Annotated in this window: 51 protein-coding genes (2 of these 51 cut by a window edge); 29 read left to right on the forward strand and 22 right to left on the reverse strand. The window is 70.7% G+C overall.

What is annotated here, in order from left to right; genetic code table 11:
- The 4 genes from purF to radA all read right to left on the reverse strand — a co-directional run.
- Positions 1 to 923 carry the 5' portion of an amidophosphoribosyltransferase gene (purF, locus tag ACFQS7_RS13380; RefSeq protein ID WP_380067577.1) on the reverse strand. Its footprint begins 553 nt before the window's first position, so 923 of the gene's 1476 nt are visible here — the first part of the coding sequence; its start codon is at positions 921 to 923; the stop codon falls past the left edge of the window.
- Between the two features lie 10 nt (positions 924 to 933).
- Complete coding sequence (locus tag ACFQS7_RS13385) at positions 934 to 1494, reverse strand: CvpA family protein (protein ID WP_380067578.1); 561 nt, start codon at positions 1492 to 1494, stop codon at positions 934 to 936.
- Positions 1495 to 1593: 99 nt separating this feature from the next.
- Complete coding sequence (locus ACFQS7_RS13390; RefSeq protein WP_380067579.1) at positions 1594 to 2583, reverse strand: Bug family tripartite tricarboxylate transporter substrate binding protein; 990 nt, start codon at positions 2581 to 2583, stop codon at positions 1594 to 1596.
- 70 nt (positions 2584 to 2653) lie between these two features.
- Positions 2654 to 4096, reverse strand: coding sequence for a DNA repair protein RadA (gene radA, locus ACFQS7_RS13395; protein ID WP_380067580.1), 1443 nt, complete (start codon positions 4094 to 4096; stop codon positions 2654 to 2656).
- Positions 4097 to 4217: 121 nt separating this feature from the next.
- Here radA and ACFQS7_RS13400 point away from each other — a divergent pair, with 121 nt between their 5' ends.
- The gene (locus tag ACFQS7_RS13400) at positions 4218 to 4793 is read left to right on the forward strand and encodes a tyrosine phosphatase family protein (protein WP_380067581.1); all 576 of its coding nucleotides are present in this window, start codon (positions 4218 to 4220) and stop codon (positions 4791 to 4793) included.
- Positions 4794 to 4935: 142 nt separating this feature from the next.
- On the opposite strand, the gene ACFQS7_RS13405 is transcribed toward ACFQS7_RS13400, so the two are convergent.
- Both ACFQS7_RS13405 and ACFQS7_RS13410 read right to left on the reverse strand, forming a co-directional pair.
- Complete coding sequence (locus ACFQS7_RS13405; RefSeq protein ID WP_380067582.1) at positions 4936 to 5823, reverse strand: TauD/TfdA dioxygenase family protein; 888 nt, start codon at positions 5821 to 5823, stop codon at positions 4936 to 4938.
- Positions 5824 to 5904: 81 nt separating this feature from the next.
- Entirely contained in the window at positions 5905 to 7227 is a 1323-nt protein-coding gene (locus ACFQS7_RS13410; RefSeq protein ID WP_380067583.1) for an ABC transporter substrate-binding protein, read from the reverse strand.
- Positions 7228 to 7520: 293 nt separating this feature from the next.
- Between ACFQS7_RS13410 and ACFQS7_RS13415 the strand changes: the two genes are divergently transcribed.
- Positions 7521 to 8468, forward strand: a complete 948-nt coding sequence (locus ACFQS7_RS13415) for a transglycosylase SLT domain-containing protein (RefSeq protein ID WP_380067584.1) — start codon at positions 7521 to 7523, stop codon at positions 8466 to 8468.
- Between the two features lie 95 nt (positions 8469 to 8563).
- Entirely contained in the window at positions 8564 to 9364 is an 801-nt protein-coding gene (locus tag ACFQS7_RS13420) for a peptidoglycan-binding protein (protein WP_380067585.1), read from the forward strand.
- A 126-nt stretch (positions 9365 to 9490) separates the two neighbouring features.
- Here the strand turns inward: ACFQS7_RS13420 and ACFQS7_RS13425 are convergent, their stop codons facing one another.
- Positions 9491 to 10459 carry a Bug family tripartite tricarboxylate transporter substrate binding protein gene (locus ACFQS7_RS13425; RefSeq protein WP_380067586.1) on the reverse strand — a complete coding sequence of 323 codons (969 nt, stop codon included), beginning with the start codon at positions 10457 to 10459 and terminating at the stop codon, positions 9491 to 9493.
- 126 nt (positions 10460 to 10585) lie between these two features.
- Between ACFQS7_RS13425 and ACFQS7_RS13430 the strand changes: the two genes are divergently transcribed.
- From ACFQS7_RS13430 to ACFQS7_RS13465, 8 genes are all read left to right on the forward strand, one after another.
- Positions 10586 to 12223 (forward strand): GMC family oxidoreductase, encoded by a 1638-nt coding sequence (locus tag ACFQS7_RS13430; protein ID WP_380067587.1) that lies wholly within the window; start codon positions 10586 to 10588, stop codon positions 12221 to 12223.
- Between the two features lie 194 nt (positions 12224 to 12417).
- Positions 12418 to 13014, forward strand: a complete 597-nt coding sequence (locus ACFQS7_RS13435; protein WP_380067588.1) for a thioesterase domain-containing protein — start codon at positions 12418 to 12420, stop codon at positions 13012 to 13014.
- Between the two features lie 69 nt (positions 13015 to 13083).
- The gene (locus ACFQS7_RS13440; RefSeq protein WP_380067589.1) at positions 13084 to 14724 is read left to right on the forward strand and encodes a long-chain-fatty-acid--CoA ligase; all 1641 of its coding nucleotides are present in this window, start codon (positions 13084 to 13086) and stop codon (positions 14722 to 14724) included.
- Positions 14725 to 14780: 56 nt separating this feature from the next.
- Entirely contained in the window at positions 14781 to 16379 is a 1599-nt protein-coding gene (locus tag ACFQS7_RS13445) for an ABC transporter substrate-binding protein (RefSeq protein ID WP_380067590.1), read from the forward strand.
- A gap of 134 nt (positions 16380 to 16513) precedes the next feature.
- Positions 16514 to 18133: an ABC transporter substrate-binding protein gene (locus ACFQS7_RS13450; protein ID WP_380067591.1), complete on the forward strand. Its 1620-nt coding sequence runs from the start codon at positions 16514 to 16516 to the stop codon at positions 18131 to 18133.
- Between the two features lie 225 nt (positions 18134 to 18358).
- The gene (locus ACFQS7_RS13455) at positions 18359 to 18850 is read left to right on the forward strand and encodes a GcrA family cell cycle regulator (RefSeq protein ID WP_380067592.1); all 492 of its coding nucleotides are present in this window, start codon (positions 18359 to 18361) and stop codon (positions 18848 to 18850) included.
- 101 nt (positions 18851 to 18951) lie between these two features.
- Positions 18952 to 19821 (forward strand): DMT family transporter, encoded by an 870-nt coding sequence (locus ACFQS7_RS13460; protein WP_380067593.1) that lies wholly within the window; start codon positions 18952 to 18954, stop codon positions 19819 to 19821.
- A 54-nt stretch (positions 19822 to 19875) separates the two neighbouring features.
- On the forward strand, positions 19876 to 20562 hold the full coding sequence (locus ACFQS7_RS13465; RefSeq protein WP_380068018.1) for a class I SAM-dependent methyltransferase: 687 nt from the start codon (positions 19876 to 19878) through the stop codon (positions 20560 to 20562).
- A gap of 3 nt (positions 20563 to 20565) precedes the next feature.
- Here ACFQS7_RS13465 and ACFQS7_RS13470 read toward each other — a convergent pair whose 3' ends face one another.
- Both ACFQS7_RS13470 and ACFQS7_RS13475 read right to left on the reverse strand, forming a co-directional pair.
- A complete protein-coding gene (locus tag ACFQS7_RS13470; RefSeq protein WP_380067594.1) occupies positions 20566 to 21240 on the reverse strand; it encodes a transglycosylase SLT domain-containing protein in 675 nt (224 codons plus the stop codon).
- 46 nt (positions 21241 to 21286) lie between these two features.
- Positions 21287 to 22633 (reverse strand): Nramp family divalent metal transporter, encoded by a 1347-nt coding sequence (locus tag ACFQS7_RS13475; RefSeq protein WP_380067595.1) that lies wholly within the window; start codon positions 22631 to 22633, stop codon positions 21287 to 21289.
- A gap of 178 nt (positions 22634 to 22811) precedes the next feature.
- On the opposite strand from ACFQS7_RS13475, the gene ACFQS7_RS13480 reads away from it, so the two are divergent.
- The 11 genes from ACFQS7_RS13480 (at position 22812) to ACFQS7_RS13530 (ending at position 32588) form a co-directional block, all read left to right on the forward strand.
- Positions 22812 to 23150, forward strand: coding sequence for an ArsR/SmtB family transcription factor (locus tag ACFQS7_RS13480; RefSeq protein WP_380067596.1), 339 nt, complete (start codon positions 22812 to 22814; stop codon positions 23148 to 23150).
- A 258-nt stretch (positions 23151 to 23408) separates the two neighbouring features.
- Complete coding sequence (coxB, locus tag ACFQS7_RS13485; protein ID WP_380067597.1) at positions 23409 to 24218, forward strand: cytochrome c oxidase subunit II; 810 nt, start codon at positions 23409 to 23411, stop codon at positions 24216 to 24218.
- A gap of 48 nt (positions 24219 to 24266) precedes the next feature.
- Positions 24267 to 25871: a cytochrome c oxidase subunit I gene (gene ctaD / locus ACFQS7_RS13490; protein WP_380067598.1), complete on the forward strand. Its 1605-nt coding sequence runs from the start codon at positions 24267 to 24269 to the stop codon at positions 25869 to 25871.
- Positions 25872 to 25971: 100 nt separating this feature from the next.
- On the forward strand, positions 25972 to 26910 hold the full coding sequence (locus ACFQS7_RS13495) for a heme o synthase (RefSeq protein WP_380067599.1): 939 nt from the start codon (positions 25972 to 25974) through the stop codon (positions 26908 to 26910).
- A 14-nt stretch (positions 26911 to 26924) separates the two neighbouring features.
- Positions 26925 to 27053: a hypothetical protein gene (locus tag ACFQS7_RS13500; RefSeq protein WP_380067600.1), complete on the forward strand. Its 129-nt coding sequence runs from the start codon at positions 26925 to 26927 to the stop codon at positions 27051 to 27053.
- A gap of 38 nt (positions 27054 to 27091) precedes the next feature.
- Positions 27092 to 27721: a cytochrome c oxidase assembly protein gene (locus ACFQS7_RS13505; RefSeq protein WP_380067601.1), complete on the forward strand. Its 630-nt coding sequence runs from the start codon at positions 27092 to 27094 to the stop codon at positions 27719 to 27721.
- A 114-nt stretch (positions 27722 to 27835) separates the two neighbouring features.
- Complete coding sequence (locus ACFQS7_RS13510; protein ID WP_380067602.1) at positions 27836 to 28681, forward strand: cytochrome c oxidase subunit 3; 846 nt, start codon at positions 27836 to 27838, stop codon at positions 28679 to 28681.
- The gene (locus tag ACFQS7_RS13515) at positions 28681 to 29046 is read left to right on the forward strand and encodes a DUF983 domain-containing protein (protein ID WP_380067603.1); all 366 of its coding nucleotides are present in this window, start codon (positions 28681 to 28683) and stop codon (positions 29044 to 29046) included. The genes ACFQS7_RS13510 and ACFQS7_RS13515 overlap by 1 nt, the downstream gene beginning before the upstream one ends.
- On the forward strand, positions 29043 to 29747 hold the full coding sequence (locus ACFQS7_RS13520; protein WP_380067604.1) for an SURF1 family protein: 705 nt from the start codon (positions 29043 to 29045) through the stop codon (positions 29745 to 29747). Before ACFQS7_RS13515 ends, ACFQS7_RS13520 begins: the two co-directional genes overlap by 4 nt.
- A gap of 84 nt (positions 29748 to 29831) precedes the next feature.
- Complete coding sequence (locus ACFQS7_RS13525; RefSeq protein WP_380067605.1) at positions 29832 to 31316, forward strand: carboxypeptidase M32; 1485 nt, start codon at positions 29832 to 29834, stop codon at positions 31314 to 31316.
- A gap of 42 nt (positions 31317 to 31358) precedes the next feature.
- On the forward strand, positions 31359 to 32588 hold the full coding sequence (locus tag ACFQS7_RS13530; RefSeq protein WP_380067606.1) for a cation:proton antiporter: 1230 nt from the start codon (positions 31359 to 31361) through the stop codon (positions 32586 to 32588).
- A 19-nt stretch (positions 32589 to 32607) separates the two neighbouring features.
- Here the strand turns inward: ACFQS7_RS13530 and hmpA are convergent, their stop codons facing one another.
- On the reverse strand, positions 32608 to 33822 hold the full coding sequence (gene hmpA, locus ACFQS7_RS13535; RefSeq protein ID WP_380067607.1) for an NO-inducible flavohemoprotein: 1215 nt from the start codon (positions 33820 to 33822) through the stop codon (positions 32608 to 32610).
- Positions 33823 to 33901: 79 nt separating this feature from the next.
- Between hmpA and ACFQS7_RS13540 the strand changes: the two genes are divergently transcribed.
- Positions 33902 to 34405, forward strand: coding sequence for an RrF2 family transcriptional regulator (locus ACFQS7_RS13540; protein WP_380067608.1), 504 nt, complete (start codon positions 33902 to 33904; stop codon positions 34403 to 34405).
- Here the strand turns inward: ACFQS7_RS13540 and ACFQS7_RS13545 are convergent.
- On the reverse strand, positions 34384 to 34965 hold the full coding sequence (locus ACFQS7_RS13545; protein ID WP_380067609.1) for a DUF1643 domain-containing protein: 582 nt from the start codon (positions 34963 to 34965) through the stop codon (positions 34384 to 34386). The genes ACFQS7_RS13540 and ACFQS7_RS13545 overlap by 22 nt on opposite strands.
- A gap of 161 nt (positions 34966 to 35126) precedes the next feature.
- Between ACFQS7_RS13545 and ACFQS7_RS13550 the strand changes: the two genes are divergently transcribed.
- Positions 35127 to 35915, forward strand: a complete 789-nt coding sequence (locus tag ACFQS7_RS13550; RefSeq protein ID WP_380067610.1) for a hypothetical protein — start codon at positions 35127 to 35129, stop codon at positions 35913 to 35915.
- Between the two features lie 114 nt (positions 35916 to 36029).
- The gene (locus ACFQS7_RS13555; RefSeq protein ID WP_380067611.1) at positions 36030 to 38012 is read left to right on the forward strand and encodes an HWE histidine kinase domain-containing protein; all 1983 of its coding nucleotides are present in this window, start codon (positions 36030 to 36032) and stop codon (positions 38010 to 38012) included.
- Between the two features lie 2 nt (positions 38013 to 38014).
- Here ACFQS7_RS13555 and ACFQS7_RS13560 read toward each other — a convergent pair whose 3' ends face one another.
- The 5 genes from ACFQS7_RS13560 to ACFQS7_RS13580 form a co-directional block, all read right to left on the reverse strand.
- Positions 38015 to 38767, reverse strand: coding sequence for an NAD-dependent deacetylase (locus ACFQS7_RS13560; protein WP_380067612.1), 753 nt, complete (start codon positions 38765 to 38767; stop codon positions 38015 to 38017).
- A 65-nt stretch (positions 38768 to 38832) separates the two neighbouring features.
- The gene (locus tag ACFQS7_RS13565) at positions 38833 to 40425 is read right to left on the reverse strand and encodes a GMC family oxidoreductase (RefSeq protein ID WP_380067613.1); all 1593 of its coding nucleotides are present in this window, start codon (positions 40423 to 40425) and stop codon (positions 38833 to 38835) included.
- A gap of 37 nt (positions 40426 to 40462) precedes the next feature.
- A complete protein-coding gene (locus ACFQS7_RS13570; protein WP_380067614.1) occupies positions 40463 to 41068 on the reverse strand; it encodes a DUF938 domain-containing protein in 606 nt (201 codons plus the stop codon).
- Positions 41069 to 41228: 160 nt separating this feature from the next.
- Entirely contained in the window at positions 41229 to 42200 is a 972-nt protein-coding gene (locus ACFQS7_RS13575; RefSeq protein WP_380067615.1) for a tripartite tricarboxylate transporter substrate binding protein, read from the reverse strand.
- 61 nt (positions 42201 to 42261) lie between these two features.
- Positions 42262 to 43773, reverse strand: a complete 1512-nt coding sequence (locus tag ACFQS7_RS13580) for an FAD-dependent monooxygenase (protein WP_380067616.1) — start codon at positions 43771 to 43773, stop codon at positions 42262 to 42264.
- A 123-nt stretch (positions 43774 to 43896) separates the two neighbouring features.
- On the opposite strand from ACFQS7_RS13580, the gene thrC reads away from it, so the two are divergent.
- Positions 43897 to 45306 (forward strand): threonine synthase, encoded by a 1410-nt coding sequence (gene thrC / locus ACFQS7_RS13585; protein ID WP_380067617.1) that lies wholly within the window; start codon positions 43897 to 43899, stop codon positions 45304 to 45306.
- Between the two features lie 118 nt (positions 45307 to 45424).
- Here thrC and ACFQS7_RS13590 read toward each other — a convergent pair whose 3' ends face one another.
- From ACFQS7_RS13590 to ACFQS7_RS13615, 6 genes are all read right to left on the reverse strand, one after another.
- Complete coding sequence (locus ACFQS7_RS13590) at positions 45425 to 46486, reverse strand: glycosyltransferase family 4 protein (protein WP_380067618.1); 1062 nt, start codon at positions 46484 to 46486, stop codon at positions 45425 to 45427.
- A 195-nt stretch (positions 46487 to 46681) separates the two neighbouring features.
- On the reverse strand, positions 46682 to 48583 hold the full coding sequence (locus ACFQS7_RS13595) for a family 16 glycosylhydrolase (RefSeq protein WP_380067619.1): 1902 nt from the start codon (positions 48581 to 48583) through the stop codon (positions 46682 to 46684).
- A 318-nt stretch (positions 48584 to 48901) separates the two neighbouring features.
- On the reverse strand, positions 48902 to 50803 hold the full coding sequence (locus ACFQS7_RS13600; RefSeq protein WP_380067620.1) for a family 16 glycosylhydrolase: 1902 nt from the start codon (positions 50801 to 50803) through the stop codon (positions 48902 to 48904).
- 313 nt (positions 50804 to 51116) lie between these two features.
- Complete coding sequence (locus tag ACFQS7_RS13605) at positions 51117 to 51797, reverse strand: PAQR family membrane homeostasis protein TrhA (RefSeq protein ID WP_380067621.1); 681 nt, start codon at positions 51795 to 51797, stop codon at positions 51117 to 51119.
- 278 nt (positions 51798 to 52075) lie between these two features.
- Positions 52076 to 53038, reverse strand: coding sequence for a Bug family tripartite tricarboxylate transporter substrate binding protein (locus tag ACFQS7_RS13610; protein ID WP_380067622.1), 963 nt, complete (start codon positions 53036 to 53038; stop codon positions 52076 to 52078).
- Between the two features lie 248 nt (positions 53039 to 53286).
- Entirely contained in the window at positions 53287 to 53592 is a 306-nt protein-coding gene (locus ACFQS7_RS13615; protein ID WP_380067623.1) for a hypothetical protein, read from the reverse strand.
- A gap of 232 nt (positions 53593 to 53824) precedes the next feature.
- Between ACFQS7_RS13615 and ACFQS7_RS13620 the strand changes: the two genes are divergently transcribed.
- From ACFQS7_RS13620 to ACFQS7_RS13630, 3 genes are all read left to right on the forward strand, one after another.
- Positions 53825 to 54355 (forward strand): YbaK/EbsC family protein, encoded by a 531-nt coding sequence (locus tag ACFQS7_RS13620; protein ID WP_380067624.1) that lies wholly within the window; start codon positions 53825 to 53827, stop codon positions 54353 to 54355.
- Positions 54356 to 54452: 97 nt separating this feature from the next.
- Positions 54453 to 55403, forward strand: coding sequence for a tetratricopeptide repeat protein (locus ACFQS7_RS13625; RefSeq protein ID WP_380067625.1), 951 nt, complete (start codon positions 54453 to 54455; stop codon positions 55401 to 55403).
- A gap of 11 nt (positions 55404 to 55414) precedes the next feature.
- Positions 55415 to 55424 carry the 5' end (the start) of an LON peptidase substrate-binding domain-containing protein gene (locus ACFQS7_RS13630; protein WP_380067626.1) on the forward strand. The gene runs 668 nt beyond the window's last position, so the window shows 10 of its 678 coding nt (coding positions 1–10); its start codon is at positions 55415 to 55417; its stop codon lies beyond the right edge, outside the window.

The raw sequence follows: 55424 nt of genomic DNA on the forward strand, positions 1-55424 counted from the left end.
CCGCTGTCCGGTACCGGCACCACCACGTCGGCCTCGACGCCGCTCTCGCGCGCCAGCTCGGCGCCGATGCTCTTGCGGGTGGCATAGACCGGGGTGCCTTCCACGACGGAATCCGGCCGGGCGAAGTAGATGTACTCGAAGATGCAGAAGCGGTCGGGCTGCTTGGTGAAGGGCTTGATGCTGTGCACGCCCTGGTCGTCGATGACGATGATCTCGCCGGCATCGATGTCGCGGACGAACTCGGCACCGACGATATCCAGCGCGCAGGTCTCGGACGACAGCACCCAGGAGGGCGGCTGGCCGTCGGTGCCACCGAACCGGCCGAGCACCAGCGGGCGGACGCCCGACGGGTCCCGCGCGCCGATCAGCGCGCCGTTGTGCAGCGCCACCAGGCTATAGGCGCCCTGCACCTGGCGCAGCGCGTCGATCAGCCGGTCCACCACGGTGGAATAGAGGCTGATGGCGATGAGGTGGATGAACACCTCGCTGTCCGTGGTCGACTGGAACAGGCAGCCGCGGTTGACTAGGTTGCGGCGGAGGCCGAGCGCATTGGTCAGGTTGCCGTTATGCGCCACGGCGAAGCCGCCGAAGGCGAAGTCGGCGTACAACGGCTGGACGTTGCGCAGCGCCGTCTCGCCGGTCGTGGCGTAGCGGTTGTGGCCGACCGCGGTGCGGCCGCGCAGCTTCGACATGACCTTGGGGTCGGAGAAATTGTCGCCGACCAGCCCCTGGCTCTTGTGCGCGTGGAAGGTCCCGCCATCGCCGAGTGCCACGATGCCGGCGGCCTCCTGGCCGCGATGCTGCAGGGCATGCAGGCCGAGCGCGGTCAGCGCCGCGGCGTCGGTGGCGTTCCAGACGCCGAAGACGCCGCATTCCTCGTGGAATTTGTCGTCGTCGTGCGGACGGGTGGACAGTTCGGTCATGCGGGTGTCCTCACGTCCGGTTGCGGGCCGGCGGGCGCATAAGGTCGTCCTGGGTCGGCAGGCCGCGGGCCGGGGGAGCGGCGACGCGGGGCCGGTATTCGGGCGGTAGCCGGGCCACGACCCAATGCGAGCCATCGACCACCAGCGGCAGCATCCGGGCATCCCGGACGGCCTCGGGCCAACGATCGGCGGCGGGCAGGACCATGCCGCCCAGGATATAGGCGATGATCACCAGGAACGCACCCCGCGCGATGCCGAAGACCAGGCCAAGGGCGCGGTCGGTGCCGCCGAGGACCGAATCCTGCACGAAGCGGGCGACGAAGCTGATGAGGATCTTCAGCACGACCAGGACCACGAGGAAGACGCCGCCAGCGGCCAGGGCATTGGCCAGCCAGGCTGGCTCGACGCTGCCTTCCAGCAGGGGGGACAGCCGCGGATAAAGGGCGAGCGCCAGCAGGGCGGCGCCGATCCAGGCGCCGACCCCCAGCACTTCCTGCACAAGTCCTCGCATGAAGGCGAGCAACGCCGACACGGCGAGCACCGCCAGCACCACAGCATCGACCCAGGTCATCGTGCCCGGGGTATAGCGGCGCGGCGGCGGCGGTGTCCACGCAAGCAGCCGCCAGCGGGAGCGGGGCAGGCCCCCCGGATTCGCGGGGCCGGGAGCGGCCTAGCCCGGCCGCAGCCCAGCCCGGTCCGCCGCAGCCCGGGTCCAGGCGCCTTCCCGCACCAGGAAGGCGGCGAAGCCGGCCGGGGTCGCCTCGGCCGGGGCGGCCATCTCGCTGCCCATCGCCTCCAGCCGCTGCCGGTTCCCGGCATCCGCCACCGCCGCGGCGACGGCGGCGGCCAGGGCCGCAAGCACCTCCGCCGGCGTGCCGGTCGGTGCCACGATCCCGACGAAGGCGGCGGCGCGGAAGCCGGGAACGCCGGCTTCCTCGAAGCTCGGCACCTCCGGGATCATCGCCAGCCGGCCGGCCGAGCCCGTCGCCAGGATCCGCACCACGCCTTCGCGGTGCAGCGGCAAGGCGGTGGAGATCTCGGTCATCCCGGCCTTGATGTTCCCCGCGATCAGGTCCGGCGCCATCGCCCCGCCGCTGCCATAGGGCACGTGCTGCAGGCCGGCACCCGTCGCCGCGTTGAAGCTCTCGATCGCCAGGTGCGAGGTGCTGCCGGTGCCCGACGACCCCGTCGAGATGCTGCCGGGGGCGGATTTCGACAGCGCGATCAGCGCGGCCAGGGTCTCTGCCGGCACGCTGCGGTGCACCGCCAGCACGTTCGGCGTGCGGACGAACATCCCCACCGGGACGAAGTCCCGCACCGGGTCGTAGCCGAGATTGGCCTGGATCACCGGGTTCACCGTCAGCGGCCCGTTGGAACCGAGGAAGATCGCATAGCCATCCGGCCTGGCCCGGGCGAAGGCGGTGGCGGCGACGTTGCCGGCGGCGCCGGCGCGGTTTTCCACCACCACCGGCTGGCCCAGCTTCTCGGACAGCGTCGGCGCCATCACCCGCGCCACGGTGTCGGAATTGCCGCCTGGGGCGAAGGGGACGATCAGCCGGATGGGGCGGTCCGGGAAGCCGGCCTGGGCGCGCGGGAGGCCCGGCGCGAACAGGACGGGCGCGCCGGCCAGGGCCAGCAGGGCCCGGCGGTGGATGGGCATGGATGTTCCTCCCCGGCCCGGGACGGCTGGGCCTCGTTGCGGGCGAGGATGCGGCCGGTGCAGGCCGGGCTCAACCCGCTTTCGCCGTCTCCCTCTCGCGCGTCGGTTCCTTCTTCCCCGCCTTGGCGGCGAAGGGCGCGACCAGGTCGGCCATATGGCCGATCTCGGTCAGCCGCAGACCGTCCAACGCCGCCGGCGCGCGGCCGCCGCGGGCGATCCGCCGCGGCAGCACGGCGGCGGCGAAGCCGAGCTTCTGCGCCTCCCGCAGCCGGGACTCGGCCTGCGCCACCTGGCGGATCTCGCCCGAGAGGCCGACCTCGCCGAAATAGACCGTGCCCGGGTCGGTCGGCCGGTCGGTCGCCGCCGAGACCAGCGCCGCCGCCACGGCCAGGTCGGCCGCCGGTTCGTTGATCCGCAGGCCGCCGGCAATGTTCAGGTAGACGTCGTTCTGCCCGAGCGTCAGGCCGCAGCGGGCTTCCAGCACCGCCATCAGCATCGACAGCCGCCCGCTGTCCCAGCCCACCACCTGCCGGCGCGGGCTGCCGCCGGTCGAGGGCGCCAGCAGCGCCTGGATTTCCACCAGCACCGGCCGCGTGCCTTCGATTCCCGCGAAGACCGCCGAGCCGGAGACGTTGCCGCGGCGTTCGGCCAGGAACAGGGCGGAGGGGTTGGGGACTTCCACCAGGCCGCGCTCGGTCATCTCGAAGACGCCGATCTCGTCGGTCGCGCCGAAGCGGTTCTTGGTGGCGCGCAGGATGCGGAACTGGTGGCCGCGGTCGCCTTCGAAATAGAGCGTCGCATCCACCATGTGCTCCAGCACGCGCGGCCCGGCGAGCGTCCCTTCCTTGGTGACGTGGCCGACCAGCACGAGGGCGAAGCCGCGCGACTTGGCCAGGCGGATCAGCTCCGCCGCGCATGTGCGGACCTGCGCCACCGTGCCCGGCGCGCTGTCGAGCGCGTCGAGCCACATGGTCTGGATGGAATCGATGACGACGAGCGCGGCGTCGGCCTCCTGCTCCAGGCTGGCGACGATGTCGCGCAGCGCGCTGGCGGCGGCGAGCTCCAGCGGGGCCTTTTCCAGGCCGAGGCGGAGGGCGCGCAGCCGGACCTGGGCCACCGCTTCCTCCCCGCTGATGTAGAGGGCACGGCGGCCGGCATGCGGCCCCCCCTGGGCGATGCGCGCCGCAGCCTGCAGCAGGATGGTGGACTTGCCGATGCCCGGATCGCCGCCGACCAGCACGGCGGAGGCCGGGACCAGCCCGCCGCCCAGCACCCGGTCCAGCTCCGGCAGGCCGGTCGGGATGCGCGGCGGCGGCGGGCTGCTGCCCTCCAGGCCGACGAATTCGATCTGCCGCCCGCCGATCGCCTTGGCCGCCGGGCCGGGGCCGCGGGCAGCGGGCGCCAATTCCTCCTGCAGGGTGTTCCACTCGCCGCAGGCGTCGCACTTGCCCTGCCATTTCGGGGCGACGGCGCCGCAGGCCTGGCAGACGAAGCGGTTGCGGTCCTTGGCCAAGCCGAAGGCTCCCTTTGGGGCAAAACGTGAACATGAGGTATAGCGCGGCGCCGCTGAACCGTCACCCGATTCCGTGCGCGCGACCCTGGACCGAGGAGCGATCGCGACCCATCCTCAGCGCATGGAAACGCATTTCCCCTTCGGCCTCACCGTTTGCGGCATCGAGGAGCTGACCGGCCATTGCGAGGCCGGGGTCAGCCATGTCCTGTCCATCCTCGACCCCGACTGGCCTGTACCGGAGGCCTTCGGGACCTTCGGCGAGCATGCCAAGCTGGAACTCCGCTTCCACGACGTGATCGAGGTGGCGCCCGGCACCATCCCGCCGTCCGAGGCCGACATGCGCGCCGTGCTCGCCTTCGGCCGCGACATCGAGGCCGAGACGGCATCGCGGCTGCTGGTGCATTGCCATGCCGGCATCTCGCGCTCCACCGCCTCGATGGCGCTGATCCTGGCGCAGGCGCGGCCGGCCCTGGGGGCGGAGGCGATCCTGCAGGGCATCCTCGGCATCCGCGAGAAGGCCTGGCCGAACCTGCGCATCCTGGAGATCGGCGATGCGATGCTGGGGCGGGACGGGACACTGCCGAAGGCGGCGGCGGCGCTGTACCGGCATCAGCTGAACATTCGCCCGCATCTGGCGCAGGTCATGCGCAATGCCGGGCGGGGGCGGGAAGTGGATGCGGGGGAAGCGGTGGCCTGACGGCACGGTTGCGGAGGGAAAAGCATTCCCTCCGCAAACCCCACCCTTCCCATTTATGAGTCCGGCATTCGCCGCGCGGCCGATGCCAACCCAGAAAAATAGATGAGGGGTCCGGGGAGAATGCCTTCTCCCCCGCCTTTCTTCAGGCCGCCATCGCCTGCTCGAGCGTCGGCGCCAGGTCGGTCAGCGTCACCCGCCGCATGTCGCGCGGGAAGCGCTTGTCGTCGAAGGGCCGGGCGCGGTGCATGGTGCTGCGGTTGTCCCACATCACCAGGTCCCATGGACGCCACTGGTGCGCGTAGACGAACTGACGCTGCGTCGCGAATTCGGTCAGATTGCGGATCAGCATCATCGCCTCCGGCCGCGGCCAGCCGATGATCTGGCCGATATGCGCCGACAGGTAGATCGAATGCCGCTGCGAGCCGGGGTGCCAGCGCACCAGCCGCTGCCGCACCGGTGCGAAGGCCAGTTTCTCCTCCGGCGTGTATTCCTCGAAGCCCATCGAGCCGCGCGAGTAGATCAGGCTGTGCTCGGTCACCAGGTCGCGGACCTGCGCCTTCGTATCGTCCGGCAACGCGTCCCAGGCGGCCCGCATGTCGGCGAATTCGGTGTCGGCGCCCTGCGGCGGCACCACCCTGCCATGCAGCATGGAATACTTCGCCGGCGTCGCCTTGAAGCTGCTGTCGCTGTGCCAGAGCTGGTTGCCCAGGTTGAACATCCGCCGCCGGTCATCCGCCGCCAGCAGGTCGCCGCTGACATCGAGATTGGAGATGTCGGCCATCCGGCTGTGCTTCAGCCGGTGCTTGTGCGCATCGACCGTGGCGCGCGCCTCCTCCAGCGGGCCAAGCGCCTCGCCGAAGGCCATCTGCTGGTCGTCGTCCAGCCGTTGGTCGCGGAAGACCAACACGGCGTAGCGGTCCATCGCCCGGTCGATCTCGGCGCAGAGATCGGGGCTAGGCGTTTGCCGCAGGTCGAGCCCGCCGACCTCGGCCGCGAAAAGCGGATGGAGCGGGATGAGTTGCAGCGCCATGAGGCGTCCTCCAGCCTGATATATCAGGATGCATTGTAGCTCCCGCGGGCCGGCGGTGGTCAAGCCGCCGGCTGGGTGGCCTCAGGCGTTGCGGTAATAGCGCCGTGCCCGCCGCTCCGCGTCCCGCGCCGCATCCGCCGGCGTCGCCTGGCCGCTGGCCACCGCGGCGCACATCTGCACCAGCACATAATCGGCCGCGACGGCGCCGGAGGCCTGGCTGATCGGGCCCTTGAAGCCGGACCAGTACTTGTTCTCCATCGTCTCGCGGAAGATCGTCAGCTTGGGGTCCGAGGTCCAGACCGTGCTGGCGCCATAGGCCTTCAGCGGATGCGCCCAGTAGCCGAGGCTGCCCTGCATCCAGGGATCGTACTGCTCCGACTCCAGCATGAAGGCGATGAAGGCCTTGGCCGCGTTCGGGTAGCGGGTGTGCTTGAAGACCATGGCGTTCATCACCGTCGCGGTCTGCGGCGGCCCGGCGGCGCGGCCCTTCGGCAGGAAGGAATGCTGGGTGTCCTCGGCGATCGGCGCGGTCTTCGGGTCGGACTTCATGGTGAAGTACAGCGAGACGCCGTTTGCCGTCAGGAAGATCTCCTCCGCCGAATAGGCCCGGTTGTTCGACGGGTCGAGCCAGGACAACGTCCCCGGCACGAAGGCCTGGTACAGCTCCTGCAGGTATTTCAGCGCCTCCAGGGTCTGCGGGCTGTTGATGGCGACCTTGCCGTCCTCATCCACCAGGTAGGCGCCGTGCGACCAGAGCAGCCATTGCGCGAAGTTGTTGCCGTCGCCCACCGCGTTGCCGAGCGCGAAGCCGACCGGCTTGTTGTTCTTTTTCATCGCCAGGCAGAGCTTCAGGAACCCCGCATGGTCGTCCGGGATGGCGTCGAACCCAGCCTCCTTCACCGCCGAGACTCGCCAGGTGCAGGGGCCGATGTTGCCGCCGAAGGGGATACCGAGCCAGGTATTGCTGGCGTGCTTCTTCCCGTACTTCTCCGCCAGCGACCCCCAGCCGCCGTAGCGCTTGCCGAGATACTCGGCGACGTCGTTCATCTCGACGATCTTGTCGGCATAGATATGCGGGTCGTCCGACCAGCCGATGACGATGTCCGGCCCGGTGCCGGTATTGGCCACCACCGCGGTCTGCGGGCGGATATCCTCCCAGCCGACGAAATCGACGCGGACGGGGATGTTGAAGCGTTCCTGGAAGCGCTGCGCATTGGCGCGGAAGATCACCTCGTCCGGCTCGACGAACCGCGCCGGGCGGATGATGCGCAGCGAGGCGCCGGCTTCCGGCGTGGTGCGCAGCGCGCCGCCTTCGGTGCGCGGGATGCCGCCTTGGGCCAAGGCCGGCCCGGCCAGCGCCGCGGCACCGAGTGCCAGCGCCGCGCGGCGCGTGATGTCCTGCATGGACTGTTCCTCCCCTGTGTCTGCTTGGCCGCGCGGCCGCCGGGACGGCGTGCGGCGGGCTTCAGGATGCGGGCCGGGCTGGCCGCGTATCGACGCATTTCGGTATCGCTCGCCATTTGGTGAAATCGGCGGAAGTCATTGGCGGGGCGTGCCGCGGGCGCCGGGAACCGGGCCCGGCAAGGCCGGACACCTGTCGTAACCGAAAGCATTGCGGAACCGGCCGGGCCGGCTGGCGCTTTGCCCTCACAACGTCGTTCCCGCTCTCCCCCACCCCCCTCAGGGAGCCCGGTCCCATGCGACCCTCGGACCCTCGCGCCGCACCCCCGCGGCGCGGCAAGCTGCTGCGTGCTTTCGCCGTAACGGCGGCGCTGCTGATGATGCCCTGGGCGGCGCCTGAAGCCGCCGCACGGGCGGCCAAACCGCGCGCCGACCAGGCGCAGCCGCAGCGCCGTGCCCAGGCGGCGCCGGCGCGGCGCGTCGCCACCGCCGCGCGGCCCGCCCGCCCTGCGCCGCGCCGCGTCGCGGCCAAGCCGGCGATTGCCGGCCCGGCCGCGGCGGAGGTTCCCGGCATCCGCCGCGTCGTCGTCTCCGCCCTCGACGGCGCCATCCGCAGCACCGGGATCGACCCGACGCTGCTGGCCGCACTGGCCTGGCAGGAGAGCCGCTTCGATCCGCGCGCCCGCAACCGGCGTTCCACCGCGCGCGGGCTGATGCAGTTCACGGAGGCGACCTGGCTGGAAGCCGTGCGCGACCACGGCCCGCAGCATGGCCTGCGCTACGAGGCGGCAGTGCTCACCACCGATCCCGCCAGCGGCACCATCTCAACGCGCCAGCCGCGCACCCGCAGCCGTATCCTCGAACTGCGCGACAACCCACGCTACGCGGCGGCGCTGGCGGCAGAGCGGATCAGCCGCGCCCGGCAGACGCTGACGCGGACGCTCGGCCGCCCGGTGGAGCCGGCGGACCTCTATATGGTGCACCTGCTCGGCCCGGCCGGCGCGCAGCGTTTCCTGAGTGCGATGGACCGCACGCCCGGCCGGCCTGCGGCGGAATTCGTCGGCGCCGACAGTCTTATGCTGAACCGGGAGGTTTTCGTCGCGCGCGGCAATGCCCGGCCGCTGAGCCTGGCCGAGGTGCATGCCTGGGTCGCCCGGTCCATCGCCGGGCAGCGGGAGATGCACGCGCCGCTTTTCGCCGTGCTGGACGCGCCGGAGATGATCGAAGTGGCCGATGCCCGCTGAGGGCGGGTCAGTGCGCTTGAATACAGAACGGCCGATGCGGAATGGTAGGCTGGGCTGGCGCCCGGACGGGTGCCTGGCCCAGGGAGGACCCAACCATGATCCCCGTCGATGCTCATACGATGCTGGAGATCGCCCCGCGCTTCAGCGGCGCGAACGGCGAACGCCAGGCGGCGATCGTCGCCGCGGTCGGCGAGGTGCTGCGCCCGACCCTGGAGCGCTATGCGATCGACACCCGCCTGCGCATCGCGCATTTCCTCGGCCAGACCTGCGTCGAGGCAGCGGGCTTCCGCACCACCGAGGAACTCGCCGACGGCACCGCCTATGAAGGCCGCAAAGACCTCGGCAACACCGAGCCGGGCGACGGGCCGCGCTTCAAGGGACGTGGGCTGATCCAGCTCACCGGCCGGGCGAACTACCGCAGCATGGGCAAGGCGCTGAAGCTGGACCTCGAGAACAACCCGGCCCAGGCCGCCGACCCGGCGCTGTCGCTGGTCGTCGCCTGCGAATACTGGAAGAGCCGCAAGATCAACGATGCCGCCGACCAGGACGACGTCATCCGGGTGACGAAGCTGATCAATGGCGGGCTGAACGGGTTGGACGAGCGCCGGCGCTTTACCGCGAAGGCCAAGGAGGCGCTGGCCCGGCTGGAAGGCATCCTGGTGACCGGGGCGCAGCCCGAGGCGACCCGCGCCACCCTGCATCGCGGCGCGAAGGGCGAGGCGGTCGCCGGGCTGCAGCGGATGCTGCGCGGCCTCGGCTTCGCGCTGGCGGTGGATGGCGATTTCGGCGCGGCGACCGAGCTGGCGGTCACGCAGTTCCAGCAGGCCAAAGGGCTGGATGTGGATGGCGTGGTCGGTGCCAAGACCTGGGCGGCGCTGGAGACGGCAGCGGGATAGGCAACGCCGTTGCCTCGCCCAATCCCACCTCTTGCTTCCTGTGAGCCCCGCACGCGCCGCGCGACAGGTGCCAACCCGCAGACATAGAAGAGGAAGCAGGGGAGGATGCTTTCTCCCCTGCCTTGCTCAGTCCGGCCGGATTCCCGCCTCACGGATCAGCTTGCCCCACATCGCCGTCTCCTCCGCCAGCGTCCGCCGCAGCGTGGCGGCGTCGCCGGTGGTGATGACCACGCCATGCTCGGCCATCTTCGCCCGCAGCTCGGCGTCACCGGTCGCCGCGGCCAGTGCGGCTTCCAGCCGTGCCAGCACCGGCGCCGGCGTCGCGGCGGGGGCGAACAGCCCCTGCCAGAAGACCACGTCGAAGCCGGGCAGGGCCTCGGCCACCGGCGGCAGGTCCGGCAGCAGCGCGACGCGTTCGGCCGAGGAGATGCCCAAGGCCCGGGTGGCGCCGTCCCGCAGGCTGGGCAGCGCTTCCAGCACCGCCTGGAACATCGCCTGGATGCGGCCCGCCCGCAGGTCGAGCAGCGCCGGGGCGCCGCCCTTGTAGGGCACGTGCGTCACCTCGATCCCGGCAGCCTGGGCGAACAGCGCCTGGGCCAGGTGGTTGACCGCGCCGGTGCCGCTGCTGCCGAAATTCAGCTTGCCCGGATTGGCGCGGCACCAGGCGATCAGCTCCGCCGTGGTCCGCGCCGGCACCGCGGGGTGCACATGCAGCACGAAGGCGGTGCGGAACACCATGCCGATCGGCGCCAATTCGCGCATCGGGTCCTTCGGCGTCAGCGTCGGCTGCAGGCCGGGGTTGATCGCCAGGGTCGAGGTGCCCATCAGCAGGGTATAGCCATCAGGCCGCGCCTGGGCGACGGCGGTGTTGGCCACCGCGGTCGCGGCGCCGGCGCGGTTCTCCACCACCACGGGCACGCCGAGCTCGCGGCCCATGCGTTCGGCAACGGCACGGCTGGTGATGTCGGTCACGCCGCCCGGTGCGTAGCCCGACACCACGCTGATGGCGCGGGCGGGGAAGCTGTCCTGCGCGCGCGACGCGGTGGGCAGCAGGGCGAGTGGCGCGGCGAGTGCGGCGCGGCGGCGGATCGGCATGGAGGTTTCCCCGTGGATGGTTGCCCTCAGACTCGCCGCTGCCGGCGGTGCGATCAAGCCCCGCCGCCTCTTCGCCACCGCTTGCGGCCGTGCCATCCTGCCGGCAAAAGGCGGGAGGAAGCGGCGATGCCCGAAGGGTCCATCCAGCGCGAGCAGGTCGCGGCGGTGCATACCACGGATGTGCTGGTGCTCGGCGCCGGCTCGGCCGGCTGCGTCGTTGCGGCGCGGCTGAGCGAGAATGCCGAGACGCAGGTGGCGCTGATCGAGGCCGGGCCGGCCGCCTGGCGCGACCCGTGGATCCGCATCCCGGCCGGCTTCGCGCGGCTCTATGCCTCCGGCAAGTACGACTGGAAATTCCACACCGAGGCCGAGCCGGGACTCGACGGCCGCAGCATCCACTGGCCGCGCGGCAAGGTGGTTGGCGGCTCGGGCGCGGTGAACGGGCTGGTCTTCCTGCGCGGCTCGCCGCGCGACTACGACCGCTGGGCGCAGTCGGGCGCGCGCGGCTGGGCCTATGACGACGTGCTGCCCTTCTTCAAGCGGATGGAGACCTGGTCCGGCGAGCCCTCAGAGGAACGCGGCACCGACGGGCCGATCCACAGCTCGGAGGCGCGGCATGCCTCCCCGGGCGCCGCGGCCTTCGTCGCCGCGGCGCGTGCCATGGGCCATCAGCGGGTCAAGGACTTCAACGGCGCCTGGCACGAGGGGGTCGGGCCGATGCCGCTCAACACAAAGGGCGGCCTGCGCAGCCATTCCGGCGACATGTTCCTGAAGCCCGCGCGTGGCCGGGCCAACCTGCGGATCATGCCGGGGCGCACCATCCAGCGGCTGGTCTTCGACGGCATGCGCTGCACCGGGGCGCTGGTGCGCGGCCCCGCCGGGCTGGAGCGCTGGGAGGCGCGGCGCGAGGTGGTGCTGTCGGCCGGCGCCATCGGCACGCCGCAGATCCTGATGCTGTCCGGCATCGGCGACGGCGCGCACCTGCAGGAGACGGGGATCGAAACGCGGCTGCATGCCCCGGGCGTGGGCCAGAACCTGCAGGACCACTTCCTGCAGCGCATGCGCTACCGGGTGAAGCCCTGCGGCACGGTCAACGAGTTCTGGCACAACCCGATCGGCAAGCTGCGCATGGCGGCACGCTACGCCTTCGACCGGCGCGGGCCGATGGCGATCGGCGCGGCGGAGGCCAACCTCTTCGCCCGCGTCCTGCCCGGTGCCGAGGAGCCGGACATGCAGTACCTCTTCGTCAACTTCACCGTCACCAGCTACGACCAGGGGCCGGACACACATCCGGGCTTCATGTTCAGCGCCTGCCAGTGCCGCCCCGACAGCCGCGGCACGATCACGCTGCGCAGCGCCTCGCCGGACGACAAGCCGGTCATCCGCGCCAACTACCTGGAGGCGGCGCATGACCGGCACCTGATGGTGGAAGGCGTGAAATACGCCCGGCGGCTGGCCGCGCAGCCGCCGCTGGCGGCGCTGATCGAGGAGGAGCTGACGCCGGGCGCCCGGGTGACCTCGGACGAGGAGATCCTGGCGCATATCCGCAGCGACGGCGGCACGGTCTACCACCCCTGCGGCACTGCCCGCATGGGCGAGGACAGCTTGGCGCCGGTCGACAGCCGGCTGCGGCTGAAGGGGGTGACGGGGCTGCGGGTGGCCGATGCCAGCGTGATGCCCTTGGTGCCGTCCTCCAACATCCAGCCGGCGGCGCTGATGATCGGGGAGCGCGCGGCGGCCTTCCTGCGCGAAGGCGCGGCATGACCGGCCACGCGGACGCGGCCGTGGCGAAGGACGTGCCTCTCCGCCGCGTGGCGCCTTCGGCAGCGGGCCACCCCGGCGGCACGCGGCCGGACAGGACCGCCGTGCCGATGCCCGGACCTGGCGTGCGGGGCGCTGGCCGGCGGTAGCGGCAGCCTGGTGCCGCCGTTACCCTGGCGTGCCACCGGAATACCCGCATGCCGCATCGCCCCCCCGAAGTCCGCCACTCCGAGACGGGTGCCGATGTCCTGTCCCGCCCGCTGCTGATCCTGATCGGCGGCGCCGGCGACGGGACGCTGCGCAAGGTCGGCCAGGTGGTCGACTGGCTGCGCGCCCGGCCGGATGCCGCCCGCCGCGAGGTGCACTATTTCTTCCACTGGCAGAAGGGCGCCGTGCTCGGCCTGATCGGCACGCAGCCGCCCGGCCGGCCGATCCGCCTCATCGGCCATAGCTGGGGCGGCAATTGCGCGGCCCGGGTCGCCGCCGCGCTGGGGCAGCAGGGCCGGCCGGTGGACCTGCTGGTCACCATCGACCCGGTCACCCGCGGCATCGGCCCGGCCTTCCTCGCCCAGGTGAAGGCCGGCGCCCGGCGCTGGATCAACGTCCGGGCCGGCGGCGCCGCGGGGTTTGACTATTCCGACCTGGTGGCGGCGATCGGCGGCCCCTATGGCGACGCGCCGCGCGACCATGCCGACCAGCACCTGGTGGTGCCGCATCCGCACGCTGCCTTCGCCGCCATGATGCAACGCCCGCTGCCCGAAGGCGCGACGCTGCTGGACCTCGTCATCGCCTGATCCGCAGGACCCTTGCCGTTGCCGCCCGGCTCGCCTCATATCGGCGGCAACCCAGGGAGGTAACCAACCATGCTCGGCCTGATGCAGGACCGTCCGCTGCTGATTTCCGCCGTGCTGGAACATGCGGCGCGGAACCATGGCGGGGCGAAGATCGTCTCCGCCCGGCCGGATGGCAGCCTGGTGCGGCACAGCTGGCCGCAGGTCGCCGCCCGCGCCGCCCGGCTGGCGCATGCGCTGACCGCCCGCGGGGTACGCCCGGGCGAGCGCATCGCGACGCTCGCCTGGAACGAGCACCGCCACCTGGAGATCTATTACGGCGTCTCCTCGATGGGCGCGGTGCTGCACACGGTGAATCCCCGCCTCTTCCCCGACCAGATCGCCTTCATCCTGAAGGATGCGGCCGATACCCACCTGTTCGTCGATCCCACCTTGATGGCGGGGGCGGAGGCCCTGGCCGACCGGCTGCCGGACAGCCTGAAGACCATCGTCGTCATGGGGACCGAGGCCGATATCCCCGCCGACTGCCCGCTGCGCGGCCGGTTCGAGGTGGTGGCGCAGGAAAGCCTGCTGGAAGGCCAGCCGGAACACTATGACTGGCCCGCGCTGGACGAGCGCGCGGCCTCCTCGCTCTGCTACACCTCCGGCACCACGGGCGACCCGAAGGGCGTGCTCTACAGCCACCGCTCCACCGTGCTGCATGCCATGGCGGTGGTCACGCCGGATGTCTTCAACCTGGCCGCCGTCGACGTGGTGATGCCGGTCGTGCCGATGTTCCACGTGAATGCCTGGGGCGTGCCCTATGCCGCGGCCATCGCCGGCGCCAGCCTGGTGCTGCCGGGGCCGAAGCTCGACCCGGCGTCGCTGTACCGGCTGATCGAGGAGGAGAAGGTCACCCGCTCGGCCGGGGTGCCGACCATCTGGACCGCGCTGCTCAACTGGCTGCGGGCCGATCCGGCGCGGCGCTTCACCCGGCCGCCGAAGCTGGCGGTCGGCGGCACCGCGCTGCCGACGCCGGTCAATGCCGGCTTCCTGAAGGAATACGGCGTCGAGATCCTGCATGCCTGGGGCATGACCGAATGCAGCCCGGTCGGCACCAGCGGGGCGCGCATGCCGCAGACCGCCGACTGGGATGCCGACCGCTTCGTGGAGTACTGCCGCAAGCAGGGCAAGCCGCTGTTCGGCGTGGAGATCCGGGTGCGGGACGGGGAGGGGCAGGACATCCCGCATGACGGCATCGCCTTCGGCGAGCTGGAGGTGCGCGGCCCCTGGATCGCCAGCCAGTACTTCAACCGCCCCGGCGACCCGGCCTTCACGGATGACGGCTGGTTCCGCACCGGCGACGTGGTGACGCTGGATGAACACGGCTCGATGGAGATCGTCGACCGGGCCAAGGATGTCATCAAGTCGGGCGGCGAGTGGATCAGCTCCATCACCCTGGAGAACGTGATCATGGGCCACCCGGCGGTGCAGCAGGCGGCCGTCATCGGCATCCATCACAGCAAATGGGACGAGCGGCCGCTGCTGCTGGTGGTGCCGAAGCCGGGCGCCAGCCCGACCCAGGCCGATATCCTGGCCTTCTACGACGGCAAGGTCGCCAGGTGGTGGATGCCGGACCAGGTGGAATTCGTGGACAGCCTGCCGCTGACCGCCACCGGCAAGCTGTGGAAGGCGGACCTCAAGCAGAAATACAAGGATCGCTCGGCGGGGTAGGGCGCTTCCAGCACGATCCTTGCAAGGCTTCGTCCATCCCGGGACCGGAGCCTTGCATGACCCTGCGCCACCTCGCCCTCGCCGCCATCGTGGCGGCCCTGCCCGCCGCCGCCCAGGCGCAGCAGAAGACGCTGCGCATCGCGATGACCGCCAGTGACGTCCCCACCACCGCCGGCATGCCGAACAACGGGTCCGAGGGGATGCGCTTCCTCGGCTTTCCGGTCTTCGAGCCGCTGGTCGACTGGGACCTGACCCGGGCCGACAAGCCGGCGGATATCCGCCCCGGCCTGGCGGAATCCTGGGCGCAGGATGACGCCGACCCGCGCAAGTGGCGCTTTGCCCTGCGCCAGGGCGTCAGCTTCCATGACGGCACCGCCTTCGGCGCCGACAGCGTGATCTGGAACCTCGACCGGTTCTACAAGAACGACAGTCCCCAATTCGACGCGCCGGCGGCGGCGCTGGCGCGCGGCCGGGTCTCGATCATGTCGGGCTACCGCAAGATCGACGACCGCACGGTCGAGATCGAGACCTCCCGCCCGATCTCCTACCTGCCCTATCTGCTGACCTGGATCCTGTTCACCTCGCCGCAATCCTATGCCGCCGCGGACCACGACTGGGGCAAGGTGGCCGCCGCCGGCGGTGCCGGGACCGGGCCGTTCCGGATCAGCCGCTTCGTGCCGCGCGTCTCGGCCGAGCTGTCGCGCAACGACGGCTACTGGAACCCCGACCGGAAGCCCAAGCTCGACCGCATCCTGCTGCTGCCGATGCCGGAGGCGAATACAAGGCTCGCCGCCCTGCGCTCCGGCCAGGTGGACTGGATCGAGGTGCCGCCGCCGGATGCCATCCCCAGCCTCAAGCAGGGCGGCTTCCAGGTGGTGACCAACTCCTATCCGCATGTCTGGCCCTGGGTCTTCGCCGCCGGCAAGCCGGGCAGCCCGGTGGCCGATGTGCGGGTCCGCCAGGCGCTGAACTACTGCATCGACCGCGACGGCATGCTGGCTTTGCTGAACGGCACGGCGGAGCCGAGCATCGGCTTCTACAAGGCGAACGACCCTTTGTTCGGCAAGCCGGAGAACCGCTACAAGCTGGATGCGGCGAAGGGCAAGGCGCTGATCTCTGCTGCCGGCTACGGGCCGCAGAAGCCGCTGAAGATCACCATCGGCATCTCCACCTCGGGGTCCGGGCAGATGCTGCCGCTGCCGATGAACGAGTTCCTGCAGCAATCCCTGAAGGAGAATTGCGGCGTCGATGTCGCCTTCCAGGTGGTCGAGTGGAACACCCTGCTGGCCGGCCTGCGCGCCACGCCCGAGGCGTCGCAATGGCTGGGCGCCGATGCGCTGAACATCAGCCTTGTCTCCTCCGACCCCTCGCAGATGGCGCGCTGGTTCCTGTCGTCGAACGCCACACCGGTGGGGTCCAATGCCGGGCACTGGAAGGACGCCGAATTCGACGCCGCCTTCGCCACGGTCGAGACCGAGCGCGACCCGGCGAAGATCGCCGCCGCCCTGACCCGCGCGCATGAACGGCTGGTGGACGGGGCGCCCTGGCTCTACATCGTGCACGACCTCAACCCGCGGGCGATGAGCCGCCGGGTGAAGGGCTTCGTGTCCGCCCAGTCCTGGTACCAGGACCTGACCCGGGTGGACCTGCAATAGGCTTGGGCAGAGTGCCGCGGCGCTGGGCGGGGGGACGCTGCCTCGCCGCCGCGGCAGGGATATGCAAGGCCGGCCATCCCAGGGTGGCGCGGTCCTTGCTACTTCGGACGCATTCCGTTCCGGGAGGATCCTTCATGCGCCTGCTCCACCGCGCCGCGGGCTTCGGCCTTGCCGCACTGCTTGCCACCGGTCCCGCCTGGGTGCCCCCTGCCGCCGCGCAGCAGAAGACGCTGCGCATCGCCATGACCGCCGCCGACGTGCCGACCACCACCGGCGCGCCGAACAACGGCTTCGAGGGCGTCCGCTTTCTCGGCTACCCGGCCTTCGAAGGGCTGGTGCTGTGGGACCTGTCGCGCGCCGACCGCCCGGCCACGCTGCGCCCGGGCCTCGCCGAATCCTGGGCGCAGGACCCGGCCGACCCGAAGACCTGGATCTTCAAGCTCCGCCCGGGCGTGAAATTCCATGACGGCACCGATTTCAACGCCGATGCGGTGATCTGGAACCTCGATCGGTTCTGGAAGAACGACAGCCCGCAATTCGAGCCCGCCGGCAGCGGCATCGCCCGCGCCCGCACGCCGATCATGGCCGGCTACCGCAAGATCGACGACATGACGGTGGCGATGAGCACCACCCGCGTCGCCAGCTACTTCCCCTACATGGCCGTCTATATCCTGATGACGAGCCCGCAGAGCTTCGAGGCCGCCGGCCGCGACTGGGCGAAGGTCGCCGCCCTGCCGGCCGCCGGCACCGGGCCCTTCAGGCTGTCCAAATTCACCCCGCGCGTCTCGGCCGAGCTGTCGAAGAACGAGGGCTACTGGGACAAGGCCCGCATCCCGAAGCTCGACCGTATCCTGTTGCTGCCGATGCCGGAGGCGAATACAAGGCTCGCCGCCCTGCGTTCCGGCCAGGTGGACTGGATCGAGGTGCCGCCGCCGGATGCCATCCCCAGCCTGAAGCAGGCCGGCTTCAGCGTGGTGACCAATTCCTACCCGCATGTCTGGCCCTGGTTCTACCAGACCGGCGGCAGCACCACGCCGTTCAAGGATGTCCGCGTCCGCCAGGGGCTGAACTACTGCGTCGACCGCGCCGGCCTGGTCTCCCTGCTGAACGACACGGCCGAGCCCTCCGTCGGCTGGCTGAAGCCCTCCGACCCCAATTTCGGCAAACCGGAACAGCGCTACGGCTTCGACCCCGCGAAGGGCAAGGCGCTGCTGGCGGCCGCCGGCTTCACGCCGCAGAAGCCGCTGAAGTTCAAGGTGATGATCTCGGCCAGCGGGTCGGGCCAGATGCTGCCGCTGCCGATGAACGAATACATGCAGCAGAACCTGAAGGAGGCCTGCGGGGTCGAGGTCGCCTTCGAGGTGACCGAATGGAACACCCTGCTGACCGCGATCCGCCAGAGCCCCGATGCGCCGATCCTGAACGGATCCGTCTCCGCCAACCCTTCCTCGCCTTCGTCCGATCCGGCGGTCGCGGCACGCTACTTCCTGCAGGCCTTCGTGCCGCCGAACGGCTTCAACTGGGGCCAGTGGAACGACCCGGCCTTCGAGGAGGCCTTCGCCACGCTCGAGGTCGCCAAGGACGAGGCCGCCTTCAACGCCGCCTATGCGAAGGCGCATGAGCGGCTGGTGGACAACCCGCCCTGGCTCTACATCGTGCACGACCTGAACCCGCGGGCGATGTCGAAGCGGGTGAAGGGGTTCGTGTCGGCGCAATCCTGGTTCCAGGACCTGGTGACGGTCGACCTTCAATAGTCTTATTACGACTGGGACGTGTGTCCGGACTGCGCGCGCCTCTCGGCTGGTAACGGCTGGGAGGCGCAAATATTTTCCGGTACATGTTTTCCCCGGCTTTTCCACCATGTTTTCCACAGATTTTCGTGTATCGACTGCACGCCAGAACTTGTGGCGGACCCCCGCGTTGGCCTACCGTATCTAGTAGGTGACCACATCTTGTGGCTTTGGCGGCGGGGGAACCACATGGACTGGACGGCTGAGGCGATCGATCAGCTCCGTGCTTATTGGGCGGAAGGTCATTCCACGGCCGAGATCGGCCGTCGGATGGGCATCTCGAAGAATGCGGTCGTCGGCAAGGCGCACCGGCTGAACCTGCCGGCCCGACCCAGCCCGATCCGTCGCGAGGCTGAAGCCGCCCCACGTCCGGTTGCCGCGCCGCGCCGCCCGGCGGCAACCCCGGCCCCCGTGCCGGTGCGCGAAGCCCCGCCGCTCCGCCGGCTGGAGGCGCCGGTGCCCGTCGCCGCCGCCCCGGTCGCTGCGCCGGCGCCGCGCGCCATGGTGGTGCGGCCCTTCCCGCGTGCTTCGGCCCGGTCCTGCTGCTGGCCGCTGGGCGAGCCCGGCACGCCCGATTTCCGCTTCTGCTCCGGCAACGCGACGCCGGGGAAGCCCTATTGCGCCGAGCACGCCTCGGTCGCCTATGTCCGGGTGCGCGAGCGGCGCGAGGACGCTGCCTAGGCAGCAACGCCCCGCGCGCATTGCGGGGCTACGCAGCGCGCGCTTGGTAAGGTGCGCCACCACGACGATGCTGCGGGGATGACACGCTCCCATCATGCGCGATGAACGGCCGCCTCGCTGGCGTCGCGCTGCAGCTCGCCGCGCTGGCCGTCTTCGTCTGCATGGACACCATGCTGAAGCTGCTGACGGCGCAATTCGCCGTGCCGCAACTGATGTGGGCGCGCTTCTTCTTCAGCCTGATCGCCGCTGCCCTGTTCTTCCGCCTGGTCACCGGCCGGCTGCCCTGGCGGTCCAAGGCGCCCTGGCTGCAGGCCGCCCGCAGCCTGCTGCTGGCCGGCAGCAACCTGATGTTCTCCTCGGCCCTGGTGCACCTGCCGCTGACCGACTGCACCGCGATCGGCTTCGCCTCCCCGCTGTTCACCGTGGCGCTGGCCGCGGTCTGGCTGAAGGAACGCGTCGGGCCGCGCCGCTGGATCGGCGTCGCCATCGGCTTCCTCGGCGTGCTGGTGGCGCTGCGGCCGCCCTTCCTGACCGGCGGCGCGCCGATGCATTGGGCCGCCGTCCTGCCGCTCGGCACCGCGGCGATGTTCGCGGTCTATTCGATCCTGACGCGCAAGCTGGCGACGATCGACGACCCGCGCACGACCATCCTGCATACCGGCTTCGCCGGCGCGGTCGTCGCCAGCCTGGCGCAGCCCTTCGTCTGGATTCCGCCGACCGCGCCCGAATGGGCCATGCTGGTCGGGCTTGGCCTGCTGGGCGGGGTGGGGCATGGGTTGCTGGTGCTGGCCTTCGCCCGCGCCCCGGCCAGCCTGCTCGCGCCGATGTCCTATACCCAGCTCATCTGGGCCTCGATCGCCGGCGTGGTGGTGTTCGCCGACTGGCCGGACCTGACCAGCCTGGCCGGCGCTGCGGTGATCGCCTTCGGCGGGGTGCTGGTGGCGTTGCCCGACCGGCGCGCCCGCACCTGATCGGGCCTTGCCTTGCCGCCGCTGGTGGTCTAGCCCGTGAGCCCAGACAACTTAATAAGGTCTAAACCCATTCGCGAGGCGAGGCTGCTCCAGGACGCCCGCATCGGCCACCCCCGCGCGGCGCTCGACGCCGACTCGGTGCGGGAGGCCTACCGCCGCTGGGCGGGCGTCTATGACGAGGTGTTCGGCTCCGTCTCCGGCCCCGGCCGGCGGCGTGCAGTGGCCGCCGTCAACGGTTTGCCGGGTACGCGCGTGCTCGAGGTCGGGGTCGGTACCGGGCTTGCCTTGCCGCTTTATGACCCGCGCAAGCGTGTCGTCGGCATCGACCTGTCGCGCGACATGCTGCTGCGGGCGAAGGAGCGGGTGGCGACCCGCCGGCTGCGCAACGTGCTCGGCCTGGCGGAGATGGACGCCGAGGCGATGGCTTTCGCCGATGACAGTTTCGACATCGCGGTGGCGATGTTCACCGCCACGGTGGTGCCCGATGCACGCCGGCTGGTGCGGGAGATGCGCCGGGTGGTTCGGCCGGGTGGGCAGTTGCTGTTCGTGAACCACTTCGCCGCCGAGGGCGGGCTGCGCTGGTGGGCCGAGCGCACCCTGGCACCGCTGTCGCGCGTGCTCGGCTGGCATCCGGATTTCGTGCTGGCCGACTTGTTGGACGATCCGACCATGGCGACCGAGATCGTGCCTTGTCCGCCCTTCGGCCTGTTCACCCTGGTGCGGGTGCCGCAGCCGGCCTGACCGCTACCGGCCGGCCCGCTGGCAGCCGAGCGACGGCCGCGTCGCACGCGGCTTGATCCTCAGCACCGGCCGCAGTCCAGGGGCACATAGCCCGGCCGCCGCGGCGATCGGCACGGTGCCGCCCCCGGCACGCCAGGCGGCGCCGAGCCGCGCCATCACCACGCGGCGGTGGTAATTCGCCCCGCGCCCCGCATCGGCCGAATGGTAGTTGGCGATGGCATCCGCCCAATTGCCGAAGCGGGCCTGTAGGGACTTCAGGAAAACGATGGCGTAGCGGATATTCGCCTCCGGCCGCAGGCCGGTGGGGACATCCGGGAAGGCGTCCGGATGATGCAGCAGGTTCACCTGCATGCAGCCGATATCGATGGACCGCCGCCCGGCCGCCTGCAGGGCCGCCACCTCCGCGGCGGCGGCGGCCAGGCTCGGCGGGGCGCGGCCCTCACCCTCGACATTTAGCGACCAGGGCCAGGGCTCGAACCGTCCGGTGCGCGGGTCGCTGCGGCCGCTTTCGACCAAAGCGATGGCCAGCAGCAGGCCGGGTGGCAGGCCGGAACGCGGCTCCGCCGCCAGGATGGCGCGGCGACAGGCGGTCCAGGGATCGTCCTGTCCGCTGGCGGGTGCGGCGAGGCCGAACAGCAGAAGGCAGCCAAGCAGGCAGCCGGCACAGAGAGGGCGCATGCCCGGGATGTCGGCCCGCTGCCCCTCCCGCGTCAACGGACGCGCGTCAACCGGACAGTACGTCCCACAGCAGCTTCAGGTTCATCGCCACGATCAGCAGCGTCGCAGCCCAGCCCAGCACGAGCTGCCAGCGCGGCGCGACCAGCGCGCCCAGCCGATTGCGGTCGGATGCGAACAGCATCAGCGGCACCACCGCGAAGGGCAGCTGGAGGCACAGCACCACCTGCGACAGGATCAGCAACTGCGCGGTGCCGGAGGTGCCGTAGTACCAGGTGACGATCACCGCCGGCACGATCGCCACCAGCCGGGTGACCAGCCGCCGGGCCACCGGTGGCAATCGCAGGCTCAGGAAGCCCTCCATCACCACCTGGCCGGCCATGGTCGCCGTCACCGTGGCGTTCAGCCCGCAGGCCAGCAGCGCCATGGCGAACAGCGTCGCGGCGGCCGCGGTGCCGACCATCGGCGTGAGCAGTTCATAGGCTTCCTGGATCTCGGCGACCTCGGTGCGGCCGCCGGCGTGGAACACCGCCGCCGCGGTGATCAGGATCGCCGAGTTGACCAGCAGCGCCAGGCACAGCGCCGCGGTGCTGTCGATCGTGGCGAAGCGGATCGCCTCGCGCTTCGCCGGCAGGTCTTCGCCATAGGCGCGCGACTGCACCACGGCGGTATGGAGGTAGAGGTTGTGCGGCATCACCGTGGCGCCGAGGATGCCGATGGCGATGTAGAGCTGCTGCTGGTCGGTGATGATCGAGACGCTGGGGATGTAGCCGTTCAGCACCGCCGCCCAGTCCGGCTGCGCCCAGATGAGCTGGATGCCGAAGCAGCCGAAGACCAGGAAGATCAGCCCGGCGACCAGGGCCTCCACCCAGCGCACGCCGCGATGCTGCAGCCAGAGGATGAGCAGCGCATCGAGCGCGGTCAGCAGCACGCCGGCGACCAGCGGGATGCCGAACAGCAGTTGCAGCGCGATGGCCGTGCCGATCAGCTCGGCCAGGTCGGTGGCGCAGATGGCGATCTCGGCCAGTGCCCAGAGCGCCAGGTTGACCGGGCGGGGGAATCGGTCGCGGCAGAGCTGCGCGAGGTCGCGCCCGGTGGCAATGCCGATCCGCGCGCACAGCGCCTGCAGCAGCATCGCCATCAGGGACGACAGCAGGGCAACCGACAGCAGGGTATACCCGAAGGCAGACCCCCCCGCGAGCGCGGTGGCCCAATTGCCCGGGTCCATGTAGCCGACGGCGACCAGGTAGCCCGGGCCGATGAAGGCCATAAGCCGGCGCAGCCAGCCCGCGGCATTGGGGATCAGCACGCTGCGGTGCATCTCGGGCAGGCTGTGGGAGTCCGGTGCAGGCGGGCACGCCGGTTCCACCAGCGGCGGCTCAGGCCGGGTCAGCATCGGGCGTTGCCATCCGGCATGGCTGAACAGGTCTTCAACTGTTCAAATGATCCTTGTTTTTCAGGAAGTTAGGTTCGGCCAGGCAGGTGCGCCCCGCGCTTCGTCCTGTCAAGGGCGGCTTGTGGTCACGATGACCGGGGGGCAAGTGTGGTCACACCTGGAACAGGATGCGGGAACCATGCGCGGACGGGCGAGGATTGGCGACGACCAGGTGGTCGAGTTGGCGGAGATGTTCCGCCTGATGAGCGACCCGACGCGACTGAAGATCATTCTCGCCTGTCTGGACGAGGCTGCCTCGGTCGGCGCGATGGCGGAACGCCTGGGCATCTCCGCCTCGCTCGTCTCGCACCATCTGCGGCTGCTGCGCGCGGCGCGGCTGCTGCAGGCGGACCGCCGCGGCCGGCAGGTCTTCTACGCCGTGCAGGACGAGCATATCCGATCCATGCTGTCGGACATGGTCGACCACGTGGCCGAGGTGGACGCCGACATCGATGCGGGTGCCGATGGGGGCGGCTGAAAGATCCCGCCCTTGCTTCAACGCAAAGGCGCCTCACTTGTGCGGTGCGATGCTCGGACTTATGGTCCGGCCGCGTCCGTTCCGCCCCAGGCGGTGCGACGTGCGGGTCGTCCTGCGGCCCGGCGGAAATGCGATAGGGCGGCGCAAGTCGTCGGCCCGGACGGGAATGGGAAGCGACGTGTGATCGGGCGATGGTTCGCTAAGGCATCGGGGCTCGCACTGGCCGGCCTCTTCGTTGCGCTCTCCTGCATCGGCTCCGTGCGGGCCGAGGAGCTGGTCGGGCAGCCGACCCCCTGGGGCATGGGACTGCAGCCGGCCGTCGGGCCGGTGAAGGACGCCATCCACGACTTCAACACGCTGGTCCTCTGGATCATCGTCATCATCACCGCCTTCGTCATGGCGCTGCTGGGCTGGGTGGTCTTCAAATTCCGTGAATCGGTCAATCCGACCCCGTCGCGAACCAGCCACAACACCATGATCGAGATCGCCTGGACGGTGATCCCGGTGCTGATCCTGGTGGTGATCGCCATCCCGTCCTTCCGGCTTATCTATTTCCAGGATCGCGCGCGCGACGCCGACCTGACGATCAACGTGCAGGGCCGTCAGTGGTACTGGCACTATGCCTACCCCGACAGCGGCAACTTTGCCTTCGACAGCCGGCCGATCCCGGACGAGGACCTCAAGGAAGGTCAGCCGCGCAACCTGGCTGTCGATGAGCCGCTGGTCATCCCGGTGGGTGCCAATGTGCGCGTGCTGACCACCGGCCAGGACGTGATCCACAGCTTCTTCGTCCCGGCGCTTGGCGTTCAGAAGTATACCATTCCTGGCCGGACGCTGGAGACCTGGTTCCGTGCCGACCGTGCCGGCACCTTCTATGGCCAGTGCAACCAGATCTGCGGAACCAACCACTGGTTCATGCCGATTCAGGTGCAGGCGGTCCCGGCCGCCGAATTCCAAGCCTGGCTTGAGCAGGCGAAGAAGAAATACGCCCAGGCGGATGGCGGCGCGGCCCAGGTGGCCGCGGCGCCAGCGCCGGCGACGCAGCAGCTTGCGGCCCTGCCCCGCTAATCCCGGCGCTTGGCTGACCCTCGATTGACCTCCTGGCGGGACGGATCCATGGCCACCGCGACTGACCACGCCCATCACGGGCACGATGACCACCATGACCATATGCCGGGCTTCGTGGCGCGCTGGTTCTTCAGCACGAACCACAAGGACATCGGCACCCTCTATCTGCTCTTCTCGGTCTTCGCCGCCGTCATCGGTGTCGCGCTGTCCGTGCTGATGCGGATGGAGCTGCAGAGCCCAGGCCTGCAGTTCTTCGCAAACGGCCAGCTCTGGAACACCGTGGTCAGCGCCCATGGCCTGATCATGGTCTTCTTCGTGGTCATGCCGGCGCTGATCGGTGGCTTCGGCAACTGGTTCGTGCCGATCATGATCGGCGCGCCGGACATGGCCTTCCCGCGCATGAACAACATCAGCTTCTGGCTGCTGGTGCCGGCCTTCCTGCTGCTCGGCGCCTCGCTCTTCGTGGGCGAGGGCGCCGGCGCGGGCTGGACGATCTACACCCCGCTGTCCAGCAACGAGTATCACCCCAGCGCCTCGATGGACCTGGCGCTGTTCTCGCTGCACTTGGCGGGTGCGTCGTCGATCATGGGTGCGGCCAACTTCATCACCACCATCTTCAACATGCGCGCGCCGGGCATGACCCTGCACAAGATGCCGCTGTTCGTGTGGTCGATGCTGGTCACCGCCTTCCTGTTGCTGCTGGCGGTGCCGGTGCTGGCGGGCGTGATCACCATGCTGATCACCGACCGCAACTTCGGCACGGCCTTCTTCAAGCCGGAAGGCGGCGGTGACCCGGTGCTCTTCCAGCACCTGTTCTGGTTCTTCGGCCACCCCGAAGTCTACATCATGATCCTGCCGGGCTTCGGCATCATCAGCCACATCATCTCCACCTTCAGCCGCAAGCCGGTCTTCGGCTATCTCGGCATGGCCTATGCCATGGTGGCGATCGGCGTGGTCGGCTTCGTGGTGTGGGCGCACCACATGTACACCTCCGGCATGGATGTCGACACCCGCGCCTACTTCATGGCGGCGACGATGGTCATCGCGGTGCCGACCGGCGTGAAGATCTTCTCCTGGATCGCCACCATGTGGGGCGGCTCCATCCAGTTGAAGGTGCCGATGATCTGGGCGATCGGCTTCATCTTCCTGTTCACCCTGGGTGGCGTCACCGGCGTGAAGCTGGCCAATGCCGGCGCCGACGTCATCCTGCACAACACCTACTACGTCGTGGCGCACTTCCACTACGTGCTCAGCCTTGGCGCCGTCTTCTCGATCTTCGCCGGCTTCTACTACTGGATCGGCAAGATGAGCGGTCGCCAGTATCCCGAGTTCTGGGGCAAGGTGCACTTCTGGATGCTGTTCATCGGCGCCAACCTGATCTTCTTCCCGCAGCACTTCCTCGGCGCGCAGGGCATGCCCCGCCGCTACCCGGACTACCCGGATGCATTCTGGGGCTGGAATCTGGTTTCCTCGCTCGGCTCCTATCTCGCCGCCGCGTCGATGCTGGTGTTCTTCTATGTCGTCTACCGCACCTTCACCTCGAAGGAAGCGCTGGCCGACAATTACTGGGGCGAGGGTGCGACGACGCTGGAGTGGCAGGTGTCCAGCCCGCCGCCGTTCCACACCTTCGAGGAACTCCCGCGCGTCCGTTGACGCGCGGCATCCGGGCGGCCCGTCGCCACCCGGACCAGGCAACCCGAACGCCATGCCGCAGGGCATGGCGTTCCGTCCATCAGGACCCAGATTCACGACCATGAGCGACGTGACCGCCTCCTCCGCCTCGGATGCCATCGGCCCGCAGGACCTGTCCGAGGTCCGCGATTGGGTCACGCTGCTGAAGCCGCGGGTCATCTCGCTCGTGGTGCTGACCGGCATCGTCGGGTTGATGGTGGCGCCGGGCCATCTGGCGCCTGCGCTCGCCATCGCTGCGGTGCTCTGCATCGCGCTCGGCGCCGGCGCCGCGGGCGCGATCAACATGTGGTACGACCGCGACATCGACGCGCGGATGAAGCGCACCGCGACCCGGCCCATCCCGGCCGGCCGGATCGAGCCAGGTGCGGCCCTGGCCTATGGCGTCGGCCTCGCTGCGGCGTCGGTCGGCATCATGGGGCTGGCGACCAACTGGGTCGCCGCCGGGGTGCTGGCGCTGTCGATCGGCTTCTATGTCTTCGTCTACACCATGTGGCTGAAGCGCCGGACCAGCCAGAACATCGTCATCGGCGGCGCCGCCGGCGCCTTCCCCCCGGTGATCGGCTGGGCCGCGGTGACCGGCAACATCACGCTGGAACCGATCATTCTCTTCGCCATCATCTTCTTCTGGACGCCGCCGCATTTCTGGGCGCTCAGCCTGTTCGCCCATGCCGACTACGAACGGGTCGGCGTGCCGATGCTACCCGTCACGCACGGCGCGAAGGAGACCCGGAAGCAGGTCCTGGTCTACACCCTGGTGCTGCTGCCGCTGACCCTCCTGCCGACGCTGCTGGGCTTCGCCGGCTGGGTCTATGCCGCCGCCGCCGCGCTGCTGGGGGCCGAATTCCTTCGCCACGCCGTCCTGGTCTTCCGCGACCGGCAGGATGCCGCCGGCCGCAGCCTGACCGGCGATGCGCCGGCGCGTAAGGCCTTCCGCTATTCGCTATCCTATCTCGGCCTGCTGTTCATCGCGCTGGCCGTCGACCGGATGATCCTCGGATGATGGAAACGGTTGCGATGTCGCCTGAGGAGCGCGCCGCCTTCAACCGCCGCCGCCGGCAGAAGAACTGGGCGGTGCTCGGCGTGCTGATTGCCCTGGTGATTCTGTTCTTCTTCATCAGCACCGCGCGCGTCCTGCGCGGCTGACCTTGCCCGATCCCTGCCGGACCGCCACCTGCCCGCCCATGGAACCGACCCGCACCGAGACCCTGGCCCGCCGCAACCGCCGCACTGCCTTCGGGGTGGGCGGCGTGGTGCTCGGCATGGTTGGGCTCGCCTATGCTTCCGTGCCGCTCTACGACCTGTTCTGCCGCGCCACGGGTTATGGCGGCACCGTGCAGGTCGGCGGCCCGGCGGCGCCCGGTGCGGACCAAGCCATGCCCGGCCGGGCGGTCACCGTCCGCTTCAACGCCAACACCGCGCCCGGCCTGCCCTGGCGCTTCGCTCCTGGCCAGGGGCCGATGCCGCTTCGCCTGGGCGATGAGGGGGTGGCCTTCTACCAGGCCAGCAACACCGGCGCGACGGCGGTGACGGGCGTCGCCACCTACAACGTCACCCCGGCCAATGTGGGAAAATACTTCCATAAGACCGCCTGCTTTTGTTTCGAGGAGCAGACGCTCGAACCCGGCCAGCGGGTCGACATGCCGCTGACCTTCTGGCTGGACCCGCAGATGGCCAAGGACCCGGCGACGCGGGACATCCACACCATCACCATCAGCTACAGCTTCTTCCGGAGCCTTGACGACGCCGACCGCAACGGTGCGCTGGCCAACGCCGGCGCCCATGTCGGCGCGGCGTCACGCGCCACGCAATGACCTGCGCCGACGACCCGCATGGGCTTGATCGGGGCGGGGTTTTCGGAATTGATGCGCTTACCCGGCGACACGGCCTTTCGGGGCTTCGCCTGAGAGATCGGACCAGGACGAGACATGGCCAGCACCACTGACATCGCGGCGGAGCCTGCCCCGCTGCACAAGCACCCCTACCACCTGGTGGATCCCTCGCCCTGGCCGATCGTCGGCAGCTTCGCCGGCGGCGCCTTCGTGCTCGGCATCATCCTGCTGGCGCATGAGGGCATCCACTGGATGCTCTATCTCGGCATCGCCGGCCTGCTGGCGACGATGTTCTTCTGGTGGCGCGACGTCCTCATCGAATCGAAGACGCCGGGCATGCACACCCCGGTGGTGCGGATCGGCCTGCGCTACGGGATGACGCTGTTCATCGCCTCCGAGGTCATGTTCTTCGTCGCCTTCTTCTGGGCCTATTTCCACTACGCACTTTATCCGCAGCATGTCTCGGGCGCCCTGGTGGCGGTGTGGCCGCCCCAGGGCGTGCTGACCTTCGACCCCTTCGGCCTGCCCTTCCTGAACACCATGATCCTGCTGCTGTCGGGCTGCACGGTGACCTGGGCGCACCATTCGCTGATCCAGGGCGACCGCCGCGGCCTGATCGCCGGCCTGGCGCTGACCGTGGCCCTCGGCATCAGCTTCAGCGCCTTCCAGGCGATCGAATACGCCGAGGCGCCCTTCGCCTTCACCGGCGGGGTCTACCCTTCCGTCTTCTTCATGGCGACCGGCTTCCACGGCTTCCACGTCATCGTCGGCACCACCTTCCTGCTGGTCTGCCTGATCCGTGCCATCCGCGGCGGCTTCACCCCGCAACGGCATTTCGGCTTCGAGGCGGCGGCTTGGTACTGGCACTTCGTCGACGTGGTGTGGCTGTTCCTCTTCGTCTGCATCTACTTCCTGGGCGCCGGCGAGATCGCGCAACACTGATGCCGGATGGTACCGGACCGGCGCCGCTGGCGCCGGTCGTGCTGCTGGGCCGCTGTCCGCGTTGCGGCAGCGGCCCTTTGTTTTCCGGCCTGCTGACGGTGCGGCAGGCCTGCCCGTCCTGTGACCTGGACCTGCGGGCGCATGATGCCGGCGACGGCCCGGCAATGGCCGGCATCTTCATCGTCGGCACCCTGGTGGTGATCATGGCCCTGGTGGTCGACCTCAAGTACCAGCCCGCGCTCTGGGTGCACGCGTTGGTCTGGCCGGTGGTGATCCTCGTGCTCTCGCTGGCGGTGATGCGAATCGCCAAGGCGCTGCTGGTCGCGCTCCAGTACCGCCACGGGCAGCAGGCGCCCGCGCCATGACGCTCCGCCGTTGGGCGCCGTTGCTGGTCGCCCTGCCGGTGCTGGCCGTGCTGCTGTCGCTCGGCACCTGGCAGGTCCGGCGGCTGGCCTGGAAGGCCGACATGCTGGCGACCATCGCGGCGTCGGAGGCCGGGCCGCCGCAACCGCTTGGCACCATGCCCGCCCCTTATACCAAGGTCGTCGCCATCGGCCGGTTCGACCATGACCGCGAAGCGCTGCTGGGCCTCGAGGTGCGCGGCACCACGCTCGGCGCGCATCTGCTGGTGCCCCTGCTGCGCGATGGCGCGCCGCCGCTGCTGGTCGACCGCGGCTGGGTGCCGATGGAGCGCGACCGGACGGTGGACCGCCCGGCTGGTGAGGTCGCGGTCACCGGCTATGTCCGCCCGGCCGATGAGCGCGACTGGAACACCGCGCGGGACGACCCGGCGGGGCGGCGCTTCTACATCCTCGACCCCGCGGCGATCGGCGCGGCGCTGGGCCTGCCGCCGCCGGCCCCCTTCGGCCTGGTGGCGTTGGCGTCGCCGGGGGCCCCGGCCGGCGTGCTGCCGGCGGCGGCGGCCACGCTGCCGCGGCCGAACAACCCGCATCTCGGCTATGCCATCACCTGGTACGGGCTGGCGGCGGCGCTGGTCGGGGTGGTGATCGCCTTCGTGATGCGGGCGCCGAAGGCACGCGGGCCGCAGGCGGGGCGTCCGGCGTAGCGGCGGGGCCGGCATGCCCTGTAGCTTTGGCCGCCCACCCGTGGCCTGCCTTGCCGCCACCCATCGCAACACGAAGGAACCGGCATGAACGCCGCCTATGACCGCCTGAAATCCCGCTTCGCCCGCATCGCCACCCTGGGGGAGGCGCAGGCCATGCTGCACTGGGATGCCAGCGCGATGATGCCGCCCGGCGGCGCAGCGGCGCGCGGCGAGCAACTGGCGACGCTGGCGGGCCTCGCGCACGACCTGCTGACCGTGCCGGCGGTGGCCGAGGACCTCGCCGACGCCGAAGCGGCGGGCGAATGGGACGCTCCCAACCTCGACCTGATGCGCCGCGTCCATCTCCGTGCCTCGGCCCTGCCGACCGCGCTGGTCGAGGCCATGGCGCGGGCCAATGCCGCCTGCGAGACCATCTGGCGCGAGGCCAAGGCGACCGCGGATTTCCCCCTGGTCCGCCCGGCGCTGGGGGAGGTCGTGCGGCTGCAACGCGAGATGGCCGAGGCCCTGTCCGGCCTGACCGGCCTTTCGCCCTATGACTCGCTGATGGAGGGCTTCCAGCGCGGCGTCACCGCCGCCGAGGTCGAGCCGGTCTTCTCCGCCTACGAGGCCTTCCTGGCGGACGCCCTGCCGCAGGCCGAGGCGATCCAGGCCCGCCGGCCGGCCGCCGTGCCGCTGCCGGGACCATTCCCGGTCGCCGCGCAGAAGGCGCTCTGCCAGCGGATGTCGGAACGCGTGGGGTTGGATTACGCCCATGCCCGGCTGGACGAGAGCCTGCACCCCTTTTGCGGCGGCACGCCCAACGATGTCCGCATCACCACCTTCTATGCCGCGGACGACGTCGCCAAGGCGCTGATGGGCGTGCTGCACGAGACCGGCCACGCGCAGTACGAGCGCGGCCTGCCCGCCGCCTGGGCGCGCCAGCCGGTCGGCGAGGCCGCCGGCATGGCGGCGCATGAATCGCAGTCCCTGATCATCGAGATGCAGGCCTGCCGGTCGGACCCCTTCCTGGCCTTCCTCGGCGACGAGCTGCACCGGACCTTCGGCGGCGACGCGGCACCGTACGGCACGGCGAACCTAGCGGCGCATTGGCGGCATGTTTCGCGCGGCTTCATCCGGGTCGATGCCGACGAGCTGACCTACCCGGCCCATGTCATCCTGCGCTTCCGGCTGGAACGCGCGCTGATCGGCGGGGACCTGACGGTGGCCGACCTGCCCGAAGCCTGGAACGCGGGACTGCGCGGCCTGCTCGGCATAAGTCCCCCCGACGATGCGCGCGGCTGCCTGCAGGACATCCACTGGCATGACGGCGCCTTCGGCTATTTCCCCAGCTACACGCTGGGCGCCATGGCTGCGGCGCAGTTGATGCGTGCGGCGCGGCGCGACGTCCCCGGGCTCGACGCCGCGCTGGCGCTCGGCGACATGCGGCCGCTGATGGGCTGGCTGCGGGAGAAGGTGCATGGGCAGGGCGCCCGGCTCGGCTTCCAGGATCTGCTGCGCTTCGCCACCGGCAAACCGCTCGATCCGGCGGATTTCACCGACCACCTGCGGGCGCGCTACCTGGCAGCGTGATGCGCTGCGTGCATTGTGCGACGACTTCGCCCACATAAAGGCATGCCGCACAACACTCCGCTCATCACCACGTTGGTTGCCGCCCTCAGTATGGCGCTGCTGCTGGGGGTGATCGCGCGCAAGCTTCGGTTGCCGCCGCTGGTCGGCTACCTGGTCGCCGGCATGCTGATCGGCCCGCATACGCCGGGCTTCGCCGGCGACCTGGCGCTGGCGGGCGAATTGTCGGAGATCGGCATCATCCTGCTGATGTTCGGCGTCGGGCTGCATTTCTCCCCACGTGAGCTGGCCGAGGCACGTGGCGTCGCCGTCCCCGGCGCGCTGGTGCAGATGGGCGTCGCCACGCTGCTGGGCTGGGGCGTCGCGCGGCTGTTCGGCTGGTCCGACGGCCAGGGCTTCGTCTTCGGCATCTGCCTGTCGGTCGCCAGCACCGTGGTGCTGCTGCGGGCGCTGCAGGAACGCGGCGAGGTCGCCACCAATGCCGGCAAGATCGCGGTCGGCTGGCTGGTGGTCGAGGACCTGGCGATGGTCGTCGCACTGGTCCTGGTGCCGGTCGCCGCGGCGCTGCTGGATGGCCGGACGCCGGCGGGGATGCTGGCGGGCATGGGCGTGTCCGGGCAGGGGGTGCTGGTCTCCCTGGTGGTGACGCTGGGCAAGGTCGCCGCCTTCGTCGTGCTGATGCTGATCGTCGGCAGCCGGGTGATGCCGGCGGCGCTGTCCATGGTGGGCGCGCTGAGGTCGCGCGAGCTGTTCTCGCTCGCCGCGCTGGTGGCAGCGCTCGGCGTCGCCTACCTGGCCTTCGTCGCCTTCGGGGTGTCCTTCGCCCTGGGCGCCTTCCTGTCCGGCCTGGTGCTGGGGCAATCGCCCTTGAGCCAGAAGGCCGCCGAGCAGACGCTGCCGCTGCGCGACGCCTTCGCGGTGCTGTTCTTCGTCTCGGTCGGAATGCTGTTCGACCCGGGCGTGCTGCTGCGCCAGCCCCTGGTGCTGGGGGCCGCGGTGCTGGTGGTGGTGGTCGGCAAGTCGGCGGCGGCCTGGGCGATCGCCCGGGCGCGCGGCCTGACGAACCGGGAGGCGCTGATCATCGCCGCCTCCCTGGCGCAGATCGGCGAGTTCAGCTTCATCCTCGCCGGCCTCGGGGTGACGGAGAATGTGCTGCCGGAAGCCGGGCGGAATCTGGTGCTGGCGGTGGCCCTGATCACCATCGCGGTGAACCCGGTGATGTTCTGGCTGGCGGACCGGGTGGCGGGGCAGGGTGAGGCGCCGGCCCTCAGGTAATCGGCCGGCGGCTGGCCATTCAGGCGGCGAGCAATTCGTCCGCCGGGCCGAAGAACTCGTAGTGGATCCGTGCCGCCGGGACCCCGAGCCGCGTCAGCCCGCCGACGAAAATCCGGAGGAATTCGCGCGGTCCGCAAAGGTAGTAGTCGGCCTCGGCCACCGGCGTGTTGGCGCCCAGCCAGTCCAGGGTGATCCGGCCCGCGACATCGTAGTCCGCGCCGGCCAGGTCATCCGCGCGGGGGTGTTCGTAGAAGGTCGTCACCGCGATCCGGCCAGCGGCGCCGGCCGCCAGCGCCCGGGCCTCCTCGCCCAGGGCATGCGTCGCGCCGGACAGGGTGCCGTGGATGAACTGTACCGGGACCTTCGGTGGCCGGCTCGCCAGGGCATGCAGCATGCTCAGCAGCGGGGTCTGCCCGACGCCGCCGCTCAGCAGCACCAAGGGCCGTTCCGGCCGCGCCGGCAGGAAGAAGTCGCCGGCCGGGGCCGCGACCTGCAGCCGGGTGCCTTGCCGCACCGCATCGTGCAGCCAGCCCGAGGCGGCCCCCTGCGGCTCGCGCTTCACCGTGATCCGGTACTGCGCGTCGCCCGGCGCGGAGGAGATGCTGTAGTTCCGCTTCAGCGGCGACCGGCCCGGGATCTCCAGCCGGAAGGTCAGGTACTGGCCCGGACGGTGCCGCAACACCGGGCCGCCATCGGCGGGGGCCAGGATGAAGGATGCGATGACGTCGCTCTCCCGCCGCATATCCTCCACCACGAAGTCGCGCCAGCCGGTCCAGCCGCCGGGCGCCGCGGCATGTTCGTCATACAGTTGCTGCTCGCGCCCGATCAGCACATCCGCCAGAAACCAATAGGCCTCGCCCCAGGCCGCCATGACCGGCGGCGTCGCCGCCGTGCCCAGCACGTCGCCGATCGCGCCGAGCAGGGCCTCGGCCACGGCGGGGTAGTGCGCGGGCAGGATGTTCAGCCCGACATGCTTCTGGGCGATCCGCTCCACCATGGCGGTGAGCCCGCCGAGATTGTCGATGTTCCGCGCGTAGGCCAGCACGGCCGTGGCCAGCGCCTTGGGCTGGGAACCGCTTTCGCCGTGGTGGGACTGGTTGAACAGGTCGCGGATGGCCGGATCCTGGAACATCCGCTCATACATCCGGCGGGTGATGGCGAGGCCATGCGCCTCGAGCGCCGGAACCGTCGCCTTCACCACCGAGATGGTCTGGTCGCTGAGCTGCCTGGGCATCAAATCGCCTCATAAGGTGTATTCAATACACACCTTATGGCACCCTGGCCAAAAGATGTAAACTGACTACATCTTCACGATGCGGCTGACCTTCCACACCGACTATGCCCTGCGCATCCTGATGTATCTGGGACTGCGGCAGGACCGCCGCGTCTCCATCCATGAGATCGCCGCGGCGCACCGCATCTCGGAGAACCACCTGGTCAAGGTGGTCCACAAGCTTGGCCGCGGCGGCTTCCTGGAGACCACGCGCGGCAAGGGCGGCGGCCTTCGCCTGGCCCGGCCGCCGGCGGAGATCAGCCTCGGCGACGTCCTCCGCTTCACCGAGGAGGACCTGGCCCTGGTTGCCTGCTTCCAGGCGGCGGAGGAGGGGCCCCGCTGCGCGCTGACCGATGCCTGCCGGCTGCAATCGCTGCTGGGCGAGGCGCTGGCCGCCTTCCTTGCGGTGCTGGACGGCCGGACGCTGGCCGACCTGCTGGCGCCGCCGCATGCTGGGGCGATGGCGGCGCGGCTCGGCCTCGCACCGCCCGAGCGCCTACCTCCGGCCGGCCGCGCCTTGCCTCAGGCCGGTGGCGTCGGGTAGGGCACCAGCGGCGCATCCAGCGCCACGTACAGCGGATGCTTCGGGCTGCCGTCGCCGTTCACCTTGAAGCAGAGCGGCGCGATGCCCGCCGCGCGCAGCCGCGCGGCGACCGCCGCGCCGCGCGCCTTCAGCGGCTCGGGCGGCTTGCCCCAGCCGACGACCACCAGGCTCGCCCCGGCGGCATGGCGCAGGATGGCCGCGTCGTTGCCCGGGCCCACCGGGTCGGTGACCTCCAGCAGCCGCATCTTGTCGGTGCAGCGGTAGCCGAAGGCGTTCAGCATCACCAGGGCCCCGTAGCCCCAGCGGCGGGCACGTTCGACGCAGCGGGCCACCGTCGGGTCGTCGAAATCGATGTCCGCCACGGACGGGTTCATGCCGATCATCACCGCATAGCCGGGGCTGCCGAACGGCTTGCCGTCCCAGCGGCGCTCCAGCCAGTAGCGGTAGCAATTCCCAGGGCCATCGAAGCCGGCGGCGGAGACGATATGCGCCGCCACCTTGAGGCGGACCTTGCCGCCGGCGCTGTGCTCCGCGGCGATGAGGGGGGGGTCGGTGGGCATGCGGGACGATGCTGCCGCATGGCGGGCGAGGCAAGGTCGCGGCGGAAGAAGTCTTGCTTGCCGGACCCGCGCCATTCCTTCCGGTCGTTTGGCCGCCGCCGCGCGGCGCTTGCCGCCATCCGGCGCAGGCGCCACGTTTCGCCGCAAGGGAGGAAACGCCAATGGTCCCGTCCTACGAGGTGCTTGCCCACAACCTTTCGGCCGCGTCCGAGAACAAGATCCACGACGACACGGTCGCCCGCCGCTTCGGATTCACCGGCGCGCTGGTCCCGGGCGTGGAGGTCTATGCCTATGCCTGCCACCCCGCCGTCCGCCGCTGGGGCCGTGCCTGGCTGGAGCACGGCAGCGCGGAGTGCCGCTTCCAGTCGCCGGTCTACGATGGCGACCGGGTGACGGTGGAGGCGACCGAGCTGGGCGATGCCCTGTCCCTGACGGTCCGGCGCGACGAGGCGCTCTGTGCCGCTGGCCGGGCGGCCCTGCCGGCGGCCATACCCGCCCCCGATGCCGCCGCCTGGCCCTGGCGCGCCCCACCCTCCGCCCGGCCGCCCGCAAGCGACGAATCCCTGGCCCGCGGCATGGTGCTGGGCACCGCGCCGCTCGAGATCACGCCGGCGCTCGCCGCCGACTACCTGGCGGCGGTGCGGGAGGCCGACCCGATCTACGCACGGGAAGCCCTGGTGCATCCAGGCCAGGTGCTGCGGCTGTGCAACCAGGCGCTGGTGCAGAATGTGGTCCTCGGCCCCTGGATCCATGTCGGCAGCAAGGTGCGCAATCTGGCGGCAGCCAGGGTCGGCGGAACGCTGACGGCGCGGGCGCGGGTCATCGACAATGCCGAGCGGAAAGGGCATCGCTTCGTCGAACTGGACGTGCTGGTGGTGGACGGTGCCGGGGCGCCGGTGGCGAAGGTCCTGCATACGGCGATCTGGCGGCCGCGGCAGGTAACGGGCTAGCGGTCACCCGCGCCGCGGGATATCGCCTGTGCGGCGAATCGTTCGATACCCGTGCGGCGGTCGTCCCACTTGCAACAACCTCTTGGATCGTCACCGCAGGAGTTCAGCCCGAGAGTGACGTCCCCCGCCATCCGCCTCCACAGTGCCATGTTGGGTGCCGCGGTGCTGGTGCCCGCCCTGGTCTTCGCCGCCGCCGCCTGGTGGAATCGCGGGGAGGTGCTGCGCGAGGGCAACGATGCCGTGCAACGCACCGCGGCGGTCATGGAGGAGCACGCGGCGAAGGTCTTCGACACCGCCGACCTCGTCCTGGCCCGGGTCGCCGACCATGTCGGCCGCCTGGACCCGGACGCCGTGGCCACGCCGGAAACCAGCGCCGTGCTGCGGGCGATGAAGCAGCCCTTCGACCAGTTCGTCTCGATCTGGGTGGCAGATGCCGCGGGGCGGGTCCAGGCCGGCACCCAGCCCTGGGACCCGGCGAGCAGCATCGCCGACCGCGACTTCTTCCGGGCGCAGGTGGGGGCGACCACGGCGGGCACCTATATCAGCGCGCCCTTCACCGGGCGGGCCACCACCATCGCCTCCTTCGCCATCAGCCGGCGGCGGGTGGATGCGGCAGGCGGCTTCGCCGGTACGCTGCATGTGGCGCTCAGCCCCGAATACTTCACGAATTTCTACGCCGAGGCGGCGCCGCCCTTCGGCCATGCCGCGGCCCTGCTGCGCACCGACGGGATCATCCTGGCCCGCAATCCCGCACTGGCCGCGGGACGCGACAGGCTGGCGCCGGACAGCCGCCTGCTGCGCAGCGCGGCCCTGGGCATCACCCGCGGCATGTTCACCGACATCTCGCTGCTGGACGGGCGCCCGCGCGTCTACGCCTTCCGCAAGGTCGGCACCTGGCCTGTCTATGTCAGCTTCGGCGCCGACGATGCCGCGCTGCTCGGGCGATGGTACGCCAACCTGCGCGCCTATGGCGCGGTGGCGGCGACGGCCGCGCTGACGCTGCTGCTGATCGCCTGGATGGCGCTGCACCGGGCCCGGGCGGCGGAGGCGGCCGAGGCGGCGCTGCGCCGGGAGGCGGCGGCGCGGGCGGCGGCGGAGGCACGGCAGGTGGCCGAGGCGCGCTTCCGCGGGGTGTTCGAGAGCCGGGCGGTCGGCATGGCGGTGCTCGACCTGACGACGGGCGCGATCCTGCTGGTCAACGACCGGCTGCTGGAGATGACCGGCCTCACCCGCCCGGCCTTCGAGGCAGGGGGGTGGGACCTGCGGCAGGTGACCGCGCCCGAGCATGTGGCGCTGACCCGGACGGCGTTGCGGGAGGCGCGGGCGCAAGGGTCCTGGCAGCCTTTCGAGAAGGACTACCTGCGGCCCGACGGGTCGCGGCTGCCGGTGCGGGTCTCCTCCGCCCCGCTGCCCGGGGAGCCGGGCCGGGTGGTGGTGCTGGTGCAGGACATCTCCGAGCAGCGCGAGGCCGAGTTGCGCCGCGACCTGCTGATGCGGGAAGTCGACCACCGGGCGAAGAACGTGCTCGCCACCGCCCGGGCGGTGCTGCGGCTGACCCGGGCGCCCACCATCGATGCCTTCGTGCGCGAGGTGGATGGCCGCATCGGCGCGCTGGCCCAGGCGCTGGCGCTGCTGTCCAACACGCAATGGCACGGCGTCGAGCTCGGCCTGCTGCTGCGGGAGGAACTGGCGGTCTTCCTCGGCAAGGCGGGGAGCGACGGGCCGCGGGCGGAGCTGCGCGGGCCGCCGGTGATCATCACCGCGACCGCGGTGCAGCCGCTGGCCATGGCGATCCACGAACTGGCGACGAATGCGACGAAATACGGCGCGTTGTCGCAACCCGAGGGCCTGCTGACGCTGGAATGGGAGTTGCTGGTCGAGGCACCGGCGCGGCTGCGGCTGGCATGGCAGGAACGCGGCGGGCCACCGATCGTCGTGGCGCCGACCGGGCTGGGATTCGGCAGCAGGGTGCTGCAGGCGACGCTGGCGCGGCAACTCGGCGGTACTCTGACGCCGCGCTGGGACCAGGAGGGCCTGACCTGCGAGGTGGTGCTGCCGGCGGCGCGGGTGCTGGCGGCGGCCGTGCCGGCCGCCTGAGGTCAATTCACCCCGACGGCGCCGCCCAGCACGTCGCCGATGCCGGCATGGATGACCAGGTCGGCGATGGCGTCGAGCCCGGTCTCCTGGCGGTTGAGGATGACCAGGCCGGCGCCGCGGCGCTTGGCCATTTCGGGGAAGCCGGCAGCCGGGTAGACCACGAGCGAGGAGCCGAGCACCAGGCAGAGGTCGGCGTCCATCACGGCCTGCCGCGCGCGTTGCATCGGGCCTTCGGGCATGGACTGGCCGAAGCTGACGGTCGCCGTCTTCAGCAGGCCGCCGCAGGCGCGGCAGTCCGGCACTGTGTCCGTCTGGGCGAAGGCGGCGTGGATGTCGGCGATCTCGTGCCGCGTGGAGCAGGCGAGGCAGGTGGCGTAGGTGGTGTTGCCGTGCAGCTCGATCACCTGATGGTCGGGGATGCCGGAGGCCTGGTGCAGGCCGTCGATGTTCTGGGTGATGACGGCGTGGACCTTGCCTTCGCGCACCAGCCGGGCGACCGCGCGGTGGCCGCGGTTGGGCTCGGCCGCGCGCATGGCGGGGTCGCTTTCGAAGCGGCGGCGCCAGGCCTCGCGGCGGGCCTCGGCAGAGGCGACGAAGTCCTGGAAGTAGATCGGCTTCATCTTCTCCCAGGTGCCGGTGCCCGGGCTGCGGTAGTCGGGGATGCCCGATTCCGTGCTGATCCCCGCGCCGCTGAAGACGACGATGCGCTTGGCGTTCTCGATCATGGTCCTCAGCGTGGCGATGTCGTCATCCATGGCGTGTCCTGACCCACAAAAACGAAGCGGTCCGGGGACGTGCCTGCCCGGTCCTTGCGTGCTTCCTACGCGGCGGCGTCCTCCAGGATCATCGCCGCCGCCTTCTCGCCGATCATGATCGTCGGCGCATTGGTGTTGCCGGTGGTCAGCGTCGGCATCACGGAGGCATCGGCGATCCGCAGCCCGGCGATGCCCTTCACCCGCAGCCGGCTGTCGACCACCGCCTTGGGGTCCTCCCCCATCCGGCAGGTGCCGACGGGGTGGTAGATGGTGGTGCCGTATTGACGGTTGAATGCCAGCATCTCCTCATCCGAGGCGGTGCCGGGGCCGGGCAGGATTTCCTCGACGCTGTATTTCGCAATGGCGGGCTGGGCGAAGATGTCGCGCACCATGCGGATCCCCCGCGCCAGCAACTCCTGGTCGCTGCGCGCCGCGAGGTAGTTGGGCCGGATGGCCGGTCGTTCGAACGGGTCGGGCGATTTCGCCATCACGGTGCCGCGGCTGTCGGGCTTCACCGGGCAGATGGCGCAGGTCATGCCGGGGGCGGATTCCAGCACGCCGAACTTGCCGGCGGCATAACTGGCCGGGGTGAAAAGCAATTGCAGGTCGGGGCTTGCCAGGCCTTCGCGCGAGCGGGCGAAGACCTGCGCGGTGGTGACGCCGAAGGTGAGGGCACCGTTGCCACGCGTGAAGAATTTCGCCACTTCGCCGGCCAACCGCAGCCCGCGCGCCAGCTGGTTGGTGCTGATCATGTCGCGCACCCGGTGCTGGACGCGGGACACGTAGTGGTCCTGCAGGTTGGCGCCGACCGCGGGCGTGTCCTGCAGCACCGCGATGCCGAGCGAGCGCAGGTGCTCCGCCGGGCCGATGCCCGACATCTGCAGCAGGTGCGGCGAGTTCACCGCGCCGCCGGAGACGATCACCTCCCGCGCCGCGCGGATGCTGCGCAGCGCCCCGCCCTGGCGGAACTCGGCGCCGACGCAGCGCCTGCCCTCGAACAACAGCCGGGCGACCTGCGCCTCCGTCTCCACCTGCACGCGGCCCTTGACGGCCGCCAGATAGGTGCGGGCGGTCGAGCCGCGCCAGCGGCCGAGCCGGGTCATCTGCGAATAGCCGACGCCTTCCTGCTCCTGGCCGTTCAGGTCCTTCCGGAACGGGTGGCCGGCCTGCTGCGCCGCCTCGATGAAGCGGTGGGTCAGCGGCAGGATGGTGCGGTAGTCCTCGACCTGCAGGGGGCCGCCCTGGCCGCGGTAGTCCGGGTCGCCGCCCTGCTTGTAGGTCTCGGATTTCCGGAAGAAGGGCAGCACCTCGTCATAGGACCAGCCTTTGCAGCCCATCTGCGCCCAGATGTCGAAGTCGGCCGGGTTGCCACGGACATAGAGCATGCCGTTGATCGAGGACGACCCGCCGAGCGTCCGGCCGCGCGGCCAGCGGATCTCGCGGTCGTTCGAACCCTTCTCCGGCTCGGTCACGTAGCCCCAGTTCACCAGGCGCTGGTTCTGCAGCAGCTTGATCATGCCGGCGGGGATGTGGATCCAGGGATGGCGGTCCTTCGGGCCGGCCTCCAGCAGCGTGACGCGCGCGCCGGATTCGGCCAGGCGCGCGGCGACGGCGCAGCCGGCCGAGCCGGCGCCGATGACGAGGTAGTCGGTGTCCATGGCACGTCTTTCTCCCCTTGGCGGGGAGGGTGGCGCATCAGCCGGCGCGGCGGAAGATGAGGGTTAGGTTGTTGGCCGGCATCTCGACCACCTCGGGCGGGCCGAAGCCGGCCGCGGCGGCCTCGGCGGCCACCGCTTCGAGGTCGCGGACGCCCCAGTCCGGGTCCTGGGCGCGCAGGCCGGCGTCGAAGGCCGCGTTCGACGGCGCGGTGTGCGCACCGCCCCGCTTGTAGGGCCCGTAGAGGATCAGCGTCCCGCCCGGCGGCAGGAGGCGCGCGGCGCCGCGCAGCAGGCCGAGCCCGGCCGCCCAGGGCGCGATATGGATCATGTTGATGCAGAGAACCGCATCGGCCCGCGCCACCGGCCAGTCCTCCGCCGCGGCATCGAGCGCCAGCGGCGGGCGGAGATTGTTCAGCTTCGCCTCGCGTGCCCAGGCGGCGATGCTGGCGCGGGCGGCGGGGTCGGGATCGGTCGGCTGCCAGACCAGGCCGGGGAAGGCGGCGGCGAAATACGCGGCATGCTCGCCGGTGCCGGCGGAGACCTCCAGCAGCGTGCCCGTCTCCGGCAGGTGCCGGCGCAGCACCTCGAGGATCGGGTCGCGGTTGCGCGCGACGGTGGGGGCGTGGCGGCGGGCGTCCTGCATCACGGGCCGGGCGCGATGCCGATGCCGCGCGCCTTGGCGGCGCCGTCGAGGGTGACGAGGACGTCGTCGTCGAGGCGGATGAACAGCGGGGAGGCCATGAGGGTGCTCCTGACGGCGGCAATGTAGTGCGCCGATGGAGTGCAGGCGAGCGCTACGCCGGCTACTTCGCCGCCATCCCCGCCGAGGCCACCGCCGGCCGCCAGGTCGTGGCGAAATCCGTCACCAGCTGCCGGTAGGCCGCGGCATCCAGCGGCCGGTCGGGCGGCGTCAGCCCGGCCGTGCGCAGCTGCGCCGCCACTGCGGGCGTGGCGATGATGCGGTTGACCTCCGCGTTGAGCCGGGTGACCAGCCCCGGCGGCAGGCCGCGCGGGCCGCTCAGCCCCATCCAGGCCGTGGCGGTCAGTTGCGGAAAGCCCAGCGCGGCGAAGCTCGGGACGCCAGGCAGCGTCGCCTCCTCGCCCGGGCCGCTGACCGCCAGCACCTGGGCCTGGCCGTCGCGGACCATTCCGGCCACGCTGGCCAGCGGCGCGACCAGGCTGTCCACCTGGCCGTTCAGCAGGTCCTGCAAGGCCGCTGCCGTGCCGCGATAGGCGACATGCGTCAGCCTTGCCCCGGCCGCCTTGGCCAGCATCTCGCCCTGCAGGTGCTGCAGGCTGCCGGTCGCCGGGCTGCCGAAGGTCAGGCCGCGTGTCCAGCTCCGCCCCGCCCGCAGATAGAGGTCGAAGGACTGGAAGCGGCTGCCGGCCGGGACCAGCAGCACGCTCGGCGTCTCGGCGATCAGCGCGACATGGGTGAAGTCGCGGTCGGGGTCGTAGGGCGGCGATTCGACCAGCGGCGCCATGCAAAGCGGGGCGGTGTTGGTCAGGCCGAGGACCTGACCGTCCGGATTGGCCCGGGCGATCGCCTCCGCGCCCGGGATGCCGCGGCCGCCCGGGCGGTTCTCGACCAGGATCGACCGGCCGAGTGCCCCGGCCAGCGGCGGGGCGAGGATATGCGCGGTGATGTCGGCGCCGCTGCCCGGGGCGAAGGGGACGAGGAGCCGGATGGACGGCGCGCCGAAGCGCGTCTCCTGGCCCGCGGCGGTCAGGCAGGGGAACAGCAGGGGCAGCAGCAGGGCGGGGCGGCGGCGCATGGGGGCTATCCCTGGACGATGATCGATACCGCGTGCCGTGCGCCGGGTCACGTGCCTCGATTCAGGGGGCGAAGGCCAGGCCGTGCCGCGCGGCATAGGCGCCGAGCGTCGCGGGGTCCTGCCGCGGGTCGGCCAGGCCGACATGCCCGTCCGGCCGCAGCAGGTAGGCGGCGTCGCGCGCCAGCCCGGCCTGGCCCGCCGCCTCGGTCCAGGGGAAGGCATCGACCGGCAGGCCCCGTGCGGCGGCGGCCTCGGCCATGGCGGGGGCCACCGCGCCATGCACCTGCAGCCGCCAGCCCTGGCCATCGAGCGGGGCGAGGTTGTCGAGCTCCGCCACCCAGGGCAGCCGCTCCCCGGCCGTGACGCCGCCGGCCTTGCCCTGGCTGAGCGCGCTGCCGGGATAGGCGATGCGGATCTGCGAGATCAGCCGGAAGATGGCGTGCCGGCCGATCTCGAAGCCGGCGGCGAGCGGCAGCAGCCGCGGCAGCAGCCAGCGCCGCACCAGCCGGCCGCCGAGGCCGCGCGAGACTGCGCCGCGGAAGATGCGGTCGGTGGTGGCGACCAGCAGGCGGGCGAAGGCGATCCGCTCGGCCTCGTAGGTCTCCAGGATGGCGGGGGCGGCCCGGCCGCGCAGCACCTCGGCCAGCTTCCAGCCGAGATTGACCGCGTCGCCGATGCCGGTGTTCATCCCCTGGCCGCCGGCCGGGCTGTGGATATGCCCGGCATCGCCGGCGAGGAAGGCGCGGCCGGCGCGGAACCGGACCGCCACGCGGTGGTGGACATGGTAGGTGGCGAACCAGTTCACCTGCTCCACCCGCACGCCCAGCAGCACCTCCAGATCGGCGCGGAGATCCTCGAAGCCGAGGCCGGGGCGGTCGCCGAGCGCGGCGGGGACCACGCCGATCAGCCGGTTCATGCCGCGGCTGCGGACCGGCAGCATCAGGGAGAAGCCCTGCGCGGCGAGGTTGACCGTGAGGTCCGGCTGGAACGGCCCGGCGAGCCGGACATCGGCGACGTAGAAACGCTGGTCATAGGTGCCGCCGGGGAAGCCGAGGCCGAGCGCCTGGCGCACCCGGCTATGCGCCCCGTCGCAGCCGCAGAGATAGGCCGCGGTGGCCTCCGTCTCGGCGCCGGCCTGGCGGAGCGTGGCGCGGATGCCGTCCGGCGTCTCGGTGAAACCCAGCAATTCGGTGTTCCATTCCACCGCGATGCCGGCCGCCGCCAGGCGCTCGACCAGGAAGCGCTCGTGGTCGTCCTGCGGGAAGCTGAGGACGAAGGGGTAGCGGCTCAGCCCCTCGCCCATGGCGTGCAGCGAGACCTGCGCGACCTCGGCGCCGGCCCCGCGCAGGTGCAGCGCCTCGACCTTGATGCCGCGCGCGATCACCGCCTCCGCCAGCCCCAGCGGGCGGTACAGCTCCAGCGTCCGGGCCTGGACCACCATGGCGCGGGACGCCTCGCCGGGCCCGGCGGCCTGGTCGACGATGCGCGGCCTGATGCCGCGATGCATCAGGGAGAGGGCGAGCACCAGGCCGGTCGGGCCGGCGCCGGCAATGAGAACATCCGTGTCAGGCATGGCACGTCCCTTCGCTGGATCGGCGCAGCATGGCAGAACCGGCCGGCAAGGTCGGCCTTCGCCGCGATCTTCGGCGCCCCGGCTGTTCCCGCGGCGCCGCCCAGCGGCTAGGGTCCGCGCCCCATGCGCTACCTCAGCACCCGCGGCCAGGCCGCCCCCCGTGACTTCGAAGGCGTCCTGCTCGCCGGCCTCGCCGAGGATGGCGGGCTGTTCATGCCGGAGCGCTGGCCCAGCCTGTCACCCGCCGAATGGCGCGCGCTGCGTGGCCTGCCCTATGCCGAGCTTTCGGCCCGGCTGATGCACCTGTTCGCCGGTGAGACGTTGTCACTCGAGACGCTGCGCGGCATGACCGGCCCGGCCTATGCCGGCTTCGGCCATCCCGCCGTGGCGCCGCTGGTCCAGCTGGATACCCGGACCTTCGCGCTCGAGCTGTTTCATGGACCGACGCTCGCCTTCAAGGACATGGCGATGCAGCTGCTCGGGCGGCTGTTCGACCATGTGCTGGCCAAGCGGGGCGAGCGCATCACCATCGTGGGCGCGACCAGCGGCGATACCGGGTCCGCGGCCATCGAGGCCTGCCGCGACCGCAACGCCATCGATATCGTCATCCTGCATCCGGAAGGCAGGACGTCCGAGGTGCAGCGCCGGCAGATGACCACGGTGCTGTCCGACAATGTCGCCAACCTGGCGGTGCAGGGCAGCTTCGACGATTGCCAGGACCTGGTGAAGGCGATGTTCGGGGATGCCCCGTTCCGGGACGCGATGCACCTCGCCGCCGTCAATTCCATCAATTGGGCCCGGGTGGCGGCGCAGATTCCCTACTACGCCTATGCCGCGCTCGCCCTGGGGGCGCCGGACCGGCCGGTGGCCTTCTCCGTCCCCACCGGCAATTTCGGCAACGTCCTTGCCGCCTGGGCGGTGCGGCAGATGGGGCTGCCGGTGGAGCGGCTGATCGTCGGCGCCAACCGGAACGACATCCTGGCGCGCTTCCTGGCCGCCAATGACATGTCGGTGCGGGGGGTCGAGCCGAGCCTGTCGCCCAGCATGGACATCCAGGTAAGCTCCAACTTCGAGCGCCTGCTGTTCGAGCTGCTGGGCCGCAATGCCGCGACGACTGCCGAGACCATGCGCCGCTTCCGCGCCGAGGGACGGATGCCAGTGCCGGACGCCGCCTGGTCGACCGCGACCGGGCTGTTCCACGGCTTCACCCTGTCGGACGAGGGGACCCTGGCGGAGATCCGCCGCCTGAAGGAAACGGCCGGGTACCTGGCGGACCCGCATACCGCCATCGGTACCGCCGCGGCGCGGGCGCATGCGCCGGCCGATCCGGGCATCCCGGTGGTGGTCGCCGCCACCGCGCATCCGGCGAAATTTCCCGATGCCGTGGAACGTGCGGTGGGCTTCCGCCCGCCGCTCCCCGCCCGGCTGGCGGACCTTTATGCGCGGGAGGAGCGGTTCTCCGTGCTGCCGCTCGGGCTGGCGGCGGTCGAGGATTTCGTGCGCGCCCATACGCGGCGCAACCGGGCAGGCTGAAGGACCTTTCTCGGTCTTCCGAGGGAGCAGAAAGCAAGGTTGGCACCCGCCCCGCGGCGGGTGCCGGAACCCAGAAAGGAGAAGTAGGGCGAGGGAGGATACTGCCTCCCTCGCCTTGCTACTCCGCGGCCATTGCCCGCAGCGGCGGCAGCTTGGCACGAACCAGCCGCTCATAGAGCGCCACATGGTCCTGCGCCATGCGGCGCGCGGTGAAGCGCTGTTCGAAGCGCCGGCGCACCGCGGGGCGCGACAATTCGCCCAACCGGCCGACCGCCCGGACCGCCTGGTCCATGTCGTCGACGATGAAGCCGGTGCGCCCGTCCTCCAGCACCTCCCGCACCGAGCCGTGGTTGAAGGCAATGACCGGCACGCCGCAGGCCATGGCCTCGATCATCACCAGGCCGAAAGGTTCCGGCCAGTCGATCGGGAAGAGCAGGGCCTCGGCGCCGGCGAGGAAGGCGCCCTTCTGCGTATCGGCGATCTCGCCGATGAACTCGACATGCGGCTGGGCCAGCAGCGGTCGGATCTTCGCGTCGAAATAGTCCTGGTCGGCGCGGTCCACCTTGGCGGCGATCTTCAGCGGCCTGCCGGCGCGGCCGGCGATCTCGATCGCCCGGTCGACCCGCTTTTCGGGCGAGATACGGCCGAGGAAGGCGAGGTAGCCGGGCTGCACGGACGAGTCGGGCCGCAGCAGGTTCTCGGGCAGGCCGTGATGGATGGTCTGCGCCCAGTTTGCCCAGGCCATCGGCTTGCGCTGGTTGTCGGAGATCGAGATCAGCGGCACGTCGGTATGCGTGCGGTAGTGCGGCCAGATCTCCGGCAGGTCGAGCCGTCCGTGCAGCGTCGTCACATGCGGCACCGGCTGCCGGGTGAACAGCGAGAAGGGCATGTAGTCGAGGTGGAAATGCAGCACGTCGAACTCATGGGCGCGCCGCAGCACCGTCTCAAGCATCATGAAGACGGGCGCCATCGGATCGCCGACGGTCTTGTCGAGCCGCAACGCGCGCGGGCACATCGGCGCCAGCGTCGCTGCGGTGACGGAATCACCGCTGGCGAACAGCGTGACGTCATGGCCCTGTGCCACCAGTTCCTCCGTCACGAAGGAGACGACGCGTTCCGTGCCGCCATAGAGCTGCGGCGGGACGGATTCGGTCAGTGGCGCGATCTGCGCAATTCTCATCGTTCGAAACTCTCCCGAGCAGCCAGAACACGCCGTCTGCGCTGGCATCCCGCAACACTGCGATCTACCAGCACCAGAAAGCCGGAAAATCCGACCACAACATGGCGCGCGGGGGCGGCTTCGGGGCAGACGGGCTTGCTCACGCGGATGTGCCTCAAGACGTGGCGCGCACCCGCCGGTCCAGCCCTCCGCGCCTCAGCCGAACACCACGTCGAGACTGCCGAGGTGCCCGCTGCCGTTGGCGATCTGGATCTGCAGCTTGCCCGACACCTGGTCGCCGTCCACCACCTGGTAGGTCTGGATCGTGCCGCTGCCGGCGACGAATTCCAGCCGCGCATCGCTGCCGAAGCCCAGCAATCGCAGCGTATCGTGCTCCCCGCCATCGTCCCGGTTCAGGTGGAAATCGATGATCAGGTCGCCGGTGACGAGCCCGCCCTTGATGATGACGAAGCTGTCGTTGCCGCCGCCGCCCTTGACCCGCGACAGGCCGTTGCCGAAGACGAAGGTGTCGTCGCCGATGCCGCCGGCGAAGTTCACGTTGCCCGGGCCGCCACGCACCAGGCTGCCGAGCGGACTGCCCCAGATGGTGTGCGTGCCGGCGGTCGATAGGCCGGAGGCATCCATGGTCAGCGTCACCGCCGCCCGACTGAAGTCGTACAGGTCGCTGACGCCGTCCGCCTTCAGCGTGTGGCTGCCGCCGAAGGCGGCGACGTCGCCCGGGCCGGTCACCGTGCCGCCGCCATACTGCCAGGCGCGGACGTAATCGATCTGCATATGCCCGGTCGGCATGCCGGGAGCGTACTGGCCGGGCCAGCTGCCGGCATCGCCGACGGCTAGGTTCAGCAGCAGGTACATCGGGATGTGCATGTCGGCCGGCGTTGCCGCCTCGGCCACCGCCTGGCCGTCGATGAACCAGCGGATCGTGTCGGCCTGCCAGCTCAGCCCGAAGGTATGGAAGCCGGCCGAAAGGTCCGGCAAATCGTTCACCCGGAAGGTGGTGTTCGCGGCCGAGGTGCTGCGCAGCGTCGCATAGGCGGTTGTGGTGTTGTCGCCGAGCACCTCGAAGATGTCGATCTCGGGCGGCCAGGTGCCGTCTGCCGGCAGCAGCCAGAAGGCCGGCCAGAAACCCTTGCCGGCCGGCAGGTCGACCCGGGCCTCGAAATAGCCGTAACGCTGGGCGAAGCTGCGGGCGGTGGTGATGAGGCCGGAATTGTACGGCAGGCCCAGCGGGTTGCTGCCCGGCGCCGCGGCGATGTCGAGCACCCCGCCGGCCAGGCTGAACGGGTCCACCCCGACCGAGGCATCGGAGTAGTACTGGGCTTCCTTGTTGCTGCTCAGCGTGCGGAGCTGGTCGTTGATTTTGTAGGTGGTCTTCCAGGTGGTGCCGAGGCCGCTGGCGGAGGCGCTGAAGCTGTCGAATTCCTCGGCGAAGGTCTGCGTCATGCCGAAATGCTGCGGATCCGCCGGCAGCCAGACATCCCGCGCCGTGAGGCTGGAGGCCAGGGTGTTGCGCAGCACCAGCTTTTCCCCGCCGCCGAGCGCGATGGTGGTGTCGGCGCCGGTCTGGGTCATGGCCGCGCGGACCGCGGCGAAGCTGAACAGCGCATGGCCCTGCAGCCGGATCGTGTCGGTTCCCGGAGCGAAGTCGGTGATCGCATCGCTGCCGTTGCCGCGGACGATGGTGAAGGCATCCGGCCCGGCGCCGCCGGTCAGCACGTCGTTGCCGGCGCCGCCATCCAGGGAGTCGGCGCCGGCGCTGCCGGTCAGGATGTTGTCGAGCGCATTGCCGAGGCCGGACTGGGCGCCGCGCATGAGTTGCAGGTTCTCGACATGCGCCGGCAGCACCTGGCGCCCGGCCCAGGACTGCACCGTGTCGATGCCGCCCGCGGCGGCTTCGACGATTGCGATGCGGTTGTCCCAGACCGCATAGGTGTCGTCCCCGGCGCCGCCCTGCAGCAGCGCCGCGGGGTCCGTGGCGGAGAGCCAGTCGGCGCCGCCGCCGCCGGTGACCGTGGCGCCGGGCAGGGTCGACGAATACCAGTTGGTCGGGCTGGCCGAGGTGGCGAGAGGACGGGAGAGGGCGTTCAGATGGATCACGGAGCGCTCCTCCGGGGCCGGCCTGGTGGCGGGACCCCGGGACAAGGGACAGGCAGGCTCGAGACGACACAACTTATACGCGAGTAAACCTGACAGTAATCGCGTATACTGTATGGCGCAAGACGCCGCCTGTTCGCCTGCTGGCGATGTCGCCTCGCCGCGGCCGGGTCCTGGCCGGGTGGCACGCCGCCGCCCCCATGCCAGCGGGCGGGCGCATCGGCTGCTGGCATGGCCGCTTCGTATCTTCGATCGCCGGGCGCAAACCTCCGGTGTCCTCGGGCCTTGCGCCTTCCGGCGCCACCGGGCCGGCCCGTGGTATCAGATGAACTGGTAGTCCGCCTCGGCCAGGTGCCCGCTGCCATTGGCCACGAGGATCGCCACCAGCGGCGAGGCATAATCGCCATCGACGACCCGGTAGTATTGGGTCTGGCCGCTGGCCTTGACGAACTCCAGCTGCGCCGCGTCGGAGAAGCCCTGAAGGCGCAGCTGGTCGTGTTCGTCGCCAGCCGACAGATCCAGGTGGAAGTCGAGGATCTGGTTGCCGACGGCGATCATCCCGCGGGTCAGGGTGAAGCTGTCGTTGCCGCCGCCGCCGAGGACGCGCGAGGTGCCGGCGCCGAAGCTGAAGCTGTCGGCGCCGATGCCGCCGGCGAAGTTCACGTTGCCCGGCCCGCCGCGCAGGTCGCTGCCGAGCGGGCTGCCCCAGATCGTATGGGTGCCGGCCAGCGACAGGCCAGTCGCGTCCATGTGCAGCATGGCCTTGGCCTTGCTGAAGTCATAGAGGTCGCTGACGCCGTCCGCCTTCAGGGTATAGACACCGCCGAGCCGGGCGACATCGTCCGGGCCGGTGACCATGCCGTCGCCGCGCTGCCAGGCCCGCACATAATCGATCAGCAGGTGCCCGTCCGGCTTGGCCGGGTCGTAGACCCCGGGCCAGGAGCCGACGCCGCCCACCGCCAGGTTCAGCAGCATGTACATCGGCTGGTGCATGTCGGCGGGCGTGGCGAGCTGCGCCACCTCGCGGCCGTCGATCAGCCAGGTGATGGTGTCGGCCTGCCAGTCCAGGCCGTAGGTGTGGAAGCCCGCCGAAAGGTTGGGCAGGTTGCGGACCGTGATCGTGGTATCGCCGGCCGTGGTGCTGTGCAGCGAATGGTAGGCGGTGGTCGGATCCTGGCCGAGCGCCTCCAGGATGTCGATCTCCGGCGGCCAGGCGCCGCTGGCCGGCATCAGCCAGAAGGCGGGCCAGAAGCCGCGGCCGGCGGGCAGGTCCAGCCGGGCCTCGAAGTAGCCGTATTGCTGGGCGAAGGAGCGCGCGGTGGTGATGATGCCGGTGTTGTAGGCCAGGCCCGACGGGTTGCTGCCCGCGGTGGCGGCGATGTCCAGCACGCCGTCGGCCACGCTGAAGGGGTTCACCCCGACCGAGGCGTCGGAGTAGTACCCGGCCTCCTTGGTGACGGGCTGCGTGCGGTCCTGCTTGGAGATGCCGAGGCTGGTCTTCCAGATGACGCCGCTGCCGCTGGCCGAGCTGCTGAGGCCGTCGAATTCCTCGTTGAAGGTCTGGTACATCCCGGCATGGCGCGGCGCCTCCGGCAGCACGAAATCCGCCGCGCCGAAGCCGGCGACCTGGGTGTCGCGCAGCACCAGGCTTTCGCCATTGCCGAGCGCGAGCACGGTATCGGCGCCGACCTGGGTCATCGCCGCCCGCACCATGGCGAAATTGTACAGAGCGTGGCCATCCAGCCGGACCTGGTCGGTCCCGGACAGGAAATCGGTGATCACCTCGCTGCCCTTGCCGGCGGCGACGATGAAGAGGTCGGCGCCGGCGCCGCCCGCCAGCACGTCGTTGCCGGCGCCGCCGTCGAGGGTCTGCGCGCCGTCGCCGGCGGTGATGATGTTGTCGAGCGCATTGCCGATGCCGATCTGGTTTCGCCACATCAGCTGCAGGTTCTCGACCTGGCCGGGCAGGATGGTGCGGCTGGCGTATGATTGCAGGGTGTCGATGCCGCCGCCGGCGAATTCCTGGATCGTGTGGGTGGTGTTCCAGACACAATAGGTGTCGTCGCCTGCGCCGCCGGCCAGGCTGGCATAGCTGCCGGAATGGGACAGGAAGTCGGCCGTGGCGGTCCCGTTGAGCGTCACGCCGGCGCTGGAGGAGGTGAACCAGCGTGTCGGCGCTTGCGACGTCGACAGCGCGACACCTGCGGCATTGAGGAAAATCAATGTTGCCTCCGTCCTGAAGCGTCGATCCTGTCCCGTTGCACCAAACCAAGCGGCGGGACTTCGTTGGAACACAACCAATACGTGCTTAGAAGTCGAGATAAATACGGTTCAAGTTGAAAGTCAATGCACCCGCGGGTGGGGCCAAATAGGAAAACAGGCCAAACGAAATTCACTTTAATGCAAAAAAATCCAGAAATTGCGACTGCATGCTCGGATTCATTCCGATACTCAGGCGGGCATCTGGAGAGAGGCGGCGGCGGCCGGTGTGTATTCCGCCATTTGTCCGTGTCTTGCGCTGAAAGGGTCGCCCCGGTTACAGCGATCCGGCGGTGCCAGCCATGGCAAGCCGCAGCACCACGGCATAGTGGCAGGCGGCGCCGGCCAGGACGCAACCATGCCAGAGCGCGGTATGGAAGCGCAACCATTCCGCAAGATGCAGCCGCACGCCGAGGCTGTAGAACAGCCCGCCCGCCAGCAGCAATGCCAGGTCTGGCCAGGCCAGCGCGCGCAGCAGTGGCTCGACCGCCACCAGCCCGACCCAGCCGAGCGTCAGGTAGAGCAGGATCGCCGCCCGCTCGATCCGTGCCGGCGCCAGCAGCTTGAGCGCGGCACCGCCCAGCGCCCCGGCCCAGACCGCGGCGAACAGCCCCCAGCCCCAGCCGCCGCCGATCCCCAGCAGCGCCACCGGGGTATAGGTGCCGGCGATCATCAGGAAGATGGCGGCATGGTCCAGCCGCTGCAGGAAGGCCTTCCAACGGCCCGCCGCGGCCATGTTGTAGGCCGCCGAACACACCAGCATGGTCAGCAGCCCCGCCGCGTAGAGCCCGAGCGCGAGGGCGAGCCGCAGCCCTGGCGGCCGCGGTGCCGCCAGCGCCAGGCCGAGGCAGGCGAGGCCGGCGGCGGCCAGCCCAACCGCATGCACCGCCGCATCCGCGGCATATTCGCCCCGGTGTCCGGGCAAGGCGGGCTGCAGCGCGGGAAGCGGCGGGGGCATCACGCCAAGGTGGCCCTGCCCTCCGGACGCTCAATCGAAGGCCCGATCAGGCTTCCGGGAGGAAGGACCATGGGCTGCGGTGCCGAGCGGCGCTCCGGCCATCGGCATGCGGCCGGCGGTCCGATTCAGGCCCTCGCGCCGCGCGGCGCTCCGGCCATCGGTATGCGGCCGGCGGTCCGATTCAGGCTTTCGCGCCACGCGGCGCTCCAGCCATCGGCATGTGGCCGGCGGTCCGATTCAGGCTTTCGCGCCACGCGGCGCTCCAGCCATCGGACCGCTCAATCCGGCTTGATGCCAGCGGCGCGGATGATCGGCTCCCATTTCGCCGTCTCGGCCTGCAGCCAGGCCTCGGCGCTCTCGGGCGTGCTGTCGCTGCGCACCTGCAAGGCCAGGTCGGCGAGCCGCTGCTGCACATCGGGCTTGGCCAACACGCCGTTGATGGTGCCGTTCAGCGCCTTGATCACCGGCGCCGGCGTGCCGCGCGGGACCATGATCATGTGCCAGGTATAGGCCTCGTAGCCCGGCAGCCCGGCCTCGGCGAAGGTCGGCACCTCGGGCAGCTGCGGGATGCGCCGGGCCGAGCTCACTGCCAGGCCCTTCACCTCGCCGCGCTGGACATAGGGCAGGGTGTTGTTGGCGACGTCGAGCATCATGGTGGTGGTGCCGTTGAGCAGGTCCGGCATCGCCGCCGCCGAGCCGCGGTAGGGCACATGGGTCACCTTCAGCCCGCCGGCGTCGCGCAGGAACAGCTCGGCCGCGAGGTGGAGCGCGGAGCCGTTGCCGGCGCTGCCGTAGTCGTACTTGCCGGGGCTGGCACGATAGAGCGCGATCAGCTCGGCCAGGCTGTTCACCGGCAGGTCCTTGTTCGCCATCAGCACCATCGGGATGACGCCGACGAGCGCCACCGGCTGCAGGTCCGCCAGCGGGTCGAAGGGGAGGCGCGCGAACATCGCCCGCAGCGCCGAATGGGCGACCGTGGTGTAGAGCAGCGTCGCGCCGTCCTTGGCCGACTTGGCCACGGCATCGGTACCGACCACCACGCCGGCGCCGGTGCGGTTGTCCACCACCGGGCGCTGCGGCAGGACCTTGCCCAGCTCCTCCGCCAGCAGCCGGGCCGGGATGTCGGTCGGCCCGCCGGCGGCGAAGGGCACCACGATCCGGATCGGCTGGCCGGCGGGTTGCGCCGAGGCGGCGGTGGCGAGGCTGGCGGCGGCGAGGCCGAGAAGGGCACGGCGGCGCATCGGGGGAATCTCCGGCAGGGGGTGCCCGGCGCGGGATCCTTATCTCGGACCTTGGTGCCCGGCGCGGGTGGCGGCGATGTAGGCCGCGGCCCCCCGGCCGTCGAGCCGGGCGGGGACGTCCGCCGCCCCCGCCCGGCTCACGTCTTCTGGACCCGGTGGCGTCCCAGACGTCGAAACCCACCTGGTTGGCCGGCCCAGCCGAGCCGGCGAAGCGCACCGCCAGCCCGTTGTAGCTCTGGCCGTTCCATCTATTGCTGCCGCCGGAGGGGTTGGAGGTGACCAGCCAGAGGCAAGGGGACCTGGCCGGTCGGCCGCCAGCCATACTGCACCACCGCGCCGGCGACGCCGCTTGCCTGGCCGCGGCTCTCGACCCGGCAGCCGCCGACGGTCTTCGGCTCGATCACCGCGGACGGGTCGCCGCCTGCGGCGAAGCCGCCGCTCTCGAAGCTGGCGCCGAGGAGATGCAGCGGCCAGGGGCCGTGGTTGTAGATCAGCGCCCAGGTGCTGCGGGCCGCCCCTGCCGGGCCGAGGAGGCTTTCCTGCGCCTGGTTCACGAGGTGTCGGTGAGCCGCCAGACCGGGGCGCCGAGGGGTCCCGAAGCGTCCAGCATGGTCACCTCCCGCTTGCATCCGGTCGTCCGGCCGGGCGGGCGGAGGCATGCGGCGCCGCACGGGGCCCACTATGTGAGCGGATACACGCGCCGCCCGCGCAACGGGCCATGCAGCCGCGGCTTGCGCGGGGCGGCCGGCGGGGCGACACAGGCTGCCGTCACGCCAGGACCGAGGCATGCCCGAAACCCCGGAGAGCCTCCTCGCGCGCCTTGCCGCGCTGGGCATTGAGGCACCGACCACCAGCCACCCGCCGGTCTTCACCGTGGCGGAGAGCCAGGCGCTGCGCGGCACGCTTGCCGGCGGGCACAGCAAGAACCTGTTCCTCCGCCCGGCCAGGCGGGGGGCCGGCCCGCATCTGCTGGCGGTGCTGCAGGAGGACCGCCAGGTCTCGATCAACGCCCTGGCCCGCGCCGCCGGCGCCGGCCGGGTGGACATGGCGCCGGCCGCCGAACTGGCCGCGCTGCTCGGGGTGCAGCCGGGGTCGGTGACGCCCTTCGGGATGGTCAACGCGCCGCCCGGCGCGGTGCGCATCCTGCTCGACGCCGGGCTGCTGCGGGACCACGACTGGGTCCACTTCCACCCGCTGGTCAACAGCATGACCACGGCGATCCGCCCGGCCGGGCTGCTGCGCTTCCTGGAGAGCCTGGGCCACCGGCCTGAACTGCTGGAGTTGCCCCGGCTGGAAATGCCGGCGGCGCCGGGCTAGCCATCGTTCCACGCATCCGGCCCGCCGGATGGCCTATCCCCATTGCCCTCCCGTCCGGCGAGGGCATGTAAGATCCCGAGACCGAGGAACAGCCGCCATGGACGTCATCTTCGACCCGAACCGGCAAGGCGCCGCCCCCGGTACCCCTCCGGCCGCTGCCGGCTGGATCAAGGACGGCGACCAGAAGACCTTCATGCAGGACGTGGTGGAGGCCAGCCGCGAGACCCCGATCCTGGTCGATTTCTGGGCGACCTGGTGCGGCCCCTGCAAGACGCTGACCCCGACCCTGGAAAAGGTGGTGGGTGCCGCCGGCGGCCGGGTGAAGCTGGTCAAGATCGACATCGACAAGAACCGCGCGCTGGTCCAGCAGCTGACGCAACTCGGCCTGCCCTTGCAGTCCGTGCCGACGGTGGCCGCCTTCTGGCAGGGCCAGATCGCCGACATCTTCCAGGGCGCGCTGCCCGAATCCGACGTGAAGAAGTTCATCGAGGGCTTGCTGAAGGTCGCCGGCGGCCAGCTGCCGACCGCCGACCTGCTGGCCGAGGCCAAGCAGGCGGCGGAGGAGGGCGACCACCAGGGCGCGCTCGAGCTGTTCGGCGCCCTGGCGCAGCAGGAACCCGAGAACCCGGAGGCCTTCGCCGGTGTCGCCCGTTCGCTCGCCGCGCTGGGCGAGGAGGAGCAGGCGCTGCAGGTGATCGCCAGCCTGCCCGCGAAGCTCGCCGCCCATCCGGAGGTCGCCTCGGTCCGCAGCGGGCTGGAATTGGCCGCCGAGGGCCGTGCGGCGCGGGAGAAGCTGGCCGAGTTCGAGCAGCGCCTGGCCGCCGACCCGGACGACCACGCCGCCCGCATCGACCTGGCCGTGGCGTTGAACGCCAATGACGACCGGACCGCGGCGGTGGACGCGCTGCTCGAGGCGATCAAGCGCGACCGCGCCTGGAACGACGAGGCGGCGCGTAAGCAGCTGCTCAAGTTCTTCGAGGCCTGGGGCTTCGCCGACCCCGCGACCCTGGCGGGGCGGCGCAAGCTCTCCTCGCTGCTGTTCCGGTAAGCGCCCGCCCGGTGGCCGCCT

The organism is Dankookia sp. GCM10030260 (genome assembly GCF_042666655.1).
Lineage (GTDB): Bacteria > Pseudomonadota > Alphaproteobacteria > Acetobacterales > Acetobacteraceae > Paracraurococcus.

Excerpts from the sequence above, each read along its gene's own strand:
- ACFQS7_RS13385 (WP_380067578.1), bottom strand. The coding sequence starts at position 1,494 with ATGACCTGGGTCGATGCTGTGGTGCTGGCGGTGCTCGCCGTGTCGGCG.
- ACFQS7_RS13390 (WP_380067579.1), bottom strand. The coding sequence starts at position 2,583 with ATGCCCATCCACCGCCGGGCCCTGCTGGCCCTGGCCGGCGCGCCCGTC.
- ACFQS7_RS13400 (WP_380067581.1), top strand. The coding sequence starts at position 4,218 with ATGGAAACGCATTTCCCCTTCGGCCTCACCGTTTGCGGCATCGAGGAG.
- ACFQS7_RS13405 (WP_380067582.1), bottom strand. The coding sequence starts at position 5,823 with ATGGCGCTGCAACTCATCCCGCTCCATCCGCTTTTCGCGGCCGAGGTC.
- ACFQS7_RS13410 (WP_380067583.1), bottom strand. The coding sequence starts at position 7,227 with ATGCAGGACATCACGCGCCGCGCGGCGCTGGCACTCGGTGCCGCGGCG.
- ACFQS7_RS13415 (WP_380067584.1), top strand. The coding sequence starts at position 7,521 with ATGCGACCCTCGGACCCTCGCGCCGCACCCCCGCGGCGCGGCAAGCTG.
- ACFQS7_RS13420 (WP_380067585.1), top strand. The coding sequence starts at position 8,564 with ATGATCCCCGTCGATGCTCATACGATGCTGGAGATCGCCCCGCGCTTC.
- ACFQS7_RS13425 (WP_380067586.1), bottom strand. The coding sequence starts at position 10,459 with ATGCCGATCCGCCGCCGCGCCGCACTCGCCGCGCCACTCGCCCTGCTG.
- ACFQS7_RS13430 (WP_380067587.1), top strand. The coding sequence starts at position 10,586 with ATGCCCGAAGGGTCCATCCAGCGCGAGCAGGTCGCGGCGGTGCATACC.
- ACFQS7_RS13435 (WP_380067588.1), top strand. The coding sequence starts at position 12,418 with ATGCCGCATCGCCCCCCCGAAGTCCGCCACTCCGAGACGGGTGCCGAT.
- ACFQS7_RS13440 (WP_380067589.1), top strand. The coding sequence starts at position 13,084 with ATGCTCGGCCTGATGCAGGACCGTCCGCTGCTGATTTCCGCCGTGCTG.
- ACFQS7_RS13445 (WP_380067590.1), top strand. The coding sequence starts at position 14,781 with ATGACCCTGCGCCACCTCGCCCTCGCCGCCATCGTGGCGGCCCTGCCC.
- ACFQS7_RS13450 (WP_380067591.1), top strand. The coding sequence starts at position 16,514 with ATGCGCCTGCTCCACCGCGCCGCGGGCTTCGGCCTTGCCGCACTGCTT.
- ACFQS7_RS13455 (WP_380067592.1), top strand. The coding sequence starts at position 18,359 with ATGGACTGGACGGCTGAGGCGATCGATCAGCTCCGTGCTTATTGGGCG.
- ACFQS7_RS13460 (WP_380067593.1), top strand. The coding sequence starts at position 18,952 with ATGAACGGCCGCCTCGCTGGCGTCGCGCTGCAGCTCGCCGCGCTGGCC.
- ACFQS7_RS13470 (WP_380067594.1), bottom strand. The coding sequence starts at position 21,240 with ATGCGCCCTCTCTGTGCCGGCTGCCTGCTTGGCTGCCTTCTGCTGTTC.
- ACFQS7_RS13475 (WP_380067595.1), bottom strand. The coding sequence starts at position 22,633 with ATGCTGACCCGGCCTGAGCCGCCGCTGGTGGAACCGGCGTGCCCGCCT.
- ACFQS7_RS13480 (WP_380067596.1), top strand. The coding sequence starts at position 22,812 with ATGCGCGGACGGGCGAGGATTGGCGACGACCAGGTGGTCGAGTTGGCG.
- ctaD (WP_380067598.1), top strand. The coding sequence starts at position 24,267 with ATGGCCACCGCGACTGACCACGCCCATCACGGGCACGATGACCACCAT.
- ACFQS7_RS13495 (WP_380067599.1), top strand. The coding sequence starts at position 25,972 with ATGAGCGACGTGACCGCCTCCTCCGCCTCGGATGCCATCGGCCCGCAG.
- ACFQS7_RS13500 (WP_380067600.1), top strand. The coding sequence starts at position 26,925 with ATGTCGCCTGAGGAGCGCGCCGCCTTCAACCGCCGCCGCCGGCAGAAG.
- ACFQS7_RS13505 (WP_380067601.1), top strand. The coding sequence starts at position 27,092 with ATGGAACCGACCCGCACCGAGACCCTGGCCCGCCGCAACCGCCGCACT.
- ACFQS7_RS13510 (WP_380067602.1), top strand. The coding sequence starts at position 27,836 with ATGGCCAGCACCACTGACATCGCGGCGGAGCCTGCCCCGCTGCACAAG.
- ACFQS7_RS13515 (WP_380067603.1), top strand. The coding sequence starts at position 28,681 with ATGCCGGATGGTACCGGACCGGCGCCGCTGGCGCCGGTCGTGCTGCTG.
- ACFQS7_RS13520 (WP_380067604.1), top strand. The coding sequence starts at position 29,043 with ATGACGCTCCGCCGTTGGGCGCCGTTGCTGGTCGCCCTGCCGGTGCTG.
- ACFQS7_RS13525 (WP_380067605.1), top strand. The coding sequence starts at position 29,832 with ATGAACGCCGCCTATGACCGCCTGAAATCCCGCTTCGCCCGCATCGCC.
- ACFQS7_RS13530 (WP_380067606.1), top strand. The coding sequence starts at position 31,359 with ATGCCGCACAACACTCCGCTCATCACCACGTTGGTTGCCGCCCTCAGT.
- hmpA (WP_380067607.1), bottom strand. The coding sequence starts at position 33,822 with ATGCCCAGGCAGCTCAGCGACCAGACCATCTCGGTGGTGAAGGCGACG.
- ACFQS7_RS13540 (WP_380067608.1), top strand. The coding sequence starts at position 33,902 with ATGCGGCTGACCTTCCACACCGACTATGCCCTGCGCATCCTGATGTAT.
- ACFQS7_RS13545 (WP_380067609.1), bottom strand. The coding sequence starts at position 34,965 with ATGCCCACCGACCCCCCCCTCATCGCCGCGGAGCACAGCGCCGGCGGC.
- ACFQS7_RS13550 (WP_380067610.1), top strand. The coding sequence starts at position 35,127 with ATGGTCCCGTCCTACGAGGTGCTTGCCCACAACCTTTCGGCCGCGTCC.
- ACFQS7_RS13560 (WP_380067612.1), bottom strand. The coding sequence starts at position 38,767 with ATGGATGACGACATCGCCACGCTGAGGACCATGATCGAGAACGCCAAG.
- ACFQS7_RS13565 (WP_380067613.1), bottom strand. The coding sequence starts at position 40,425 with ATGGACACCGACTACCTCGTCATCGGCGCCGGCTCGGCCGGCTGCGCC.
- ACFQS7_RS13570 (WP_380067614.1), bottom strand. The coding sequence starts at position 41,068 with ATGCAGGACGCCCGCCGCCACGCCCCCACCGTCGCGCGCAACCGCGAC.
- ACFQS7_RS13575 (WP_380067615.1), bottom strand. The coding sequence starts at position 42,200 with ATGCGCCGCCGCCCCGCCCTGCTGCTGCCCCTGCTGTTCCCCTGCCTG.
- ACFQS7_RS13580 (WP_380067616.1), bottom strand. The coding sequence starts at position 43,773 with ATGCCTGACACGGATGTTCTCATTGCCGGCGCCGGCCCGACCGGCCTG.
- thrC (WP_380067617.1), top strand. The coding sequence starts at position 43,897 with ATGCGCTACCTCAGCACCCGCGGCCAGGCCGCCCCCCGTGACTTCGAA.
- ACFQS7_RS13590 (WP_380067618.1), bottom strand. The coding sequence starts at position 46,486 with ATGAGAATTGCGCAGATCGCGCCACTGACCGAATCCGTCCCGCCGCAG.
- ACFQS7_RS13605 (WP_380067621.1), bottom strand. The coding sequence starts at position 51,797 with ATGCCCCCGCCGCTTCCCGCGCTGCAGCCCGCCTTGCCCGGACACCGG.
- ACFQS7_RS13610 (WP_380067622.1), bottom strand. The coding sequence starts at position 53,038 with ATGCGCCGCCGTGCCCTTCTCGGCCTCGCCGCCGCCAGCCTCGCCACC.
- ACFQS7_RS13620 (WP_380067624.1), top strand. The coding sequence starts at position 53,825 with ATGCCCGAAACCCCGGAGAGCCTCCTCGCGCGCCTTGCCGCGCTGGGC.
- ACFQS7_RS13625 (WP_380067625.1), top strand. The coding sequence starts at position 54,453 with ATGGACGTCATCTTCGACCCGAACCGGCAAGGCGCCGCCCCCGGTACC.